At 61.2% G+C, this 56142-nt stretch carries 57 protein-coding genes, 1 tRNA gene and 1 pseudogene (2 of these 59 cut by a window edge); 10 read left to right on the plus strand and 49 right to left on the minus strand.

Annotated features, from left to right (window positions below):
- On the plus strand, positions 1 to 309 hold the 3' portion of the coding sequence (locus tag NDI72_RS07580; RefSeq protein ID WP_283800097.1) for an SOS response-associated peptidase. The gene continues 348 nt to the left of window position 1, outside the view; only the last 309 of its 657 coding nucleotides appear in the window; its start codon lies off the left edge, out of view; it ends in the stop codon at positions 307 to 309.
- A gap of 31 nt (positions 310 to 340) precedes the next feature.
- Here the strand turns inward: NDI72_RS07580 and NDI72_RS07585 are convergent, their stop codons facing one another.
- From NDI72_RS07585 to NDI72_RS07680, 21 genes and pseudogenes are all read right to left on the minus strand, one after another.
- Complete coding sequence (locus NDI72_RS07585) at positions 341 to 1183, minus strand: hypothetical protein (protein WP_283800098.1); 843 nt, start codon at positions 1181 to 1183, stop codon at positions 341 to 343.
- 122 nt (positions 1184 to 1305) lie between these two features.
- The gene (locus tag NDI72_RS21985; protein ID WP_349632267.1) at positions 1306 to 1740 is read right to left on the minus strand and encodes a hypothetical protein; all 435 of its coding nucleotides are present in this window, start codon (positions 1738 to 1740) and stop codon (positions 1306 to 1308) included.
- Between the two features lies 1 nt (position 1741).
- Positions 1742 to 2209 (minus strand): annotated as a pseudogene (locus tag NDI72_RS21990) (DNA cytosine methyltransferase); the annotation flags it as partial.
- A complete protein-coding gene (locus NDI72_RS07595; protein ID WP_283800100.1) occupies positions 2190 to 2393 on the minus strand; it encodes a Com family DNA-binding transcriptional regulator in 204 nt (67 codons plus the stop codon). The gene NDI72_RS07595 and the pseudogene NDI72_RS21990, both read right to left, overlap by 20 nt.
- A 147-nt stretch (positions 2394 to 2540) precedes the next feature.
- Positions 2541 to 3284, minus strand: a complete 744-nt coding sequence (locus NDI72_RS07600) for a DUF2793 domain-containing protein (protein WP_283800101.1) — start codon at positions 3282 to 3284, stop codon at positions 2541 to 2543.
- A 9-nt stretch (positions 3285 to 3293) separates the two neighbouring features.
- On the minus strand, positions 3294 to 7205 hold the full coding sequence (locus NDI72_RS07605) for a baseplate multidomain protein megatron (protein WP_283800102.1): 3912 nt from the start codon (positions 7203 to 7205) through the stop codon (positions 3294 to 3296).
- Positions 7205 to 7708 carry an NlpC/P60 family protein gene (locus NDI72_RS07610; protein WP_283800103.1) on the minus strand — a complete coding sequence of 168 codons (504 nt, stop codon included), beginning with the start codon at positions 7706 to 7708 and terminating at the stop codon, positions 7205 to 7207. The genes NDI72_RS07605 and NDI72_RS07610 overlap by 1 nt, the downstream gene beginning before the upstream one ends.
- Positions 7709 to 7733: 25 nt before the next feature.
- On the minus strand, positions 7734 to 8630 hold the full coding sequence (locus NDI72_RS07615; RefSeq protein ID WP_283800104.1) for a phage/gene transfer agent baseplate hub protein: 897 nt from the start codon (positions 8628 to 8630) through the stop codon (positions 7734 to 7736).
- Positions 8627 to 9259 (minus strand): DUF2460 domain-containing protein, encoded by a 633-nt coding sequence (locus tag NDI72_RS07620; RefSeq protein ID WP_283800105.1) that lies wholly within the window; start codon positions 9257 to 9259, stop codon positions 8627 to 8629. The genes NDI72_RS07615 and NDI72_RS07620 overlap by 4 nt, the downstream gene beginning before the upstream one ends.
- Positions 9259 to 9483, minus strand: coding sequence for a hypothetical protein (locus NDI72_RS07625; protein ID WP_283800106.1), 225 nt, complete (start codon positions 9481 to 9483; stop codon positions 9259 to 9261). Before NDI72_RS07625 ends, NDI72_RS07620 begins: the two co-directional genes overlap by 1 nt.
- Entirely contained in the window at positions 9462 to 11246 is a 1785-nt protein-coding gene (locus tag NDI72_RS07630) for a hypothetical protein (protein WP_283800107.1), read from the minus strand. Before NDI72_RS07630 ends, NDI72_RS07625 begins: the two co-directional genes overlap by 22 nt.
- On the minus strand, positions 11246 to 11548 hold the full coding sequence (locus NDI72_RS07635; protein WP_283800108.1) for a DUF1799 domain-containing protein: 303 nt from the start codon (positions 11546 to 11548) through the stop codon (positions 11246 to 11248). Before NDI72_RS07635 ends, NDI72_RS07630 begins: the two co-directional genes overlap by 1 nt.
- A gap of 95 nt (positions 11549 to 11643) precedes the next feature.
- Positions 11644 to 11973 (minus strand): hypothetical protein, encoded by a 330-nt coding sequence (locus NDI72_RS07640; RefSeq protein WP_283800109.1) that lies wholly within the window; start codon positions 11971 to 11973, stop codon positions 11644 to 11646.
- Between the two features lie 47 nt (positions 11974 to 12020).
- Positions 12021 to 12953: a phage tail tube protein gene (locus tag NDI72_RS07645; protein ID WP_283800110.1), complete on the minus strand. Its 933-nt coding sequence runs from the start codon at positions 12951 to 12953 to the stop codon at positions 12021 to 12023.
- Between the two features lie 140 nt (positions 12954 to 13093).
- The gene (locus tag NDI72_RS07650; RefSeq protein ID WP_283800111.1) at positions 13094 to 13534 is read right to left on the minus strand and encodes a phage tail terminator protein; all 441 of its coding nucleotides are present in this window, start codon (positions 13532 to 13534) and stop codon (positions 13094 to 13096) included.
- On the minus strand, positions 13521 to 14051 hold the full coding sequence (locus tag NDI72_RS07655) for a phage virion morphogenesis protein (RefSeq protein WP_283800112.1): 531 nt from the start codon (positions 14049 to 14051) through the stop codon (positions 13521 to 13523). Before NDI72_RS07655 ends, NDI72_RS07650 begins: the two co-directional genes overlap by 14 nt.
- Entirely contained in the window at positions 14051 to 14479 is a 429-nt protein-coding gene (locus NDI72_RS07660) for a gp436 family protein (protein WP_283800113.1), read from the minus strand. Before NDI72_RS07660 ends, NDI72_RS07655 begins: the two co-directional genes overlap by 1 nt.
- Before the next feature lie 5 nt (positions 14480 to 14484).
- Entirely contained in the window at positions 14485 to 15003 is a 519-nt protein-coding gene (locus tag NDI72_RS07665) for an HI1506-related protein (protein ID WP_283800114.1), read from the minus strand.
- A 42-nt stretch (positions 15004 to 15045) separates the two neighbouring features.
- Positions 15046 to 15939, minus strand: coding sequence for a Mu-like prophage major head subunit gpT family protein (locus NDI72_RS07670; protein ID WP_283800115.1), 894 nt, complete (start codon positions 15937 to 15939; stop codon positions 15046 to 15048).
- Between the two features lie 41 nt (positions 15940 to 15980).
- Positions 15981 to 16427, minus strand: a complete 447-nt coding sequence (locus NDI72_RS07675) for a hypothetical protein (protein ID WP_283800116.1) — start codon at positions 16425 to 16427, stop codon at positions 15981 to 15983.
- Positions 16428 to 16470: 43 nt separating this feature from the next.
- Positions 16471 to 17658 (minus strand): phage protease, encoded by a 1188-nt coding sequence (locus NDI72_RS07680; RefSeq protein ID WP_283800117.1) that lies wholly within the window; start codon positions 17656 to 17658, stop codon positions 16471 to 16473.
- Between the two features lie 93 nt (positions 17659 to 17751).
- On the opposite strand from NDI72_RS07680, the gene NDI72_RS07685 reads away from it, so the two are divergent.
- The 4 genes from NDI72_RS07685 to NDI72_RS07700 all read left to right on the plus strand — a co-directional run bounded on the left by NDI72_RS07685 (position 17752) and on the right by NDI72_RS07700 (position 23061).
- Positions 17752 to 19953 (plus strand): KAP family P-loop NTPase fold protein, encoded by a 2202-nt coding sequence (locus NDI72_RS07685; protein ID WP_283800118.1) that lies wholly within the window; start codon positions 17752 to 17754, stop codon positions 19951 to 19953.
- A gap of 209 nt (positions 19954 to 20162) precedes the next feature.
- Positions 20163 to 20771, plus strand: coding sequence for a hypothetical protein (locus tag NDI72_RS07690; RefSeq protein ID WP_283800119.1), 609 nt, complete (start codon positions 20163 to 20165; stop codon positions 20769 to 20771).
- Entirely contained in the window at positions 20755 to 21348 is a 594-nt protein-coding gene (locus NDI72_RS07695; RefSeq protein ID WP_283800120.1) for a hypothetical protein, read from the plus strand. The genes NDI72_RS07690 and NDI72_RS07695 overlap by 17 nt, the downstream gene beginning before the upstream one ends.
- Positions 21349 to 21681: 333 nt before the next feature.
- Positions 21682 to 23061 (plus strand): hypothetical protein, encoded by a 1380-nt coding sequence (locus NDI72_RS07700; RefSeq protein ID WP_283800121.1) that lies wholly within the window; start codon positions 21682 to 21684, stop codon positions 23059 to 23061.
- 717 nt (positions 23062 to 23778) lie between these two features.
- On the opposite strand, the gene NDI72_RS07705 is transcribed toward NDI72_RS07700, so the two are convergent.
- From NDI72_RS07705 to NDI72_RS22060, 21 genes are all read right to left on the minus strand, one after another.
- Complete coding sequence (locus NDI72_RS07705) at positions 23779 to 24477, minus strand: phage head morphogenesis protein (RefSeq protein WP_283800122.1); 699 nt, start codon at positions 24475 to 24477, stop codon at positions 23779 to 23781.
- Complete coding sequence (locus NDI72_RS07710; protein WP_283800123.1) at positions 24470 to 26068, minus strand: DUF935 domain-containing protein; 1599 nt, start codon at positions 26066 to 26068, stop codon at positions 24470 to 24472. Before NDI72_RS07710 ends, NDI72_RS07705 begins: the two co-directional genes overlap by 8 nt.
- Entirely contained in the window at positions 26068 to 27657 is a 1590-nt protein-coding gene (locus NDI72_RS07715) for a terminase large subunit domain-containing protein (protein ID WP_283800124.1), read from the minus strand. Before NDI72_RS07715 ends, NDI72_RS07710 begins: the two co-directional genes overlap by 1 nt.
- A gap of 92 nt (positions 27658 to 27749) precedes the next feature.
- Positions 27750 to 28352: a DUF3486 family protein gene (locus NDI72_RS07720; protein WP_283800125.1), complete on the minus strand. Its 603-nt coding sequence runs from the start codon at positions 28350 to 28352 to the stop codon at positions 27750 to 27752.
- A gap of 1 nt (position 28353) precedes the next feature.
- Positions 28354 to 28647: a VpaChn25_0724 family phage protein gene (locus NDI72_RS07725; protein ID WP_283800126.1), complete on the minus strand. Its 294-nt coding sequence runs from the start codon at positions 28645 to 28647 to the stop codon at positions 28354 to 28356.
- Positions 28648 to 28670: 23 nt separating this feature from the next.
- The gene (locus tag NDI72_RS07730) at positions 28671 to 28982 is read right to left on the minus strand and encodes a DUF2730 family protein (protein WP_283800127.1); all 312 of its coding nucleotides are present in this window, start codon (positions 28980 to 28982) and stop codon (positions 28671 to 28673) included.
- Positions 28983 to 29150: 168 nt separating this feature from the next.
- A complete protein-coding gene (locus NDI72_RS07735) occupies positions 29151 to 29426 on the minus strand; it encodes a hypothetical protein (protein ID WP_283800128.1) in 276 nt (91 codons plus the stop codon).
- Complete coding sequence (locus NDI72_RS07740) at positions 29423 to 30508, minus strand: N-acetylmuramidase domain-containing protein (protein WP_283800129.1); 1086 nt, start codon at positions 30506 to 30508, stop codon at positions 29423 to 29425. The genes NDI72_RS07735 and NDI72_RS07740 overlap by 4 nt, the downstream gene beginning before the upstream one ends.
- A 116-nt stretch (positions 30509 to 30624) precedes the next feature.
- Positions 30625 to 30993 carry a hypothetical protein gene (locus tag NDI72_RS07745; RefSeq protein ID WP_283800130.1) on the minus strand — a complete coding sequence of 123 codons (369 nt, stop codon included), beginning with the start codon at positions 30991 to 30993 and terminating at the stop codon, positions 30625 to 30627.
- 208 nt (positions 30994 to 31201) lie between these two features.
- Entirely contained in the window at positions 31202 to 31441 is a 240-nt protein-coding gene (locus tag NDI72_RS07750; RefSeq protein ID WP_283800131.1) for a hypothetical protein, read from the minus strand.
- Positions 31438 to 32061, minus strand: a complete 624-nt coding sequence (locus NDI72_RS07755; protein ID WP_283800132.1) for a gp16 family protein — start codon at positions 32059 to 32061, stop codon at positions 31438 to 31440. The genes NDI72_RS07750 and NDI72_RS07755 overlap by 4 nt, the downstream gene beginning before the upstream one ends.
- 3 nt (positions 32062 to 32064) lie before the next feature.
- Positions 32065 to 32346, minus strand: a complete 282-nt coding sequence (locus tag NDI72_RS22055) for a helix-turn-helix domain-containing protein (protein WP_502888379.1) — start codon at positions 32344 to 32346, stop codon at positions 32065 to 32067.
- Between the two features lie 31 nt (positions 32347 to 32377).
- A complete protein-coding gene (locus tag NDI72_RS07760) occupies positions 32378 to 33034 on the minus strand; it encodes a DUF3164 family protein (RefSeq protein WP_502888382.1) in 657 nt (218 codons plus the stop codon).
- An 85-nt stretch (positions 33035 to 33119) separates the two neighbouring features.
- On the minus strand, positions 33120 to 33488 hold the full coding sequence (locus tag NDI72_RS07765; RefSeq protein WP_283800134.1) for a transcriptional regulator: 369 nt from the start codon (positions 33486 to 33488) through the stop codon (positions 33120 to 33122).
- A 53-nt stretch (positions 33489 to 33541) separates the two neighbouring features.
- Positions 33542 to 34183 (minus strand): hypothetical protein, encoded by a 642-nt coding sequence (locus tag NDI72_RS07770; RefSeq protein ID WP_283800135.1) that lies wholly within the window; start codon positions 34181 to 34183, stop codon positions 33542 to 33544.
- Positions 34183 to 34941: an AAA family ATPase gene (locus NDI72_RS07775; protein WP_283800136.1), complete on the minus strand. Its 759-nt coding sequence runs from the start codon at positions 34939 to 34941 to the stop codon at positions 34183 to 34185. Before NDI72_RS07775 ends, NDI72_RS07770 begins: the two co-directional genes overlap by 1 nt.
- Positions 34942 to 35008: 67 nt before the next feature.
- Positions 35009 to 37204, minus strand: a complete 2196-nt coding sequence (locus tag NDI72_RS07780; RefSeq protein WP_283800137.1) for a DDE-type integrase/transposase/recombinase — start codon at positions 37202 to 37204, stop codon at positions 35009 to 35011.
- On the minus strand, positions 37201 to 37635 hold the full coding sequence (locus NDI72_RS07785) for a hypothetical protein (RefSeq protein WP_283800138.1): 435 nt from the start codon (positions 37633 to 37635) through the stop codon (positions 37201 to 37203). The genes NDI72_RS07780 and NDI72_RS07785 overlap by 4 nt, the downstream gene beginning before the upstream one ends.
- A 17-nt stretch (positions 37636 to 37652) precedes the next feature.
- Positions 37653 to 38621: a ParB/RepB/Spo0J family partition protein gene (locus NDI72_RS07790; RefSeq protein ID WP_283800139.1), complete on the minus strand. Its 969-nt coding sequence runs from the start codon at positions 38619 to 38621 to the stop codon at positions 37653 to 37655.
- A complete protein-coding gene (locus NDI72_RS07795; RefSeq protein ID WP_283800140.1) occupies positions 38618 to 38878 on the minus strand; it encodes a hypothetical protein in 261 nt (86 codons plus the stop codon). Before NDI72_RS07795 ends, NDI72_RS07790 begins: the two co-directional genes overlap by 4 nt.
- 29 nt (positions 38879 to 38907) lie before the next feature.
- Positions 38908 to 39213 carry a helix-turn-helix domain-containing protein gene (locus NDI72_RS22060; RefSeq protein WP_162742199.1) on the minus strand — a complete coding sequence of 102 codons (306 nt, stop codon included), beginning with the start codon at positions 39211 to 39213 and terminating at the stop codon, positions 38908 to 38910.
- A gap of 145 nt (positions 39214 to 39358) precedes the next feature.
- Here NDI72_RS22060 and NDI72_RS07800 point away from each other — a divergent pair, with 145 nt between their 5' ends.
- Positions 39359 to 39940, plus strand: a complete 582-nt coding sequence (locus NDI72_RS07800; RefSeq protein ID WP_283800141.1) for a hypothetical protein — start codon at positions 39359 to 39361, stop codon at positions 39938 to 39940.
- Positions 39941 to 40321: 381 nt separating this feature from the next.
- On the opposite strand, the gene NDI72_RS07805 is transcribed toward NDI72_RS07800, so the two are convergent.
- Both NDI72_RS07805 and NDI72_RS07810 read right to left on the minus strand, forming a co-directional pair.
- Positions 40322 to 40398: transfer RNA gene (locus tag NDI72_RS07805), tRNA-His, on the minus strand.
- 197 nt (positions 40399 to 40595) lie between these two features.
- Positions 40596 to 41051, minus strand: coding sequence for a phasin (locus NDI72_RS07810; RefSeq protein WP_113156180.1), 456 nt, complete (start codon positions 41049 to 41051; stop codon positions 40596 to 40598).
- A gap of 358 nt (positions 41052 to 41409) precedes the next feature.
- Between NDI72_RS07810 and NDI72_RS07815 the strand changes: the two genes are divergently transcribed.
- From NDI72_RS07815 to NDI72_RS07825, 3 genes are all read left to right on the plus strand, one after another.
- The gene (locus tag NDI72_RS07815; protein WP_283800142.1) at positions 41410 to 44937 is read left to right on the plus strand and encodes a histidine kinase dimerization/phospho-acceptor domain-containing protein; all 3528 of its coding nucleotides are present in this window, start codon (positions 41410 to 41412) and stop codon (positions 44935 to 44937) included.
- 180 nt (positions 44938 to 45117) lie between these two features.
- Positions 45118 to 46176 (plus strand): Fe(3+) ABC transporter substrate-binding protein, encoded by a 1059-nt coding sequence (locus NDI72_RS07820; protein WP_206544643.1) that lies wholly within the window; start codon positions 45118 to 45120, stop codon positions 46174 to 46176.
- A gap of 96 nt (positions 46177 to 46272) precedes the next feature.
- Positions 46273 to 47970, plus strand: a complete 1698-nt coding sequence (locus NDI72_RS07825) for an ABC transporter permease (RefSeq protein ID WP_283800143.1) — start codon at positions 46273 to 46275, stop codon at positions 47968 to 47970.
- Between the two features lie 260 nt (positions 47971 to 48230).
- On the opposite strand, the gene NDI72_RS07830 is transcribed toward NDI72_RS07825, so the two are convergent.
- Positions 48231 to 50189 (minus strand): acetoacetate--CoA ligase, encoded by a 1959-nt coding sequence (locus tag NDI72_RS07830; protein ID WP_283800144.1) that lies wholly within the window; start codon positions 50187 to 50189, stop codon positions 48231 to 48233.
- Between the two features lie 324 nt (positions 50190 to 50513).
- Between NDI72_RS07830 and NDI72_RS07835 the strand changes: the two genes are divergently transcribed.
- Positions 50514 to 52373 carry an AsmA family protein gene (locus NDI72_RS07835; protein ID WP_283800145.1) on the plus strand — a complete coding sequence of 620 codons (1860 nt, stop codon included), beginning with the start codon at positions 50514 to 50516 and terminating at the stop codon, positions 52371 to 52373.
- 133 nt (positions 52374 to 52506) lie between these two features.
- Here NDI72_RS07835 and NDI72_RS07840 read toward each other — a convergent pair whose 3' ends face one another.
- The 4 genes in view from NDI72_RS07840 to NDI72_RS07855 are tightly spaced (at most 25 nt apart) and all read right to left on the minus strand, a layout consistent with a single transcriptional unit that may run on beyond the window.
- A complete protein-coding gene (locus NDI72_RS07840) occupies positions 52507 to 53331 on the minus strand; it encodes an ABC transporter permease (RefSeq protein ID WP_113154234.1) in 825 nt (274 codons plus the stop codon).
- Between the two features lie 2 nt (positions 53332 to 53333).
- Complete coding sequence (locus NDI72_RS07845; protein WP_113154233.1) at positions 53334 to 54245, minus strand: ABC transporter permease subunit; 912 nt, start codon at positions 54243 to 54245, stop codon at positions 53334 to 53336.
- 6 nt (positions 54246 to 54251) lie between these two features.
- The gene (locus NDI72_RS07850; protein WP_113154232.1) at positions 54252 to 55391 is read right to left on the minus strand and encodes an ABC transporter ATP-binding protein; all 1140 of its coding nucleotides are present in this window, start codon (positions 55389 to 55391) and stop codon (positions 54252 to 54254) included.
- A gap of 25 nt (positions 55392 to 55416) precedes the next feature.
- On the minus strand, positions 55417 to 56142 hold the 3' portion of the coding sequence (locus tag NDI72_RS07855; protein WP_113154231.1) for a polyamine ABC transporter substrate-binding protein. It continues 372 nt past the right edge of the window; 726 of the gene's 1098 nt are visible here — the last part of the coding sequence; its start codon lies beyond the right edge, outside the window; its stop codon occupies positions 55417 to 55419.

The following is a 56142-nucleotide window of genomic DNA, read 5'->3' on the forward strand; positions in this document are numbered from 1 at the left end:
ACGCCGAATGCGTGGTTTGCCTTGAGGGAGGATCGGCCGCTCTTCGCCTTCGCCGGGCTCTGGACGGCATGGCACGGCAAGCGTATGGCGAGGGAGGAGCCGGACGACCACGAGGTCTACGGATTTCTCACCACCGAGCCGAACGCCGTCGTCGAACCGGTGCACAAGAAGGCCATGCCTGTCATTCTCACGACGAAAGACGAGATGGACACATGGTTAAGAGCGCCCTGGGATGAAGCCAAGGCATTGCAAAGGCCGCTGCGTGATGATGGGTTGATAGTGGTTGAGGCGCCGGAGGTGCCCAACTGAAAATTTACTAGAACGTTTCGTACGGGGAAGGCTAAGCGGGTTTCATTTTTTGGAGGACTTCTTCGACGGTTTGTTGCAACTCCAGCAACCTGACAGTATCCGCAAGTGTGCGAGAAACAGGGCTCGCTTCGTCCAGCATGTTGCAGAGGGCGGCAAGATGCTCCTTCAACAGTTCCAACAACCCAACGCTGTGTTGGTTTATGCTGCAAAGCTCTAACTTTTCATGCTCGCGAATTCTGTTCACTCTACGAATAATATCGCCGCTCCGTCTCGACAGGCGCACAAAGTGGTCACCGGTGATCGTGCCCTCATGAAAATTCCTGTCAGGCAACGTTGCTTTTGGCCGAATGTAGCGAGCTTCTTGGTGAAAACGCGAAGCCAAGAATATTTCTAGTTGCTCCAACAATCCCTTAAACGTCTCGTCCGCGACCACCTTCTGTTGCTGAGCATGCTGATCACTCAGAATTTTCGTTTGCATGCCGACGAGTTCAGCGCTTCGCCTAGCTGTTTCGGCCTGTGCGGCAATCTCCTTGCGAGTCTCATCTGCGACCTCTCTATTTAACTGGAACTCCTCACGTGTCAGCGCCAATTCCTTCCGCTGAGCTTTTAACTCCTGAGCTTGGACGAGTACGGTCACAACAAGCCAAATGAACGCCAACGGAGCAGAGGCTCCGGCAAGGAAATCTCCGATCTCATTGGCGCTTCGACAAGCGAAATAACGACTTACAACATCCCACCAGGGAGCGCCGGTTGGGCAGTATTTGGATCGGGAAACAACAATCGCTAAGACTCCCACCCAGATGGCCGACAGACCGACGGCCCACCACAACGCTCGTGGCGAGCGTTCAACTTTGTCGTTGCTATGCTGCCCCATCACCCAGTCTCTTCTTTCGCCCTCATATGGCAGGTGAACCAAGAATCACTTCACCATAGAAATATCCTTGCCCGAACAATCACCAACCGCAACCATGGCTTGCGGCATCCTGAGCACTGCGCTCAGTCAGCGCCCCCGCAAATGGGCAGCCTTGAGAGTGCGCCACGCATATGCTGCAGCCAGGCTGACCACTCCGTTACCGGCTGCCTGGGCGCGGTCCATCCGATCGGCCACCCCATCAGCCAGTCCGAGAAGTTCGGGTTGAAGGTCAGGTCGCCGGCCGAGTATCTCCCCCCAGCGGTCAAACTCAGATGGAGCGGGTGCGAAGAGCGGAAGTTGAAGGACTTCGGCATCTCCGCGCAACTCGTGACAATCAGCCAGATCATCGTCCAGAGCTTTGCCGCCTTGCCTATCGCGACCTGGCTTCCCGTCTGGTTCGGATCGTGGCGAAGCTTCAATCCCTGTTCCGATAGCTCCATCTCGATCCGGTTGCAGTAGAGGCTGCGGGTTGGCGTGGGCCACAATGAAGAGCCGCCGGCGAAAGTGTGAAGCGCCAACCTCAGCCGCCGAGAACAGGCCCGCTTTGACGTGGTAGCCCATTTTGCGAAGGTCGCTGATGACCCTGGCGGATCCCAGATCGAGATGTCCTTCGACATTCTCGAAGAAACACCATCGGGGCTCGATCTCCGCGACAATCCGCCGGATATGTGGCCACAAGTGCCTTGGGTCGCGGGCGCCGCGCTTGCGGCCCGCACAGGAGAAGGGCTGGCAGGGATAACCTCCAGTGACGATATGAACCTTGCCGCGCCATGGGCGGCCGTCGAAGGTGGCAAGGTCGTCCCATAAAGGCGCGTGATCCAGGGCCTGGTCTTCCATCCGGGCCACGAGGGTGGCCGCAGCGAAGGTTTCCCGCTCGACGAAACATACAGTCCGATATCCGGGTTCTGCGATATGGAGGCCGAGCTCCAGTCCGCCAACGCCAGCACAAAGCGCGACGCCTTTGAGTTCATCCTGCGGTCGAGGCATTCCGGGGGGAGATAGAGCCACACGAGCTTTCCCTTGGCGGACGCTCCTGGCGTTCCGGTTCGGGCTCGACCGGCCTCAGATGATTGATCGTGCCGCATCGGCGGCATTTGATCTCAATCTCGCTCCTATCGTTGTTCGCCCTGAAGAGCAATGCGCGGCATCGGCCACAGCGAACATCCTTCATCTCGATTTAACCCGATCACGGCCACACTCCGTTCGCCCGAAAGGGCAGCGGGTGCGGCGGTTATCTTTGGTTATCGTCGGGCGGGGTTTGTTTGGCGACAGGCCCGCCGCCGGCGCTTTCGGGCGCTGGCCATCCGTGATGCTGCCTCTAGGATTGCGGCACCGTCGGCAGAAAATAGTGGATGGCGACACGCACCGCGCCGCCGGTGAAATCGCTACCATTGGCGGTTAGGCGTATGGGCGTGTCGGCATAGAAGGCCTGAGGGCCGATCACGCCGGCATTGGTTGAGCCGGCTGCAACACCAAGCGATCCGCCGAATTTCGAGGTTTCGCCTGCGAGGCCACAATCATATGAGCTGGCACCGGTCACCTCCGTCACTGCCCTTGTCGAGACCCCGAAAACGATCGCACGGTTGGGAATGGTGATGGTCGTGTCGACACTCGCACCGGAGAGGCCGGCAAGCAGTTCTTCGGCCGAGACGATCGCATTGGCGCTGCCGGCCGCCCCTTCGCTCACCGTGGTTGCGGCAGAGCGTGTGATCAGGCCGAGCGCATCTGCAAGCGTCGTCCAGTCCGCACCGTCGAAGATCAGCGCCTGCGCCTCATCTTCTGTCCATGCAAGCCAGCCGGCGCGCGGCGCAAGCTTTTCCCAGGCGCCGCCGCTGTAGACTGCGATGTTCAGATCCCACCCGAGCCATGCCCCGGTTGCACCGGAAGCGGGAATGTACGCATCGCCATCGGCGGGGCTTCCCGGTGGCACCGTCAGATCCCGATCCATCACTGCCATCTGCACAAGCGTGTCGAGGCGCAGCAGGCTCTCATTCACCGGCACATGTTTCTGGGCCTGGTCGGCGGCGATCAGGGGCAGTTGGAGTTTTGTCGTATCGACCATGGGAGCCTCCTAGTCATAAACAAATCCGGTGCGCCAGATGCCGAGCCCATAGCGGGCGCTGCGCTGGGCAACGCGGGCGTGAAAACCCGTCTGCGGTGAACCGAAATCATCGGTCTGATGGGCGGCGGTGTAGAGGAAACCCGCCTCGGTCGGCTCGACAGCGCGCAGCACGCTCCCGCCCGGTCCGTCGAGGATTTCAAGCCGGTAGCGCTCCTCTTCCTCGCCAAGCGGCACCTCGGTTTCCGACCAGGCATCGCCGCCGATCCGCGTGCGCCGGATCCAGGTGAGCTGCCAGTCGCCTGTGGCGGCGATCCGGTGGCCTTTCAGCCTTGCAGGCGAGAGCGGGCGCCGGGCCTTTGCTCTGAACGTGAACGCCTCTTGATCGTAATCCTGCGAAGCGATGTCCCGGTCGGCCGGGCCAAAGCGCCAATTGCGCGAGAGGCCGATGGCAGCGGCATCCAGCGTCCATTGCTGCAGCGCCTCATTGACAAGCACAAAGCGCGCGCCGGCAGGAACCGGCGCGCGCATGGCGTGTTCCGTGCCCCGCTGCCCCCGCAACAGGCCTGTCAGTGCAAAGGCGCCGTCTCCCAGCGCGGCCACCTCGGCGAACTGGAGAAGTTCCCATTCGCCGTCTTCGTTTTCCACCAGTGCCGCATTTGCGCCGTCCAGAACCTGACGCTCCGTCGCTGAGTAGAGCGCGCCTGAGACAAGCCGTACGGTCAGCGTGTTTCCGCGATCCCAGCGCCAGATCGGCCCTGCATAGAGGTCCTCCAGAGTGACTCCGGCGGTGGCGGGCGTGACAAGGAGTGTATCGAGGGCAAAATCCGTATCGTCGGCCGAACGGTAGACTGCCATGCCTGCCCGCCAGGGCTTCATCACCCCGGCCATATGAGCGGCGTCATCGGCATCGCCATCGCGCAGCAGCGGTCCGTCGATCAGCGTCAGCTGTGCGCCAAGATAGAGTGTGACCGGCGGGCTGGGCGGCGCCGAAGAGGCGCGCGGCACCGGGGCAGCCGCCTGCGGATCCACCCGGTGCGCTTCGGCGCGGCGCAGGCCGGCATCATGAATCTCCGCGAGGCGCAGCGTCGTGCGGGTCGGCAGGAAGTCGACCACGTCTCCCGGATCGAGCCGCAACATGGAAGGCGGCAGGCCGAACTCCGCCCGTTCGCGCGCGATCCAGACCCGCGAGAGCTCGATCTCCGCCAGCCGGGTTGCCTGTCCCTCTGCCATGATCGCCGGCAGGCCGATCTCCAGAACACGACGCGAACCGCCAGCCGAGCGCCGCGCCTCAGCCGATGCCGGCTGGTCGTCGCGGCCGGGATCGCCATAGGAGAGCTTGATGGCTGCCGGCAGTTCGGTTTCCTGTGCCCGTGTCTGCCGAAAGCGATCGGGCCGCTCCCCGCTCTCGGCTGATACGGCAAGATCACCATCGTCGAGGGTCGCCACCGACAGGGCTCCCAACCGGGCTGAGACCTTCAGTCGTCCGCCGGTCTCCACCGCCTCGAACTGATAGACGGTCTGGAGCGCCTCGAGCATCGCACGCGCCGACAATACGCGGCCCGTGGTGATACCCTCGACCACGGTCGGCAACGGTGCCACCTCGTGGTATGTAAACCCTGCATCCTCGAGCACGGTGCGCACGGTCTCCGTGCCGGGTGCCGTGCCCAGACGACCCGAGATCCAGTGACCCAGCTCCCAGTTCGCCGCATCGCCCCAGCGCAGATCCTGTGGAAAGGACGGATGCGGCCGCGCATCCCACGCCCAGATGCAGGTCCGTTCCGTCTCGATCATCGGTCCGGCATAGACGGAAGAGATCTGGTTGTTTTCGGACCAGTAGCTGATGACCGTTTCAAGAAAGGCACGCTGCATCGCATCGTCGCGCGCCCGGCTCGAAAAGTGCGGATAAAAGCTTTCCGAAGATTTCGGGTCGACAAACACATTCGGCTGGTTTGCCCCCTTGTCGACCGCGGGACAGCCGAGCTCCGTAAAGCGGATTGGCTTTGCTTCAGGCACCCATCCGGTCGGTGCGCCGCTCTCGCTGCCGCCCGGCCGGTTGACATGAGCGTTCGCCCACCATGCGCGGATATCTTTCTGGCGGAATACCCAGGGCTTGCCATGAGCGCCATCGGTGATCGGCGTTCTTGTCTGCGCTCTGCGATCCGGATCGGAGGCATAGAACCAGTCGTAATATTCGCCGCCCTCGACATTCGAGGCCAGATAGGTGCGGTCATAGATGGTGGTCGGCCCGTTCGGGCTGTAGTCGAGATGGCCAGTGCCGTCGCGCCAGTCCGCGATCGGCAGGTAATTGTCGATCCCAATAAAGTCGATGTTCGCATCCGACCATAGCGGATCGAGATTGAACCAGACATCTCCGGTCCCGTCCGCCAGGCGGTGGGAGTGATATTCCGACCAGTCGGCTGCATAGCCAATCTTCACGCTCCCGCCCAGAAGAGAGCGCACTTCTGCAGCAATCGATCTCAGCGCGTTGACGAAGGGATAGGCGCCAGCCGAAGATCGCACCTGTGTCAGCCCACGCATTTCTGTGCCAATCAGAAAACTCTCGACACCGCCGGCGATGGCTGCCAGCTTCGCGTAATGGAGAATGAAGCGGCGATAGGACCATTCCTCCGGTCCGGAATATTCGACAGCCTCGCCACTGGATGAGAAATCCGAAGCGCTTGCACTTCCCACGAATGCCGACACCTGGCCGGCCGCTCCGGCAGTTTTGTCAGGCGATCCCGCAAAGCCAGGCGCCGGCGAGCAGGTGATGCGGCCGCGCCACGGGTAGGCAGGCTGACCACTCGAGGAAGCATGGTCCGAATAGGGATCGGCCAGTGCGTTGCCCTCCGCCACATCCATCATGAGAAAGGGCACGACAGTAACCGATATACCACGTGCGTTGAGATCGCGGATTGCCGTGACCACGGCCTGATCGGATGGCGAGCCGCCATAGGCGGGAATACCCTGTGCTAGGGAGATGAGATCGGCAAAGGAACGGAAGAGCCCGGCCACCGACCACACAACATTGGTTGCCTTGTCCTGACTGTCGACCTTTGGTCGGCAGCTACAGGAGCCACACCTCAGGTCGTCACCGAACCAGGGCAGAACAAGCAGCACCTGCCGGACATTGGGTGCCAGATCCTGCAGCCGGTTCATCGACGCAAGCCAATCGGAGGCGTCAACCCTCGTATGCCGGTTCAGGGCAATGCCGCCGGCGAAGAAGTCGATAACGCGAACTTCTTCTGTCTCGAATCCCATTTCATTGGCGCCGATGACCGCGACCCCCGGAACCATCTGCTCCAGAGCACCGGTCGGTCGAAAGACCTCAACTGCAATCTGGGGAAGGCGATTGCCATAGCTTTCCAGGTGCAGGCGTTCGAAGACGAGATAGGCAAGCCCGCGATAGGCCGGTGCATTTCCCGAACCTTCCTTCGCTTCGATCAGAGGATCGACGGCCTGTGTCTCTGTGCCCTTGTGCACTCGAAACTCGATTTCCGTCTGATCGATCTCCTTGCCATCGGCCCAGATGCGACCAATCCCGGCAATCGGTCCTTCGCAAAGCCCCACGGCAAAATTGGCATAGTAGTGATAGGTGGTCACTTCGACCTTCGGCTTCATTCCCTTGCCGCCTGAGCGCTCCGTTCTCGAAACCTCTTCGAACCGTGTTGCCCAGAAAACCTCTCCTGTCACACGGGCGCGTCCATAGACCCGGTCGATGTCCGAGCCTTCGGTCGCTGTCTGGATGTCGGTAGAGGTCAGGCGCGGCCCTTCGCGTTTCACGGGCGGGGTCAGGGCAGAGACAATGGCGCGGTCGGCAAAGGACCCCGCAAGGGCGCCGACGGCCTGTCCGACCAAACCGCCAATCACGCCGAAGGTCCCGCCGATCGAAGCGCCCACCACGCCGAGAAAGATGGTGGCCATCAGCTGTTCTCCGCGGTGCCGGCACTGCCATTCAGCGAGCTGTTCGTAAAACTACAGCCCTCCGGCGGGCGAAGAAATGCGAACACTCCGGCGATCCGCTTCCGCCAAGCCTCGGCGAGATGCCCTTCGGCGACACGGCCGGCGGACTCATAGGCATGGATCATGCGATCATCTGCAACCAGAATGCCGCAATGTCGCGCCGCCAGGTGCGGGCGCCAGCGAAAGACGAGCAGATCGCCCGGTGCCATGGCGGCAACCGGACGCGCTTCAAGATGCCTTCCAGCGGCGTTCAAAAGTGTTTCAACGCCGCTGGCATCGGCCCATCCGGGACCATAGGCTGGCGGGATCTCCGCCTCGTCTTCGTAAAGCTCGCGCCAGACCGCACGCACCAGCCCCAGGCAGTCGCATCCGCGGCGGTCCGCTCCCTGGTGACGATAGGGAACGCCATCGTAGCTGCGCGCCACGGCCGCGATCTTCCGGCGGAACGCGCGATCCCGGTCCATTACCCGCGCATCTCTTGCGCGCAGCCTAACCATTGAAGAAACTCCCTCCGTCATTGTCCCCGGACCTCTTTGCCGTCGAGAGCGCAAAGTCATTGCCCGGCACATGCGGAAATCCGCGAAAGTTGAGCTGATTGGAGAATTTCTGTCGGCAGGTGGCAAAGCGTTTGTCACAACCGGCTGTGACTGTGAACGTATCACCGACGTTGATCGTGCGTCCCGCCCGGGTCCAGAGCGTCAATGCCGACAGGCCATCCACCTGCTTCAGATGTCCCGACACCTCGGTTACAGTTCCGGTGTTTGCTCCTGACGTCCATTTGAGCAATCCCTGTGCGAACCATTCGTCGGAAAATCCCGTTAGACCGGTGGCCGCGATCAGGCGGTCGTCAAGTGCCACCGAGACGGTTCCGTTTCCACGGAAAGCGGATTGGTCGAGATTGACCCGGCAGCGGTCGTCGCCAACCACTGCGTCGCAGGCGCGCTGATACTTCCTGCCACTCTCCTGATTGAGCTCATGAGTCAGTCCGCGCAGCTCAGCCATGAAGGCCAGATCGCCACGCGTTACCTCGCCAATCGACCCGCGCCGCAGGATGACCCGATTGGCGACGTTCGACCAGTCGACGCGCCAGAGCTCGATCGCCGCGTTGTCCCAGGCTCCAAGCGCGATGTCGTCTTCCGTGATCTCGTCTGAAGACAGCGCTCCCTCAACCTCCATCGTATCGACGGCTAGCCCCAGCGAAGAAGAGACTTCCGAGGCTGTGAGACCGGTTTCCGGTTTGTGGGTGACACCGGCAAAGGTAAGTGGTCGGTCGTGATCGGTGAAGCCGAAGACAGCCCCATCGAGCCGTTCGACGCACCAGCAATTGCACAGGGTTGTAACGCCGGTATCGAGCATGTCCTGAAGGCCCGCGGGCATCGTCTTCATTCGCGCAGCTCCTTCAGGAATATCGACGGGATGTCGCCGATTGCCGCCGTGCGCAGAGAGATCTGGTCGAGCCTGCAGTCAAAGCGCACCGGCACGTGAAACTGTCCACCCCAGGTGAGAACGGCATCGCTTGCGGGAGCCTCGTCAAAGGTGATGACGCCGGTGGTGTGGTCGATGGTGAAACCTCCTGCCTGCGGCGCACCATCGACGGCCACAAGGATCGTGCCAAAGGGCCGGGTGATCCTCCGATCGTGATGCGCTCCGGCAAAGGAGTATCGCTTGGACAGCTGAAACGAGGTTTCCGCCCCGTCGCCGAGCCCCAGTTGCTGGTCGGTGGCAGTCGGCGTGAGGTGTGGAGCTGCTGAACGGTAGTCGGTCCAGTCGAGAAAGCGAAACCCGGACAGTCGCCCCATGGCGGCATGGTAAAGGGACAGCACCTCATACAGTTCGGCTGGGGTTCGCACCCCATACTTGGCATCGTAACTCCTGAGGGGTGAGGCCCAGGCGCTGTTGCGTTCCTCTCGTCCAGACGCGAGCTGGACGATCTCGGCAGGCCAGTCCGGACCGCCGGGCGAGCCGGCCGAGACATGGACCGGGAAGATCGCGGCATCGAGGAACGGCGGCGGCATCAGCTGTACCTCGCGAAGCGGCCGGCGAAGCGAGCACCTGCGCGGGCGACCGTCGCCCGGCTCTCGGCGAAGGCCTTCGGGTTCGGCGTCTCGATATGGAACTGATTGACGATCGTCTGGCCGGAGCCGTATTTGCGAGCAAGCTGATCGGGCCAGCCGATTTCTTCGCCGTCCATGGCGATGATCGGCCGTTCGCCAGGTTTCAGAAATCCGCCTGAATGCATGCGCGGCGCACCGATGAACAGCGCGGCCGGTGCGGGTCGGGTGTTGAGCGGCTGCGCGCCAACCTGTCCGCCGCCATGATAGAGACCAACGGGCGCCATCGGCGCGGGGGGAAAGCTTCCTGCCCAAACCCGCCGAACCCCAGAGCCTGACCTGCCACACCCACCAGGGCACCGATCAGTCCGCCACCACCACCGCCGCCGAACATCGCCTGATCGAGCGCCCTGAAGGCGAAGTCCAGAAACCGTTGGCTGACCCGATCAACGACGCCAGCAAGCGATGTCATGACATCCTGCCCCTCTACAATGGCAGACAGAAACTGATGGAGAGATCCGGACAGAAGCTCGAAGTCCTCCGCTATGGCGGTGAAGGGTGAGGACCTCATCGAGGTGGGTGAAGCGCTTCCGTAGGTCCGTGCCTGCGTCGTCACAAAGCCACCACCGGCATAGCCCGACACGCCAGCACGAATGGCATCCAGATTGGCCACACCGATCCGTGCCGTCGCAGCGGCGTCAAAAACATACTCGCGCCCATGCACCACGCCGGCGATGCGGTCCGTCGGCATGTGACCGGTGAAGCCGCCCCTGGCGAATGAGCGGCCTTCCGTCAAAGGCGTCAACGCTGCACGTGCCGGCGAGCCAACCAATTCTGCCGGATTTGCTTGACCGCCGGCAATCGACTTCAACAGCCGATCATACTCGGCAAGGGCAGGAACCGCTCCTGCCGCCGCTTCACCCGAGGCGCGAATGTCTTGCGAGCTTGTTTCAATCGCTTCGCCGGCGGCGGTGGCGTCGCTCTGCAGCGTCCTGTACTTGTCCGCCTTGCCGCCAAGCGCTGTTGCTGAGGCTTCGGCATCACCCTTCAAGCCTCTCAGGAGATCGCGGGATCTTTCCAGCTCGGCCTGCAGCTCGGCTGCGGCTCTGGTATCCTCCAGTATTTCTTCGGCGAGTTGCCGGAACGGAGAGGTCTTCGGCAACGCCTCGGCAATCTCGCCAACCTGGCGACGGAAGGCGATGACATCGGCCTGGCCTTCTCGCAGTTCCTTGCGGAACTCTGCAACGGTCTCGCGCATGGGGCCGAAGTGGCCGAATGGATTGCCGAGTACGTCCGACGGCCGGAGCGCATCGCTTTTCTGAAACAGATCTCGCTGCGATCCCTGGGCTGCGTTCTCAAGCCGGCCGATGGTCTGCTGGCTTTCGAACCGGAGAACCGGCTCGGCGTTGAGGCCATAGGATGAGGCAGCACCGGCAGCTTCGGCCCACGCGCCCTTGATGCGGCCAACGAGCGCTGCATGACCTTTCAGTGCCCGCTCGATCATCGGTTGGTTCGAGGTGATCTCTCGGAAGAGATCGGCGGCAGCGCCGGCAGCAAGTTTGAGACCTTCACCGACAGCCGTGATCGCGACGCCAGCAGCCAAACCGCCGGCGGCACCGATCAGCGCCGTTTTCAGGTTGGAAACCTTTTCTCCGGCCGCGCCGGCCGCATCTCCGACCCCTGCGAATGCAGGAGCTGCCCTTGCACCTGCATCGCCCGCAGCCGATACGTTCTCAGCTGCACGAGCCCCTTCATCGGCCGTTGCCTTTAGCCCATTTCTTGCCCGATCAAACTCCGCATCATTCCATTCGATCCGGCCGACGCGTTCGATCTTGCGCGACGCCTCGTCTGCCTTCTTGCCAAGATCCTCAACCCCGCCGGCGGTCTCCTGCAGAGCCTTTCTGGCTCCGGCGGCATCGCCCTCGATCACCAGCGCAAGCCGCAGCGACATCAGTCCTCTCCACCGTTGAGGCTCGTCCTTGCCGCCATCTCCAGCACCTGCACGCCAGCGAACGTCTCGGCCGGGACGTCGAGGCCCAGCCGTTCCCAAGCAGCGGTCGCGCCAGCATAATCAAGGCCGATCCACATGGTTCTCAATTGTCCTCCTTCCGGAAAGACGGTGGTCCGCCACTGTGAGGCAGCCGCCAGAAATGCATTCATGGCCGCGCGGTTTGCAGGCCAGACGCCGTTGAACTCCGGTTTCTGCCAGCCCGATAGCCTTGCCTTCAGGCGGCTGATACCGAGCTCATCCATTCCCCAGCGCCGTGCATCTTCAATCGCCTCCCGCCAGGCATCCGCATCGCCGCCATCCTCGAGCGCGCCTTTCGCCCATGCGCGCGCAGCGGCAATCAGTTTCCCGTTATTGCCTCTCGGAATGCGGCCATATAAGCGGACACAAGAGCGGCTCTGAGATGCGGAGCGCCAATCATTTGCGCGCGCACCGCATCCGTGAAGGAGAGCGGTGAACCGTCCATCGTCTCGACCTCATCCACATCACGCAGAGCCTCGTCGAGGAAGGCACGTGTTCCTTCTTCCGTCGAAAGATCGTGCTCGTTGAATGCATCGATCGCCAACGCCTGAAATTTTGCACGAAAGGTTTCAGGCTCCGCCTGTTCGCCGGGGCGTCGGACCGTAACGCGAGCCCAGAATTGCGGACTTGGATCAAGCCTGTAGGTCATGTGTCCTCCGTCTGATGGTACGGGCTGCACCGGCACCCTGAGTGATATTAGGTCAGCGTCAAAACCCATTGATCGTTGCCCGCGCTCGGCAGCGGAACCAGGCGCAGCGGCCATTCGAGAACGTCCTGGGCATTCTCAAGCCCCGCTGGTCGCTGCAGTTGCGCAGACGCGAGATCGAGCGTGGCAATGCGCCCGGCATCGGTACCATGCACGAGTTGGACCGCGAGCAATGACTGATCGTTTGCGGCTGCGTAGGGATCGAAGGTCGAGAGTGATACCGCCTCGACCTGTGCCGACGCACTCTCGGTCCGGTCGGTGATCAACACGGTTTCCGAGCCGACAAGAAAGCGCGTTTCAAGCGCATTGCCGAGATCGAGTGCAAAGGAGCGCATGACGAAGGGCTGGGCCCCGATCTCGAATGTGGGTGTCCTTGTACTCGTGACGAGGTCTGGCTTCAGGAAGGCGGTCAGCGTCGGGGCAGGACGGGTCTCCTCGGTCGGAAGCGTAAAGAGACCGCGAAAGTCAAACTCGAGATAGGGAATGCCCTGTGCGGTATAGCGCATGACGGCCGTTCCGCGCGATCCGCGCGCCACATACCGAGTTCCGCCAATCCAGAAATGTATGGTCACGCTTTCATGACTGTCGGATACGGGATTGTAGACCACGCTGGTCGCCGGCGTGATCGTCTCGGCCACGGCGCAGGCCCGCAGGAGAGGCCCCCAGGCGGGCGCCGTTCCAGCAGTTCCCGAGGGCACGAGCTCGACCCGGAACTGGATGCGCACATGCAGACCTGCAGGTATGGTCGCCTGGGCGGCAAGCCAGGGCAGCTCGAGATCCCTTGAAACGTCCTGACCTTCCATCGGTATGAGCACGATATTGGTGGCAAGGATCGCATCCGCAGCTCCGGTGGGCGCCGCATCGACACCATAGGATGCCTCGATCTTTGCAAGCAGGATCTTCGACCGCCATTTGATCGGCATTTAATCCTCCTTCTTTGCGCTCTTTGGCGTGGCTGCCGGTGGTGCTTTTTCCGCTGGCACGATCGAACCATCTTTCCGGCGCACAAAACTGCCCCCGACGGCGGGAAGCGGAGAACGATTCGCAGTTTTCGACGTATCGTTCATGCGACGATCCTCACCTGTTCACGAAGCCCGAAATCGAGTTGGTAGATGACCGCTCCGGCTTCCGCAGACAGGAGCTGCCCCCGGCGCAAATGGAACACGCCGATTGCGTTTTCCGGCCCCCAGCCGCAAACGGCACCGATGATCGACCAGACAAGCGCATCGATGCCCGGCAGAGCCTTCCCGCCAGTCAGATCGCCCGAGGAGCGAGCGAAGAGAACGACGGCGAATGTCTCGTCGACCGCCTGCGTGAAATGATGCGCACCGGCCTCGCCGTGGCCCTGTGCCGCCAGCCCAAGCGGCAGAACGAAAGCAAATGGCGATGCCTGCGGCAGGGCTTTTCGGCGAATGAGTTCCGACAGCTCGGCAGCGGTTTGCGTACGACCGGCAAGCGCGGCGACGCTGCTCTCGATGCGATCAACCAGATCAGCCACCAGCATGACCGTCGTCCTGTTCCGCTTCGAGCCAGTCTGCGCATAGCGCCCGGATCTCTGCTTCATCGTCTTCATCGAGACCGAGAAAGGCGCGTCGCGGCATGGTGACCTTCTGTCTTGTCACCCATCCGCCATTGCCGGGCGAGCGGAAACGCAGACCTCTCGGAGTCTTTGCTCGGATGGTGCCACCGGTCTGGTGAATGGCGGCGTAAATGACATTGGTGCCAACCGCGACCGAACCTTCGGTGGCCAGATGCGTGATGGATGTCTGAAGGCGCGCCGTCATGGTGAGCGTCCGGCCCCCTTCCAGAAGCTTGCGCAGCGATGCCGGCCAGGGATTGCCTTCCGGGTCCTGCTCCTGCTCGAAACGCTGTTGCGTCGACAGCACCAGCGAAGCGCCGATGGCGTCGAACAACCCACGCTTGTCGTCGGTCTGATCAACCGCATTGGCGAGAAAGGAAAGCGTTTCCTCCCGGCCAGTAAGGTCAATGCGCGCGCCTTCAGAGCCTGTCGAACGGACCATCAGATATAGCCCTTCATGGTGGTTGCAGTGATCGGCCGTTCAGGATTGTTCGTGCGCACTTCGGAGGCACCCGATGCTTCCGGCTCGGCGCCGTCGAGGTCGAGCCGGATCAGGCCCTGGGAAATGTGCTTCAGGGTGCTGAGTGCCTCTTCGTAGTCGCGCCGGATCTTGTCGGAGGCAATATGAGCATGGGCGTAGTAGATCGAGATCCGCAGCGACAGGTCTTTCACCAGGCGCGGGATGCTCGCCAGTGGCAGCCGATAGCGCACCTTCAGATAGCCGTTGATCAGCGCATCGGCATCGGCAACCGCCCGGTCGATCAGATCGGTGTCGACCGCGCCGGTAGGTGCGTCGGCCCGGTCGGAAATCTCGACCAGCATCCGCTGCGAGTAGCGATCCGTCAGCTCCTGAAGCGTGCAATAGGCCATGGCGTTCAGACCAGCTCCACCGCCAGCCCTGGCTCGGACAGCAATTGTTCCAGTTCGTCGGGGGTAAATTGCTCGCTAGAGTAGTCGGTTTCAGCCTTCGGGTGGGCCATGCCGCAGCGGCGAAATCCTTCGCGCCTGGCAGCGATGCGGACAGTGGGGCCGGCCTTGACCAGATCGCGGCTCCCTGCGTCTTTCGCCCACTCCTGCAGTGCCCCTATGACGCGAGGATAGCGAATGCGCGCCTCCTCTTCGCCAAGCTCCTGCAGCGCCAGCCATGCTGTTGTGCCTGAGTGCTCGGTCGTCCGGTTCTGTTCGTCCTCGGTGGGAGAACCGTTTGCAGCAGTGGGCTGACCTCTTTTGCCTGAGGCCTCTACCCCGCGCTCCTCGTTCTCGCCGGAAGCGACAGGGCGGGTTGTGACCGACGGCTCGCTTCTTAATGGAGCGGTTCCAGACCGTGTTGTCTTGCGGACTTCCTGTTCGGCGACAGTCTCGACCTGTGCCTTCTTCTTCGCCTGTCTGGCCATTTCGGTTCCTCATGAAAGGGGCGTCGCAGTGATCAGCCTGGATCAGGCCAGCCAGGGCACAACCAGCAATTCGGCGGTCGCGCGGTACACATTGGTTGCGCCGGCGGCGTCGCGCTCTGCCTTCAGCACTTCCAGCGCCGCTCCTTCGAGAGACGGCGGCACGACCAGAAGGTCGGGCATCAGGCCAAGCGGCCGGCCATGGTCGCCCTTCATGCCCATGATGCTTTGGCGCGCGGTGGCGTAGTGCGCCTTGTCGAGCGTCTGTTTCGAGCCCCAGGCCATCTGCCAGAAGCCATAGCCGACATTCCAGCGTCCATCGGTGCCATAGCGGAATTCCTTGATGTCGAAGACATTGTCGTCAGACACCCGATCCTTGGCGACGAACTGGGGTTTCCGGCGCTCCTGGAAGATGATCGGCTTCAGCGCCTTCCTGACTGAAAGCAGGTACCAGGGTGTGCCGCTGCCGCCGTCGGTGTTGGCAACGGAGCTGACATCGCCATTGGCGTCGAGCACCGGATGGTCTGTGTCAAAGAAATACTGGCCATCATAGCATTCGGTTGCGAAGCCATTCTTCAACGCGTCCCAGACAAGAAGATCGGGATGGGCCGCAACCGATTCCCCCATCTCCACGAAAAGCGGCTCATAGACGCCCAGATTGTCGTCCTCGATGTCGTCGCGGTCGACGCCGATGGTCAACTCGAAAGGCCTGTTCTTGATCGCGTAATCGTGCTCGGCAATGCCGTGGATTGCGCGCGGACCGATCCACTCCCGCATGTTCGGCAGCTTGCCAAGCCAGCCATACTTGTTTTCACGGGTCGAGCTCGGCACGGTCGTGGCAACCCGCGAGAACTGTGTCTCGGCCTGACCGAGGCCGCGGCGATAGGCAGTCGAGAAACCGACCCTGATCGCATCGAGATTGGTGGAGTTGATGATCATGGAAATATCCTCGGATGAAGGGGGGTGCGGGCGCTGATCGATCAGGGCGCGATACCGGCCAGATGCGTCCGGACCAGCGTTTCGTCGAAGCGCACCCAGACGCCGCGCTCGTCGATGTGGTCAACGAAGCCGGCGATGGATCGCGTGCCGGTGCCGTCTGTCTTTGCAACCGTCTGATCGTCGACGGCAAAGCACGGTTTGCCGATTTCGGAGATCGTGATCTCGTCAGCGGCGGCCGCGTTGGCAAACCGGAAGATGCCTGGCCGGTATCTTGCAGACGCGTCGCCGGCTGCCCCCTGATTGACCGCTCTGCGTTCAGACCGGCCAACCCCGACCAGTCCCGTGGCGGTCTCCCCTTTTGTCAGGTGGCCTGCAGCATCGCGCATGACAATGGCGCCGGCATGGATGGTGACGCTGGCTGCCATCAGACCCTCGCGCATCACGCCAAGCGCCTCGGGTGTGTTGCGGTCTTCGGTCAGGGCTGCCATGGGGAGGATCCTTCTTGTCTGTTGCGGTTCAGCCTGAAGCGGCTCAAAGCGCCGTTTGTGCGCTGCGTTCGGCTTTCAGGGTTTCGGCATAGTCCTTCGGGTTGATGCCGAGCATGCGGGCGACGGTCGCCTGTTCTGCCTGAAGCGCGATCTCCCCGTCTTTTGCGGGTGGCGTTGCCGGTACGATCGATCCGCCGGCGCCAAGCACCGGCATCGCGTTGATCAGTGTTTGTGCACCGTCGGGATCGCTCATATGCATGGTGACATAGCGATCACGCACCGGCTTGAGCCCGACGCGGCCGCGCCGGATTTCGGCATCGACGAAGGCTTCGGCTTTCTCTCGCCTGGTGCTTTCGGAAAGCGTGTTGAGGCGCGTCGTCACGTCGGCGAGTTCGGCCTGAAGAGCGGTCACGGCGCTGGTATCGTCTCCTGCACCCTTGTCTGCCGCCTTCAGGGCTTCCACACCCGCCAGAACCGCCGCGGCGTCTGCATCCTCTTCCAGGCCGATTGCCCTGGCGATCGGCGTGATCGCCGCCTGGAGGGCCGTCGAACCTGTGCCTGCTTCGGCATGCATCGCCGTCACGCGGGCAATGAGCTGGTCCTCGGTCGTTCCGGCATCGAGCCCAAGTGTTTCGAGGAGCTTTTCGATCAGGGTCATGTTCGGGGTCTCCCGGCTGGTTTGCGAGTGAAGCGCGGTCAGCCCGCGCAGATTGGGGCGATTGACCAGCGAGGCGCGGAGGATTGCGGTGACCTCACCGTTTTTCAGATGCTGAATGACAGGCGAGATGCCGCGATAGGCGCGCCCTTCCACCAGACGGCGGCCTTCATCGGTCCATTCGACGCGGCCCCACACCCCATCGCTGCGCGCCTGCAATTCGACGATCCAGCCGCGCGCCGGCGCTGGCTGCCCCTTCGGGGCTGCCAGATCGGTGGCGTGGTTCTCGTCGATGGGCAGCCGGTCGCTCTCGGCGAGGCTGGCGGCCAACAGGGTGGCGGCATCGGCGACACGATAGGGCCCGCGGCCGTCGCCGGTCTGAATCTCGCCGGCCGGCAGCAGGTGCACCCATTCTGGCGCCGCCTCGGCGTCCTCAGGCAAGGCGACGGCGGCGCACAGCGCCAGACCGGCATCGGGTCGGGCGGCGTGCAGGGAGACGGCGTGATGGTGCTCGCGGATCATGACCGCAGATTGGCCGGCCAGCCGCCTGCGGACCATGCCCGTGGTGGCGGGCATGAATGCGGTGGACGGGCCGCCACGGGAAAGCTTGCACGCTAGCCACGAACGGTCAACGTGCTACCGTATGGGTACCATGGGAAGGGGGATTTCATGGAAGCTGAACGCAATTGGAACGCCGACGCACCTCTGCGATCGTCGGATGACGACCTATTGGGGTTCCAACCGTCCGCAGAAAAGCTCGCCGCCTCGATAGCCGGCCTGTCATCGCCTGATGGTTATGTTTTGGGTTTGCAGGGCGAATGGGGAAGCGGGAAGTCTAGTTACATCAACTTCCTAGTCGAGGAGCTCGAACACTTTAACAAAGGCGCGGGCAAAGACGAACAGATCGACGTGATTCGCTTCTCGCCTTGGCTGATATCCGGCCATCACGATCTGATCGCCGCATATTTCAAAGTCCTGAACGAAAACCTGCCTGATAAATCGCGCTGGCCCCGCTGGTTGCAGAGATTGTTACCACGATGGGTGAAACGCATTCTGGCCAAATATGGCTTCCAAGTGGTGGACCCGGTGTTGGATACCACCGCAAAGCTGGCCGCGCTGGCTCTTGACCCGACGTTGGGCGTCGGCGCCGCTGGCGCGATTGCGGTAGGGCGAATGTCCTTGAAAAGTCTAAAAGCGAGGTTGGAGAGAGAGCCGTCCCTTCAGGAAGCCTATCAGAAACTCGTCAATGCTTTGAAGAAGGGGAACAGACGCTTCCTGGTCATTATTGATGATGTCGACCGCATTACCGCAGACGAGATTCGCGACGTTATGCGCCTCGTCAAGTCGGTCGGTCGGCTTCCTCACGTCACCTATCTCTTGGCCTACGATCGCCAGACTGTTTGGAGCACGCTCGACGGCTTTCAGGAGAAATCCGATGGAACCGCAACGAGTGGTCGGCCTGCTTTCGCCGAAAAGATCATCCAGCAGGAACTTGAGATGCCAAGGCCATACAAAGGCGACCTGTTCCGACTGTTGGACAAGACAGGCTCAGAGGTACTGGCAGCTTTCGACAATAATGAGCGATTTAACAGGATCGCCATCTACGGCCTGAGGAACTGGATCTCCAAACCGCGCGATGCGGTGCGACTCGGAACGGCGATTAACTGGGCCTGGAAACAGCTGGAGGGCGAGCTCGACCCGGTCGACATCGTAGCCATGGAGGCACTGCGCTTGTTCGACTACGATACCTTCATCTGGGTGCGAGGGAACCGCGAGTTCCTGGCCGACAGGATGGGGATGATCGACGACGACACAAAGAAGTCGATTGTCCAAGAATTGCGCAAGCGGCTGGTTGGCAACAACCAGCTATTTGCGACCGATGTCCTGGCAATCCTGTTTCCAGGCCGTGCGAAGGAGATACTTGAATCGGACTTTGCCGATTCAGAACCTCGTTACAGGGTCGAAGCTCGATCCGGTATCGGCAATGAATTGGGCTACGATACCTATTTCGGCCTTAACCCGCCTCCCGGCGAGATGCGCAAATCGGAAATCGATACGCTGATGCGAAATCTCGGCGATCGCGGATACATCGAGCAGAAACTAAGGGGGATGTTGGGTAAGAGCGGACGAGACGGCGAACCATTGGTCGGCAAGGCGTTGGCCGCCATGAACTATCGGTTCCAGGACGATCCAACATTACAACCGACCGATCAGCTGTTGCAGGCCCTTTTAGCGATTGGCGACGACATCGTGGCACTGGAATGGACCGGTCGGTGGTTTACCTTGTCAGCAGATTTCTATCTGGCCGCACTCTTCCGCCGGACGGTCGAGCGCAGGGGCCAGGAAACGGCTACCAAGCTATTCCTGAACGAGTTCGCGTGGTGCTCGCCACTAATATCCTCCTTCCTGACCCTGCGCATGCAACCGGATCTTAAGGAACACGGAGCTGACCCAAGAGAGTTGCTAACGGCCGAGCAGGTGGAGCGGCTCCAGAAAGTGGTGTTCAAGCGGATCACAGCGGCCCGCAAATCCGATGAGCTCGCAGATTTGCCGTCTCTCTGGCCGGTCATCGCTGTTTGGCAGAAATTCGCGAAGCCCGGCGAGATCAAGCGCTGGGTAAACGATCGGCTCCGTGAAGACCCGACCTTGATCGGCAGGCTTCCGCTTTATTCGATGTCGAGCGCTGGCAACGGGGTCGAGTACAGATTCAAACCAAGCAACGACGATACCGAGCTTTATGACAACACCGTGCTGGTTGAGGCAGCGAGCAAGGTGCTGGCGATCGACGACATCTCTCCGACGTTGCGCCAGAAGGCGACAGCGATCGTCAGAGGCGTCACCAAACCTAAGGAAGAGGATGACCTCGATTAGCGGTCAGTTTGGCCCGCAAGCGGGTTTTTCCACTGCGATGTCGAGAAGGAAGACCAGCGGCGAATTCCGGTGATGGAAATGAGCTCAAGCTTGCGCGAATGCGCCCTCGAGCGCTCGTTCTGTTGCGAAAGAGCGTCCATCTTTGCTAGGTTTTTCATTGGGGAAAAATCTGCTCGCTGCCGAGTTTCGCGGACCACTTGGGGGGTAAGGTGCCGACCATCCGAAATGCCGTGCTGGACGCCGTGCTGGCGGCTTTGCCGATAGCCATTGTCTATTTCAGTGGCTGGGCGTTTCTTTCAAGTTATCTTGCTGAATTCGGTATCGATGCGACGCAGGCCGTCGTGCCGACGGCGACGGTGCTCACCTATGCCGTGAAACCAATTTCGTCTTGGCAGTTCGGCGTCTGGCTCGCCATTGCCGTCTTTCTCCTTGCACTGCGTTGGAGAAAGTGGCCACGCCCCTGGCCCGGTACCATCACGGTCCCGGCGGCGACGCTCGCCATGCTCACCCTCGTTCTCCTCCTGGTATGGGCAGCTAAGGATGGCGCGCGGGCCAATGCGGAGAGGGTCTGGCAAGGCCACAAATCCATCACCATTGCTCACCTGAAGCAGGACGTCCTGCCGGACGAGCGGCGAAAATACTACAACCGATGTGTCGAGGAACGACGCCTCAGGCAGATCATCGGGCTCGCCGACACACTGTTCCTGCTGTGCCGGAGCTCCACGCAGCCGGGCCACCATGGGGTGATGTTCGTCATCAACAAGGATCGCGAGATCGTCTATTCGGCCGAAAGGAAACGCCATGTCGAGATGGAGTAGGGCAGGATCCAGCCTGATCGCCGGGCTTGCATTCGCGGCGCTCTGTTCAAATATCGCGCATGCCGCAATGTCCTCCGAGAAGGCCAATATGCTATCCGGAACACCCGACCTGCTCGTCGTGACACAGGGCTTCTATGAGCATGTCGATGAGATTGGCCTGATCGGCATGGTGACGGCAGTCGAGGGCAATGTGGCGACTTTTATGACGTGTAACGGCCCGATGGTGAAATACCATGTCGATCGCCTGAAGGCGACGAAACTCGACTGCGAGGACAGCGCCTCCCCGGATACGAATCCAATGGCTGGCAACTGTTCGGACTATAATGGGGCTTGGACGAATATGGCCCTGGTGCAAAGCGCGACCTCCGCCACGCCGCCGAGCGCGGCAGGGATCTATTCCGCAAGAGGCGGCAATGCCGGATTTGAGTCGGCAAAGCTTGAGCGGTCCGAAGTCGATAATCTTCTCGCCGAGATCGCCGTCGTCATGAATTGCGGCGGGTTGTTCACGGGTTTCGACAAGGCGGGCGTACCGGTCTTGAATCTTTACCCAGCAGACGCGGCCGGCGCTGATCGATAAAATCATCCCGAGGTCCGCAACCTCACCTGGACCGCTACGGCTGGACGCTGGCCACCGTGCGCGCCAGGAACGGCGACGTTGGCATGGTCCTCGTGCGCGAGGGGCTCGCCCTTGTTTGGCACGGGCGAAAAGTGAATTGGTGCACATAGGACAGACAGCCCGTTAAACGGGTTTTGAACGGATCAGGATCGCCGAGGCTGCCCCCGGCGACCAACGGAGCCATGAAACCAGTTTTGGCAGGCCTGTGGGTGAATGATGCCCGTGTCACCGAAATCGGTTAGGGTAATGCGATGGGATGGCGAGCTGACACTGCTTACGACCAGGGGGATAGCTATGGCTAGGTTCGAAAAAGGAAAACTCCTGCACTGTGTTGAAACTGTTACGGGAAAACACCTCACGGGGACGCTTCTTGTCTCCGAGGATGAAATTCGAGCCCATATCTACAGCTATTCCGATTTTTTCCACATCAAATCAGAGCAGCCGGTCTTTTTGATTGCGGAGAGCGGTCACGTCGTTTCATTCCACGCCAATGTCGACAACGGGTTCGGCACAACGAGTTTCCATGAACAGGAGACACATTATCAGGGGATCGTCGCCAATGTAGCAGTCATAGGTCACGACCCGTGGACCGAAATCGACAGAGTGAAGAGGGTCAGCTTTGCTGTGAAGCATACGATGGATCTGCTTCACCATCAGAAGAAGGTGAAGGCGCTTGGCAGATCCAAATTTCCTGCAGAAGAGCACTTCCGGATTTTTGAGGTCGCAGCCAAGGGTATCACCCTCAGGGCATGGTATCGGGCCACATACGGAATAGAGTTCGGCGCGCCCAAGGCGCTGTGGCCCAGCTTCGAGATTGAGTTCGATGAACCCCAGAACATTCATGATTTCATCGAGCATGTCTCAAATTACCTCGCCTTCCTCTCCTTCTGCCTGGGTGTGAAACTTAGACCTCACGACATCCGAATTGACCGGCTTTCGCACGCTGAAGTCATGGCCGGGATCAAAGCTCGAACCTACGTTGGTGAGCACGAAGTACATTACATTTGGCCGGAGACAGAGATCGACGTGCGCGACCTTTGGGTTGGTGGCTCACCTGTGAGGGCATGGGATGAGGAAGAACTCGTGGCGCTATGCGCCTGTCTCACGGCATGGATGGATCGCGCCGGAGATTGGAAGAAATCCTATGTGATGATGATGACAAGCTTCGGATTCAAGGGCGTCATCTCTGCCGAACGTCTCATTAATGCATGTAAATGGTTTGAGGAACTGCCCAATGCCAAATCCAACAACGCTCTATCGCCTAAGGACATAGAGGCGATCACAGCGGCAGCGGCCGCCAAGGCCGAGCAGCTTGGACATGCATCCACAATTCGCGAGCGGATCGCAACCAGCATCGCGCGGGTCAAAGAGGAAACCGCAGCGGAGCGGTTTACCCGTCTTATGGCACTAGTGGAGGAAAGGTTTGGCAAGGGTATATTTCCTGGGAATGCGATCAGCCATCTCAGGAGAGCCATCCAGTTCAGGGGCAGAACTGCGCACGGGCATTTTCACCCCGCGAGCGCTGATGAATATAGGGCCTTCTCAAAATCGACCAGAGCGATGGAGGCTCTTTGCTACCTACTGAACGCGCTGGACTTGCCGATTTCCCCAGACGGTGCAGAGCGTGTACGAAACAACCCGCTAGTTCGGGACTATCACGAAGCCTACGAATAATCCTGCAAGCTAATGCAACAGCTAAAGCCTACGGCGCTTCGCTCAATAGGCGCAACAGAACAAGGACCGCGGCCAGCATTCCAGCAATGGCTCGCCACATTTTGCCCTCGCGCCATTCAAGGATGGCCAAGAGGAGGACCAGTGGAATTGTCGCCACTAGCGCCCACCATGAAAGGCTGGAAAGAATACCCATGGGCTCGGGCTATCCGCTCCCATACTGGATCAGAACGGATGCCAGGCCAGTCAGGACGCCTGCCAACCCCGTGAATGCCGTCAAAAGCGTAACCAAATAGCCAGCAGCTTCTGAACGTTCGGCCCGGATCGTGCGCCGAATTTCGGATATACCCTTCGGTGTCAAATACCAGGTCCCAAGTTGCCTCGAGTAAGCCCAGAAGCCATTTTCCTCTTCACGAGCGGGAAGTGGAAGAAATTTGTTGTTGGCACGCATGCGCCAAAACCGAGTGACGAGGACCGATATCTCATCCTCTATCAACTCAAGTTCCCATATCTTTTGCTCGTTGAGCTCGTGGAGGCTTCCCGATGGATTGTTGGCACTGCGTGACTGCGCAATGTCAATGTCGTACGCCCGCTCAACGCGGCGGAGCGACCTTCGCAGTGTACGAAGGCCCCAGCGATACCGAATCCCTTCAATCATAGTGCCCCCAAAAGCAGGCAATATGCTTACCGATGTCGGATGGGGCAAGGTTTATCGGCCGCTCATATTGACGCCTGGAGCCCTAACCCGACCAAGCCGACATTGTAGGCAAAACCCGGATCGATCCCGACCGGCGTCTCGATCGGCTTACCGCGCACGAACTTGATAACCGTGCGTGCCGGCGGCGCTTCGGCGCTGACCTGCCAGCCATAACGGGCAAGATCCCGCTCGGAGAGCGATTGGACATAACAACGGCAGTTCCAGCCGTTCGGCGGATAATGCGTCACCCACCATTCATGGTCGACGGGCAGGATCACGCCATGCCACTCAGCATGCTCGTGGCGCGACCAGCGTTGCGTCAGTTCCGGGTCGACATGCACATAGCGAAGATAGGGCCGCACCCGCTTCAAGCGCTGGATCTGCTGCCAGCGGCCGGCAGCATAGGCCTGGGCCGTCATGACGCGGAAGGCGAGCCGGGCGCGATGGGCTATCTCCAAATCGTCACCGGCGCCCCAGCCGTGCCGGCGGGTGGCTTCGTTCCAGCCGTCGAGGAAGGCGTCAATGCCGGCCCCGTTCTCGATAGCCTCGAGGAGCTCGCGCAGGATGTCGGTCACCAGCGCGTCGGACATGCCGGCCGATCGGTCGCGCGCCGCCCGGTCGATCTGCCGCACCAACTCGCCCCAGCGGCCGGCCGGCAACTCCAGTCGACGGCGCAGGAACGCGATCGCCTCCTTGAAACGGATTTCAGTCGCGTCAGCCATCGGCCTTGTCGGCCTCCGCGGCTTCGCCCGACAGCCACGCCAGGAGGAGCGCCTGGCGTATCGCCGCAGTCAGGTCGGCGGGCGCGGATCGGCTTGCGCTGGCGTTCTCCAGCGCCTGGATCGCCTCCTCGAGCCTGCCGGCTTTGGCGACCAGGTCGCGGACACGCTCGACCATGCCGCCGATGGCGGGACCGGCAAGCGGCAGGGCCGCATCGGCGATCAGCTCGTCGGCCATGCGCCCGCTGGCCGCATGCTCCTGGTGAAGCGATCGGCGAGCATCGTCTGCTGTGGCATCGTCTGGAAGTTCCCCCGATCGTGACGAATCAGGCGGAATGTCCTTAGGCGCTCCCAGAACCTCGGCCCCGTCCTCCGGTTCGGCCAGGCCGAACTTGTCCCTGACTTCACTCGCCTGGACCCTGAGGCCGAGCGGAACGAGGCGGGCCAGAGAATTGGAGAGCTGGTCGAGGTCCTCCTCGTCGGGCCTGGCGATCTTGATCCGCGGATAGCGCTTCTGCGGCCCATGCTCCAGATCGATCCAGACGCGCACCAGGTCGCGGTTAATGACGCCCGACAGCGCCTTGGCGTCGGCGCGTTCGATGTCCTCCTGCACCTTGCGATGCTCTTGCGAGACTGCATGACCGCCGGAGATCGCATCCGTGGTCGTGGTCTGGCCGAGCACGCCCTTCGAGACCTGCCGGTCGAGCCAGTCGGACCGTTCCATGTAGTTCGCATGACCGGTGCCGAGATTGGCCGCCTCCTGGAATTCGATCGACATGCCGTCGGGGACGATGGCCGCGCAGTCGCCGGCGATGTTGGCCACCGCGCGGAAGAGCGTCGCTCGGTCATCCTCGGTGGCACCCGGTCCGTAACGACCGATCCTGAGCGGCTGGCCGTAGGTCTGGGTGAAGATCGCCCAGTCGCGTTGGGTGAAGGCCTTGAACATCCAAGCCCAGGTCGCCATGCGGGCAATGCCGGAGCGCACCGGCAGGCCGGATTTCGCCTTGATCACGGCTGAGATGAATTTGCCGCCCGGCAGCGCCACTTCCGAGCCTCGCTCGTCGATGAGCATGGGCGTGGTCAGGTCCCGCTTGGCGGGACGGAACCAGCGCGGGTCGCGCCACTCCAGGCGCTGGGGCTGCCACTGTCCCTCTGACGTGTCCCAGATGATCTCGGTGAAGGAATAGCCCTTGCCGACCGCATCGAGGATGTCGAACAGCTCGTCCGAGAGCTCGTCGCGCGTCAGCCAGTCACGCACCATGTCGGCCATGTCCACATCGGCTGCGGCATCGCTGGCGGACTCGACACTGATCTCGATCTGCGCGACCGACCGCCGGCGTGTTCCGAGCACTCCGACATAGTGCAAATCGCGCTCTTCGATTGTCTCCGCCAGTTCGAGATAACGCAGCGGATCGCCCTGGTCCGCGTCACGCAAGATCATCGCCAACCGCTGCGGGTCGAGCCCATCACCAGGATAGCCGGTTAGCGGAGAACGCACGCCGCCGATCGTCGGTGCTGCGATTTCCTCCGTCAGTACCTTCTTCTCGATCGGTCGGCCATATGGGTCTGTCAGGCCTTTGTAAAATCGCGCCATCAAAGCCCTCCGCGGATGCGCGCACCAAGTGGAGCGCGATACGGGTTGCGTGTAGCAATCTCGAACCTATCATCGGGTGCCGTCTCGAAAGCCGGGTTGGACGGGCGTTGAACGCCCGTTGAAACGGGGGTGTATCCATATTCATGCCATTGCTGGCGCGATGCGAAATGCGCAAGTGCCAGTGCGACCGCAAAGTCACCATGGCGTTTCTTGCCCGCTACACCTTCGCGTTCAGCTGGCACCTGCGGAATGCCGCGAATGATCTTGACGAGCCTGAGGTCGGAAAGATGCTCCCCATCGCGCACCAACAGAATGGTGCCGTCCTCAAACGCGACCTTCAGAGGCGGCATGTTCTCATTGTACCAACCGGGATTGAGCGTGATCATCCACACCAGCCCCGGACCGTCTGCGGCTTCACGCAGCCCGAACTGCCGCCCAAGGTCTTCGGCCAGGTTCATACCCATGCCTGTCGCATCGATGGCAGCTCCCACAAGCCGGGGAGCGGCATTGAGAATATCGCTTGCGATCGCCTTCTGTTCAGCAAATGGCACGTTTCGCAGTTCGACCGTCAGGACCGAACGCCTGCTAAGAACCCGGTCGATTGCCAAAAGGTGCATTACCGCCGGGTCTCCCTTGCGCGCGGGATCATAGCCGAAGGCGTGTTCGCGCTTTGGATCCAGCCGGTTCAGCGCAGCGGAAAGCGTTTCAATGTATGGTGCAAGAATGTGTCGTCGCTCGAGCTCCGGCCGTTGCAGGAAATCGCCCGGAAATTCGATCCGAATAACAGGTGCCTCGTCCATCGGAAGTGTCATCCGGGCTTCGATCAGCGGCGCGGTCAACCATGCGCCCGAGCCCTGCGCCGGGATGCAGAATAGCTCTTCGTCCGCGCCATCCGCGTAGAAATCGATGATGTCCTGTCGCCACTCGGCTTCCGCCTCTGGCGACCAGTCTTCGCCTGTTACAAGGCAGATGCGCTGATACAATCCATCCAGCAAAGCCTGGTCGAAATCGATGCGTAGGTGCGCACCCTTCCGCCTCTCGCCCAAAATGTCCTGCACCAGCCCGTTGAACTCATTGTCGACACCGTTATGGGTCGAGCACACCACAACCTGGCCGCCCCACATGAGAAAGGCCAGTGCCGCCTTCAGAAGTTCTTTGAGAGAATCGACAAAGGCTGCCTCGTCGATAATGACAAGGCCCTGCTTGCCGCGCAGCGAGCGAGGAGCGGATGATAGCGCGAGGATCTCAAAGCCGGAGGCGAAGCGGATGCGGAACGCCTGGATCTTCTTGGTGTCGTCGGGGTTGTCGAGAGCGACATCGTCGAAGAGAAACTCCTCTGCCTCAGCCGCCGCGACAGCATAGGCACGTGCCCACATTGCACAGGCATCGACAAACTCGCGGGTCATCTCCTGACTGTAGGAGATATACATGGCGTCCATGCCACCGGCAGACTTGTCACGCGCCGCCCGCAGAACCGCATAGGCAGCAAGCCCCCAGGTGAGCCCCACACGACGTGATTTTTCGATGACAAGCAGCGCAGTGCCGTTTTCCAAAGTCTCGACGGTTCTGCTTTGGTAGGCCAGCAACACGTCTGGCAATCCGACAGAAGCGATAATGTGGTCGAGATTGGCGACCGATGCCTGCCGAACTCTGATCCAGTCTTCCTTGGAGATCGGAGCTGTCATTGGATCCGGACCCCCAGGATCTGAGCCTTGATGGCCTCCGCCGTTTCTGTGGTGAGCCCGCGAACGCGTGCAACCTGGCTGACTGCTTCGTCCACCTTGCCGGCAAATTCCTTTTCCACCTTTTGGCGGCGCACCGTCGAGACGCCCTGCGCCTGAGCGGCGGCGCGCAGCGCGTTGGCAAGGTTCATTGCGCCTTTCGGGTCGATGCCGCTCTCGCCAGCGGCCGTCAGCACTTCGAAGACAAGCGTCTTGATCGCTTCGGCTGCGATGACCGTGAGATCGTCAGACGCGCCGGCGTCGAATTTCTCCGCCAGCGCGCCCGTGATGTCACGGGTCTCGTCCAGCCGCCGTGCGAGAGCTGCAAGCTTGATGGAGTGGCGATTGAAGGCCGAAAAGGAGGGTATCGTGAATTCCAGCTCACCGCGATGCTCGCGTTTCAGAGCCTCAAGCCGGTCATGGAACTCCTGATAGATGTCGAGTTGTGTCCGTTCTCGATCTCTCAGGGCATCGCTTGCCCAGGCAATGATCGTCGTGGCCTCCGGCGGAAGGAGTTCGATGGCTGATAGCCGCCCCCGGCCTCGCTTTGCACTCGGCCTCATCTCACTCGCCCGGCCGCGAGGGGCGTTTCACCCCCTCAATGGCGATCTCTCGATTGAGATGTCGGTGGCCTTTCTCGGTCAGAACGGCCACCATCAGGCTGCCAGCTCGCGTCAATGCCACGGCCCCGTGTTCGCAAAGCCACGCGAACTCATCATGCACCCAGGCACGATCCCGACGGATCCCGAAAGGCGCCAGTTCGTGGATCATCAAATCCGAGTTCAGCTGTTCGTCCACCTGCGCGGCAAGCGCCTTCAGCATGATGAGGCGCGCCTGCTCACGCACGAGGGTGTCCATGGTCATTCCAACATCTGGCTTGGTCATCGTTTGGCCTGCTCCAGAAGCAGTTCCTGCATTCGTTCGGATATGGCCGCGACCGGTTTCAGCCGTTCGTCAAGAGTCTCGATGCGGCCGTTCAATCTCTCAATGGCAAGCTCAAGCCGATGTGCCGAACCACTGTCGGGCAGGTGCTCCAGCTGGTTCTCCAGCTTCTGGATCCGTTTGTCGTGCTGCGCCAGCGTCTGCGCATTGTGCTTGGCGCCTGACGTGAGGAACGTGGTCACAGAGGTGCCGATCGAGATCACGAGCGCGGCAAGGGAAAGCCACGGCACGATGTCGGTCAGGGCCGTCACCGTAAAACCCCGCGTCGTGCACGACTGGCCTGTCGATGACGACGGCATTCCTCTGCACTGAAAACACCGACTGCGCAGGGACCCTGCACTGTCAGGTCGATCCTGTTCTGGTCCGCAATCGTGGCGCCCCTTGCACCGACGATCTCTGTTCCGATGATGCTCCGCACGCTACCGATCGCACTTCCCGGTTCGGAGGTCCTGCACCCCGCCGCGTTCAAGACAGTGACGAAGATGATCGCGAGCCTCCCTGGCAGCCTCGCTCGCTGCATGATCCTTCCTTTCAATGTTGGAGACAGCTTCATTCGCTCCGATCCGCTTGAGCGCCGATACCCCTGCCGTGACCGCAACGCCGATGGCGAGCATTGCAACCGCTCCCAGGAGCAGCCGTGCCGCGCCATCGCCAATCCCAAGCGCGTTCATGACAAGTTTGATGATGAAGTTCATGTCGGCCGCTCCACCGTCCGACCGCTTCGCCACCAGCCCCAGACGGCAAAGGCGAGGCCACCTATCACCATCATTGCGGCCAGCACCGAAAGTCCTGACGAGGCCCATTCGAGACCAGGAATGAAGGACAACCGGTCGGCCGCGGTCATCACCTGCTGGCGCATGATTTCAATGGCAACCCCGCCACCAAGACCGCCGGCAAGCCCATCGCGCACCTCCGGAATGTCCTTTGCAGATCGCTTGCCGGGTTGGTCGTTCTTTCCCTGGCGAAACTGGTCAAGTGCGCGCATGGTCTGCGGCCCGGCAACACCATCGATTTCCAGATCCGCGTGTTTCTGGAGATTGCGTACAGCCGCGTCGGTCGCGGGACCGAAATCCCCATCGATGGTCAGTGCGTATCCCGCGCGAACCAGCAATGTCTGCAGCTCCCGAATACGCGATCCGTGGCTACCAAGGCGCAGCATTCCATCGGCGGAAGTTGAGAGATTGGTAGTGCTCCCCGCACTGTAGCGGCGGTAGGCCGCCGCGAGCTTGCGGTGATAGCCATTTCTTTCAAAGGCTGGACCGTTATAGCCGCGCGCGAATGCTGCCCAGTCGCGCCGCTTCAGGGGCCCCACCAGGGCAAAAGCCTCGATATAGCGGCCCATGAGATCGAGCTGACCCGAGGCACCGGCACGCGCCTTGTTTACCAGTTCCTCGACACTCGCATAACCTAACCGGCGCCAGTGGGCACCCATCACTTGCCCAAAACCCCAGGAGGTCGATTCCAGAGCCGCCTTCGCATCAATCCGGATTGCACGATTCAGGAGACGCCAGCGCGCTTCCTGGCTTGCCGCGTTTCTTACACCTCCCGCGACTGGATTGGACAACCCTGTTGCCCGCGCGCGGCTTCTCGCGTTGCCAGACAGGCGACGATCGAAATAGTGCCCCTCGAACCGGATGAGTGGCTCTTTCCTCTTGCCGATGATGGCATAGACCTTGCCGGCACTTTCCACTTCGATCACAGCGAGGATGACGGCGGTTTCAACACCGAGGCGTGTAGCCCAACGTTTGGCAGCCGAACGTGTCTCGCTATCGAACATGGGCAGCCTCCATAAGAAGCGAATGACAAGGGATATGTGCTTGAGGAAGCATGGTGGTGCGGCGAGCCGCCGACCATGCCCGCGGCCACGGGCGTCATCCAGATCGGTGGCAGACTTTAGAGGAAAAGATCGCCTTGACGCGGATCACGGCTGCCCTTCTGGGGCTTGTTGGGCATGGAATGAAAAAGCCGGTCGACACCGCTTTCACTCATGCCCAGCCGGCGGGCGATTTCTGCGTTGGAAGCGCCGGCGGCGCGATAGTGCCGGGCGCGCAGCTCACGCGCAAGAGGCACCCTGATATAGTCACCTCCATAGCGGTTGGAGAGCGTGATCGCGGCTTCGAGACCGATGGTATCCGCAAGCATCCCGCCATCCGGCGATTTGGGAACGAAGAGCCGCCGACCACCCTTGTGCTCCGCGAGCTTCACCAGCCCATCGGCACCGAGCAGGTCGAGAAGCACGGCAGAGAGGCGCGGCTCGCTCATACCTTGCCCTTCATTTCGAGCTCAACCTCGATCTGCCGTGCAGTGAGATCCCGAAGGCGCGTTTCGAGCGCCACGCGGTTGTGGGCGTATCGGGGGAGCATCGCGATCCGCTTTGAAAGGGCAGCACGCTCCAGCTCCATCCGCTCGACAAGGCGAGCCTGGGGCCAGGTCAACAACGGGAGACTATGAGTGCGTCCGCCCACGAACATCAGCCTCCCGGATCGCGGGTTAACCAGCGAGCTTCAAGCGCGGTAACAACGCGAACCTGGTTGTCCGTGCGGTGCAGGACAAGTTTCACATTTTCAATTTTTACGGAGACCGCACCGAGCCGTGCGCCCCTAAGGACACGGCCTGCCAGATGACGGCGCACAGCCTCGACATCGAGGCCGTGCGCCCGTTCGAGATAGCGCAGCACTGCATGATCTGTGACGTGAACGGATTTGCTCATCGCCTTGACCGCACGCGTTCACCGAGCCGGTTCATTACATCAACCCAGCTCCTGGCTGTCATTGCCTGCAAGGGTCGCGACGTTTGCCGTTCGCAGTAAGACTTGAAGCTGGTTGGTTCCGCGTTGGTCCCCTGAAGTATTGCCCATTGCGCAAGCGCGATTCTGGCGCCGGGCGCACGCCGCCAGGGCTCCAGATGTTCGCTTTCAGCCCAGTCCACACCGGTTTCACGCGCAAGCCAGGCCTTCAGGGCCTCTATCACTGCGCGCGCATCTGAAGGGTTTCGAAGAAACCGCGTGTGGTCGATGCCGGTTTGACGTCTGACAAACACCAGCATTGCCGAGTCACGTCGATCACGCACAAGACCGAGGTTCCAGGCGGCGATCCACAGGGCCTGAAGTTTGCGGGAATACGGTCCTTCAAGAGGTTGCGAAGCGGACGACATGCGACTGACATTCCGAAACCCCTGTCGACGCAGCTCTGCCAGCACTTTCTCGCGCTCGAGCTCATTCATCGTGCCGGCCGAGTTTTTTCCTGTGACGCGAACGAGCACTGCACGATATGTATCGTCGTCAAGGCCCAGCTGCTTCTTTGCGACATGGATCGCGGCCAGCGCTTTCATCGATCAGTCCCCTTGCCGTCTGCGAACTGTCAGTTGCAGACCCAGTACATTAAGGACCGCATCCAGATCGGAGACGCGTGGCTCCTGGCGGTAGCGCCAGTCCGAGATCGTTCCGCGACGGAACCCGGCTCGCTCGGCTACTTCAGTGATCGTTGTGTTCTGCGAGTTGAGTTCTTGAAAGAGCCGACGCACGAGTGGATGCGTATGCAGCGGAACGGGAAGCTTTCCCCGCCAGCGTGTGCCGAACCGGTTGCCTCCACGCACCTTCTTGCCTTGACGTGTCATCGGTAAGCCTCGCTATGCAGCATGATGGGGTTCAATCCCCTTGCGCGCCGGCCTTTGCGAGATCGATTGTGATCGCCTGCCAGCGCCCGTCCGGGCGGTCGCGCTGATAAAAGCGCACATATTCGCGACTGCCGACGACGCGCATGGCATCGCGGATCGCGTCCTGGGCGCGACGCCACCGATCATCTTCAATGTCCAGCCGGAGCAGCGTGAAAATCTCCGAACGGTTGATTTGCCCTTGCTTGTCCGTGTTGAACGCCCTGGTGACTACCGCACGGATTTCGGCCCGGGCATCGTCCGACCATTCGGTAAGACATTCGTCGATCAGACCCTTTGCAATCTGTAGTTCCGGTCCAAAATCGATCATGTCCGACACCTGCACCTGAATTTTGAGGAGCCCATCGAAGCTCTGATAGGTGCGGTTTCCCTTGGCGCCGCCACGCCGCCCGCCATACTCCTGTTCCAGAAGGGCATCGAACTCACCAAGATCGGTCATCGTATGTCCGCGGAACCGGCTGATCTGCGCAGACAGTTCACGTGCATGACGCGCAATCTTGCGCACCGTCTCGTCTTCCAGCTTGTGCTGGGCCTTTACCAGTTCGAGGGGCACCAGCGATCCTTTGGCGTCAGGCATGTAGGCCTGCCCGCGTATGAGGATCGTGCCGTCATTGGCTGTCTTGGTCTCCATCTCAGTGTTCGTATCCGACATGATCCGGTTCCTTCATCTGGGAGCACGGCCGGCCATTGATCCCAGGCCGGTCCGTGCACCTGTTTCACCTCTGATTGTCTTCGGGTTTTGTGTGGGCCGAGTGGGGGCAACCACCTCGACATGCGCGATAGACTGCAGCACGCATGGATGACGTCGCTGCAAACGGCTTCTTCTGCCATAAGAGGCACTGGTCACGGCCGATTTCGCCGAGCACGGGACATTCAACCGCGCGCCCCATCAGAACGCCTCGAACCGTTTCTTCGACACGCTGCATGTCGCCTCGATACCGGCCGTTGATCACAGTCGAAATCGCGCTTGCAGAATAGCCAACGCGCTTCTCCGCACTGCGCAATCCGATGCGGTCGACAAGGGTAGCAAGCTCTGCCACCCAGTCTGGCAGCGGGTGCCATGCGGCAGCTGCCTTCTCTGACATCGATCGGTCCTGAACTGGATTGGCCTGAAACGCCTTCGGTCGAGGTCCACGGTTCATGACGCGTCCTCCTCGGCAATCAGGTCGCCCATCAAAACGTGTCGGTTCTGATCGAAAACCATCTTGGCCCGCAGGATCATGGGGGGCTTTGGGCCGGTATTGCGAGACGGCTTGAGGCGCCAGACGGCCGGCACTCCGGGTCCGCCGGGGTCCACGGGCAGGAGATAACCGGCACGTTTCAACCGGGCAATGTAGCTCTTGGCGGCCACGGAATGGATCGGGAGGTCATCAGTGGAGCCGAACGAAACGAGATCGCAATAGGAGAAACCGGACCGCCCGATCGGGCCACGCATCACGTTCCACATCTGTTGCTGTGCTGTCCTACGGGGGCGTGCGTTGCCGGCCTTGTCGACACAGGGTGCGTCTGTTGGTGCGTTCAGGAGACGGTAAATGTGCTCGAGTTTTCCTCCCTCGGCTCTTCGTCTTTTCCCATCCCTCACGACAATTCCGGCAAGGTGCAGACGCCGCAGATATGAGGCGATAGTGCCAGAATGCGGCTCCTGCGACACGGCCGCGATGTCCGAAACCGTAAAGAGATTGTTGTTGGCTCCCAAGGTTCGGATAACCCGCCAAAAATGGTCCTCACCGCGAAGGACAGGCTCGGTCCTGCCGACCGTCAGCTTCAACACGATCCCCATCAGGCAGCCCTCCGGGAGACATTCCGCTTCGGAGCATCTCCGGTGAAGATGCGTCCCTCATAATTGTCGATATCGAGAGCGGTGATCCCCGAATTGGCGGCGAAGTTCGCTGCTGCGTTCAGCGTTGTTGCAATACGTCGGGCCTTCCCGCGGGTCTGCGCACGGATATCGTCGAGTAGAGCATCGCTAATTGAAAGACTGGGATAGAGAAATTTGGCCAGTGCCCGCGCATCGTCGAGATCACAGGGCTGAGCCAGCACCCAGTCGAGAACTCGATTGTGGACACGTTCGTGCGCCTCCAGTTTCTGCGGCAACATCTCCTCACCGACCAGCAGAACTGGCACCTGTGCCGCCTTGTTGATGTCACGGACGAGTTCGATCATGCTTTTATCGACGAGTTTGTCTGCTTCATCGATGATCACGGGTCGTGCCGGGTCATCGCCAAGCCGGGCGATGATTTCATCCATCATGTCGCCTATGGTTCCACGCGGACGGGAAACGCCGAGCTCGGCCAGGATGGCCTGACAGAACTTCTTTCGGGTCCAGAAATCGAAAACCTCGATAAAGAGCGCTCCGGTACGATTCCAACAATACTGCGCCGCCATCGTTTTTCCGTAGCCACTAAAGCCACTGAAAACGCCGATATTGGGCAGATGTGTGGGGCGATTGACCAGCGCATCCACAAGGGCGAGGCAGGAGGCTACATTCTTGAGAGGAGCAACCGATCCCGGCCTGACATCATGTTTGTTGCCTGACATTTCCCGTTTCCTTCTAACCACGCCGCACCCGGCGACACCTTCGGGTCTTCTCGCTTAGGTTGCACGTTTAAAGCCGCATCGCCTCCGATCCGAATTCCTCCAGCATGGCGCGCATGGCCCTGTACTCCGATCCATTCCGGTATCCGCCAAGCCAAAGGAGATCGGCGTCAGAAAGCTGATTTCCGCTCTCAATCCGCTTCTCAAGGTCGAGTGCTCTGCGGAAGCGTGCCTCTCGGGTCTCTGGAAGTTTCGTCACCCTGCTGGAGCGGGTGCGATTTGGGGCTGCAGGGACTTCAGACGAAGGTGCAGTTTCCTCGACCAGCCTTTTGTGAAGGTCCGCGGCACGCCCGGTAAGAACGCCCGCCGTCGAGGGCTGGGTAGCGGCCGCTGCAGCTTCAAGTGCCGCCGTCGAGTGCACGTCCGCTTTTCGCGGAAACTCGAGGAGCTTGCCGGCTCGCTCTTCACCAGCTCTACGCATGGCGTCCGCAACCTGTCGCGGACCAATGCGCCGCATTTCGCGTCGGATGTCCTTGATGCGGCCGGCAACATGCGCTTTCTGCGCAGCCTTCACCTTGGCAACAGTCTCCGCAGGATCCAGCCCGGCGAGTTCCGGGCAAACTGCCTCGCCAAGGAAGGTTTCACCATCCGGTTCGAAAAGTAGAACGCGCCCCAGATCGGCAGGGTCCATCCGGCACAGGACCGTGGCTCCGGGCATAACCGCATCTGGCAGATAATGAGCACCGTCGATCCTGATACCGGTCTTGGTAACGGTACGTAGCCCGTTCTTTCCAGCGACTGGCGCAAGCAGTATGTCGAGCGCATGAACGTCATCAATACGTCGGATGGAACCTGACCAGGAAGCTGCCACTGCCATGGGAGTGCGTTTTCCAAGTCCGTCATGTTCGGTCGAAGCATAGATTTTGTCCGACCAGTCATCACACCACTGCTGGAATTCAGCGAGCTTCATATCGACGCCGAAGAGCTCCTTCTCATCGCAGCCGAGACGCTGGGCGAACGCCTTGCGTCCTTCCAGCCGTTTGCGGTCTGCCACCGAATGGCCGATGAACCCCGGCAGACAGGCCAGATCGCGCTGAAACGTCCCGATGGGCCGCTCGACCAGGCCTTTGCCCTTGGACTTCGGGTCGTAGCGTTGCGAGCGTTCGGACTCGATACCGAGCGCGGTCAACAGACGCTGTGTGGCCGTCGCAACGAAATCGCTGCCATTGTCGGTCAGGAGTTTTTCAGGCACTCCCCACGACAGGATACACTTGCGCAGCATGAGGCCCACTGCTTCGGCGCGTGGCGTCGGCGTAGCGAGAATTTTTGCGCGCCGCGAGAAGACGTCGATCATCAAGTATATCGAGTGCCGCCCCTCCCGAAGCATGACGTCGGCCGGAGAGGCATCGATCATCCATACTTCGTTTAATCGGTCGGCCCGAACTACACCCGTAGCCGAAAATTCGACCTTGGAGCGATAGCCATCCGGATCGGTGAGAAGCATCAGCTCATTGCGGTATTCGTCACGCCAGACCTTTAGGGTCTGTTGCACCGTGCGAAGCGGGGGCAATTGGAATGAGCCGGCAGAAATGGCATCTGAAAACTTGTCTGCCAAGGCATCGCGAATTGCCTTCGCCGAGAGGAAGGGCAGCTTCGCAATGGCTGCGAGGACGAAGGTTTTCACCTCACCATCGAGTGCGCGATCGAGCTGACCTGAGCCGCGACGTGCTGCAGCCGGATCGAACCCAAGCAATTCCGGCTGTTCCCGCCGGCTGCGCCAACGCGCGAGTGATCGGGCGCTTACCCTCTTGATTGCCGTGTTGATCCAGCCTGGAACGTCGATTGAAGAGGTGTTGTAAAGGTCTGAAAAGAGGTTGTCGGCTGCAGCAATTGAAAGCGCCTGGTCACTTCGGAAGCGATCTGCAAGCCTGACCAGAGTGAGACGCGCATCACGGGTCTGGCGAGCACGTGGCGAAAGACGATCATGATCTCGGGTCGCCGGTCGAAGGTCGTTCGGGTCGATGTTGAAGTGACGGGCGGCGAGTGCAATGCGTGCCGACAACGGCAGGTTCTCGATGTGATATTCGGTCCCGCCACCCCGTCCAGTGCGTGGCCGCACCATACCCGGCCGTTCGTCCCAACATTCCCGCTCGATCCTCCGAGCGGATCCGGACTCCGTCACCGGCCAGTCGATCAGGTGCCCTCTGCCTGCGAGGTCTGCAAACTCCTGCGCCGTCATCCAGGTCTTGAGAGTACCTTCCGTCACCGGCCCGCCTTCCATTTGGCTTCGATGGCCTGCTTGCGGCGCTGGACCTCGCGCTCGTGCTCTTCGATCAGGTGAAGCTCGATCAGGGAGCCATACCGTTCAGGCACGACGACGTGATCAAAAAAACCAGCCACAAACCCGAGAAGATCATGGCACTCGGTTGCCATGATCAACGCGATGAAACGCTCGAGGCTTATCTTGTGGCTCTCCTTGGCCTCGGATGCATAAGCGTCGAGCGTGGCCTCGGATACGGGATAGCCAAGCTCTTCGCTCATTTCTCGTGCAATATCCGACCGGGATTTTCCGCAATCCTTCAACGCGAGCGCCACCGCCCGCGAGATACGTGAGGCGATCCGGTTTCCGGGCAATTGCTCGCTTTCAAAGCCGACGGCGACGCGTGGCGGTTCCCAATCGAACAATTCCAGCGTCATGCGGTCGCGCTTGCGTGTCATGCGAACCAGCCCCGCTTTTCAGCATGTTCGCGGATGGCCACTTCTTGTGTATCGAGGAAATCAGCGCGCTGTCGGGCGGACAGTCGAGCCCAGTTGCCAACGGTCGACGCAAACAGTTTCTCTGCGGGCGTCAGCAGACGGCGCCCTTCAACAAGTGCAAGTGCGTCCGCTACGGTCGTTGCTTTGGGCGGCGTTGCGAAGAGCAGATCGCAGATCTGGCTCTGGTATTCTGATGTTTGCGACGAAAGGAGTTTGAGACCTGCCTGGTGATCTTCCAGCCAGGTTCCCCTAAGACGGGATTTGCTCTCGCCGGAAAGGCCTCGAATGATGGCAACGGCAATCTCTATCGCCCGCCGCGATAACCCGGTCATATCGGCTGCGTGAGAACTGAACGCAAAAATTTCGTTTTGATCCGCACTCTTTCGTCGCGCTTCGATCACGGCCTTGGCTTTTGCACTACGACGATCACCTCCACGCCGGGTGTCAGGATAAAGCCGCTCATGTACATGTTTCAGCTCAACCAGACTTTCAGCGCGCTCAAGCTTCGTGAGCTCCTCGCGGTTGAGATTCTCTGTGATCTCGAGCAACAGACGCCGATCTGGCGTCAGTGTTGATGCTTCAATGACACTCGCGTCGATATGTGTGGCTCCACCGAGGTCGAGAGCGGCCAGCCGCAATGCGCCGGCGATCAGCGTGAAGCGTCCCGATTTTTCTGCGGCAACAACAATCGGGTGTTGAGGCTGGCAGCCTTCTCCGATTTCCTTGCGCAGCGTTTCAACCCGCCACGGCTTCACCGGTCGCAATCTGTTCGTTGGAACATCGATCGCCTTGATCAGGATAGATCGCACACCCGTGTTGGATGAGTGCGCGTCCGCCGCCGGGCGGGGGGCTTTGGGTGAGGCGGCGGACGCGCTTTCCGTGGCGCCGGGGGAGCGGCGTTCCACGGAACTGGATAAACGTTTCATGGCTGCCCTCTCCACCAGTTGAAGAAGAGCAAGAGGAGAATGAGGGGAATTGCAAAGAGTGCTGGCCAACGAATGATCGCCAGAAACAACCAGCCGACCCAAACCATGAGACCGCCGGGAAGAAGCATTTCAAGTACGATGAGGCCCGCAGCGATGATGGAGACCAGCAGCACCGCAGAAACAATGACTGCGATCGGAGGCAGGGGTTGATTGGGACTGACAAAGAGGAACCCGCAGCTGGCGTCCTCATTGTCCACGTCCTTCCGCTTGTCAGACCGGCGAGGCGTCATAGCAGCTCTCTCTTGTCCACATGAGGCTGGTGCTTTTGACTCGCACCCGTCAGCTGCGGTCTGGTACAACCGGAACGACGTCGACCATTCGGCCAGTACCGGTCAGGCCACAAAGTCTGCACCGGCACTTTAAGTGCGCTCGCGATCGCCCGTTCGGCTTTTGGGTAGGGGGAACCGAGTGCCGCCGAGATTTCGCTGGCGGTGAGGTCCACGTGACGGGCAAAGGCTCGTGACGAACCAAAGCGTCGCTTGATCTCGGCGAGAATGGCGTGACGGTCCCATGTGGTCGTGTGCTCGTGCACCCGGCTGCTCCCGAATTGTTCGACCCGGTGTGCTGACCGGTTCGATCGCAAATCAGTTCTGATTAGTCAGGAGGATCACTTTTGATCCTTTCAGTCAACCAGTAGTTGCCAATACGGATCAATTTCGATCCTTTCGAGCAGGCTTATGAACAGAAATAGCGCCACTGATGAAGAAACCACGCGTGAGCTTCTGCGCCGGCTCGTGGCAGATTTCGGTGGGCCGACAGCAGTGGCTACGCTGTCTGGCGTCCCACTGCCGTCATTGAAACGCTACATCAGCGGCGCAACACGAAAGATTCCGCTGGAGGTGCTCGACAAGGTGGCGACTGCCTGCGCCGTTCCGGTGGACACGCTGATACCAGCTCGAAAGTCCGGATTGATCGGGGAGGCAGAACCGTTCGCTCAAAAGGTTGCGTCGTTACAGGCGCAGCGTCCCTGGACGATGCGTGCGCGTTCGCTGGATCTGGCCGGTGTCCTGCCAGGCGATCTGATGTGGTTCGCAGAGAATACGACTGCCGGGACAGGCGACGTCGTTCTTGCACAATTGTCTGATGACGACAGTGGATCGGTGGCTACAATTGTTCGGCAGGTCCGTGGCGAATATCTGCTCACGCGCTCGAGTGATCCCGAATCCGAGCAAACGCCGATTTCCCTCAACGATAAAAGACTGCAGATCGTCGGAGTATTGGTTGATCTGCGTCGCCTCGTGCCACCAAAGCGCTCCTAGGCGGTCGGTCAGAGTTCAGAAGACACGCTGGCCGCGTGGAAAGCAGGCAAAGCCTTGAAGTTATTCATGAACATGAAACTCTGACCGCTTCCGGCGCAATACGACGCCAGGTCAGGGTTCAAACGCGATCATCTTTGAAACTACTGGATTATTCGCGTTGGTCAGAATTCTCTGTTCAACCGCAGCTGCCAAGTGAACTTGCGTGCGTCTGGAAGCTCACTCCCATGTGTTCCACCGCAACCCGTTGAACTGTCGCGCTTTTTCACCAGTTCCCGGCAATTCCCACCTATTCCCGACAAAAGCCTAGATCTGCCAAGTGAACCTGCGCGTTACAAAAAGCGGAATGCGTGGTTTCGGGCAATGCTGTGAAATGAAGAGAAATGGTACGGTTGGGTGGATTCGAACCACCGACCTCAGGAGCCACAATCCTGCGCTCTAACCAACTGAGCTACAACCGCACACGTGACCGGTGACCGGCGTTCGCGTCAATACGGGCAATTGATCGCTTTTTCAAGCCAAAAGAACAAAAGAAAAAAAGACCGGGGGGAGGATCCCGGTCTTTTTTCACAAGAGACCGAAGGGAGGAGGTTTCGGTCCCACTCGGCAGCAAGCGGGAGGAGGTGCTTTCTGCCGGACTACTCAGAGCGCTAACGCCTCAGGCGACGCGCAGTTCCTTGACGGCCTTTTCAAAGACGTCCTTCATGGGCTTCGCCATGGTTTCAGCAGATTTCTGCGACGTGGTCTGGAAGTCCTTCATCTGGTCGACGGCCACTTCCATGCGCTTGCGCATGAAGTTGCTCTGCATTTCGATCAGCTCGGCGAAGGAGCGCACGCCAGCCAGCGCCTCGAGATGGGCGAGATTGGCTTCCGTGCCCTCGCGCAGCGCGGCAATCGACTTGGAGGTCAGCTCGTTGCCGGCGGTCTTTGCGCTCTCGAAAGTGGCTTCGAAAGCCTTCTGGGTCTCTTCCGCGCTCGACTTCATGCGGGAATAGGCCTCTTTCGTCTGCTCGGCGCTCTTTTCGGCGAAAGCGCGGAACTGCTCGCTCGCCTGCGTCGCATCAAACGTCGGGAATTCAACGGTCCCAGTGTCCTTCTGCGTGGTCTTGGTCATATCCGCGATCCTTTGGTTTTCGTTCATGGTGGCCTCTCCTTGGATGGCGCTCACCGATAATTCATGACCGGTATATAGCATCGATATTTGTGCATTGCAACATCTTTGCTGCACTGCAACATGCTCATCGCTATAACCGTCGCTGCAATTAACCAATCGCGGAGAATTCGCAGCATCGGGGCCTTAGAGTTTGTGGACCTCGCGGCCACATGCTTTTATTAATAAGGCGTTAACATCGTTATCGGGATGCCGCGTTCTGCGGTTGAGGATGGCAGCCCGATGCTGTTTGAAACGATGCGGTTCTCCCGGCCAGCGATTCCCGGCCGGGCGCATACAGGATAATTGTTGGCTCGTTTGAATGGCGTCTGTCTCATACTCCTTCGTTGACATTGCGGTGCTGGACCGGGTGCGTGAGCGCTTCGCAGCGGGCGATGCGCTGCTCGTCCTGTCGCGCGCTCTCGACACCGTGATCTGGGCGAACGGCCCCGGCGCGGCCCTGATCGGCTATCGCAACATCGAAGAGGCCATCGGGGCCGAGAGCAATCTTTCGGCAACGACCCGCCGGCAGATCTCCGCCACGCCCGGCTTCCCCCGCATTTCGGGAGAACGCACGGTTGGCACGCGGCTTGGCCGCGGCATGCGCGCGCCGGTCGTCAATCTGGAAGCATCCACGATTTCCCTGCCCGGCGGCGAGCAGGCCATTCTTCTGGCCCTCAAGGCCACATCCATGCGCATGCGCGACGATGCCTTCCGCGCCACGGCGGCGGTTGAGGGTTTCGATGCCGCAGACCAGTTTGCGGCGCTCGTCGATGAGAACGGCCTCGTCGCAGCCTCCTCCAGCGGCTTCCAGAAACTCGGCATCGAGCGCGAGACCCTGCGCGCGCTCGTTGACGAAGTGCGCGACGAGACGGATCGCCTGGTCAAGCGCATGGTCGAAGGCGGCGCGCGCCAGCGCCCCGCCGCCATTGCCAAGCTGACCGACGAGCCGGCATGGCACCTTCTGGTCGTGGTGGACGAACAGAACGCGCCGCTTCAGGAAGCGCCTGCTGCTCCGACCGTGACGACCACGCCCGACGACGCCCCCTCCCCGCTCTTGGAAGAGCCGGTTGCGGATGCTCCGGCGGCGCAGACCACAGCGCATGACGATGCGCCGACAGAGACACTGGCGACCGAAGCGGACGCCGCGTCTGCACCGATTGCGCCCTCTGCCGCGCAGGAAAACAACGTCGCCTCCACCATGGAGATGGTAGAGCCCGAAGCGCAGGAGCCCACAAAGACGCCGCAGCGCGAGCGCCCGAAGGGAACCGTGCGCTTTGCATGGCGCACCGATTCGGAAGGCCGCTTCACCGCCCTGTCCGATGCCTTTGCCGAGGCCATCGGGCCAGCGGCAGCCGACGTGATGGGGCGACGCTTCCGCGATGTTTCGAATGCCTTTGGCCTCGATCCCGATGGCCGCATCGCGACCCTTCTGGAGCGCCGCGACACTTGGTCCGGCCGCACCGTCATGTGGCCGCTGGAAGGCACGGACCTGAAAATTCCCGTCGACCTTGCAGCCCTGCCGATCTATGGCCGCGGCCGCGTGTTCGAAGGCTTTCACGGCTTTGGCCTTGCCCGCATGGGCGATGCCGTAACCGATCCCGAGGGCATCGGGCTGGTGCTCATTCCCGGCGCGCCGCTTCCGACCCGTCCTGTGGAGAGTGCCGAAACGCCGCCTGCACCGGAAGCCGAGGAAGAGCCAGTCGTTGAAGCACCCTTTGACGCTGACTTGCTCGACGCCCCTGCGGACGAGGCGGAAGAGCCCGCCGCTGCGGAAACCGAAGGCGAGCCGGAAGCACCCGTCAAGATCATTAATCTCTCGGAGCACCGCACCGCGCCTGCGAAGGAAAACGGACTTTCGCCGAGCGAAGCAACGGCCTTCCGCGAGATCGGCGCACGTCTGCGCGAAAACAGCGGGCAGACTTCCGATGCCGGCAAGGTCGCGGCATCTGAGACGACAGACGAAGCACCTGTTGAAGACCAGCCCGCCGCCCCCGCCGTAAAAGGCACGGTAACGGAAGACAGCGCGCCGGAAGCAGAAGCGCCGTCACACGAAGCCGAAGAGGCAGCACCCGACGATATCTCTGCAGAAACAAACGAGCCGGTAGCGGAAAGCGCCGCTGAGGACGAAATGCCGGTTGAGGACGTTCACGCGCCTGAGCCTGAGCTGACGGCAGACGACGGGGCATCGTCTTCGGGCGAAGCCGCGCATCCCGAGACGACCGAAGCAGTGGAAGCAGTCGAAGGAGCCGAAGCCCGGGCGGCGGCAGAAGAAGCGGCGCCAGCCGTTTCCACCGCCCCGGTTGTGCCCTCGGCCTTCTTCGAGAAATCCGCCGATGACCGGGAAGAGACCAGCCTTCTGGCCGGTCTCCCGCTGCCGATCCTTATCCATGCCGGCGACACGCTGCACTTTGCCAACCGCGCCTTCTTCGACCTGACCGGCTATGCCGATCTGACCACGCTTGAAGAAAACGGCGGCATTGGAGCCCTTTTCCCCGAGAGCTACGAGGTTTCACACACGCCGGCAGACGCGCAGGCACTCACGCTCAAGACGGCGCAGGGCGTCGAGCATGATGTGCATGCGCATCTCCAATCCGTGCCATGGCGCACGGGCAAGGCCCTTCTGCTCGCCCTGCAACCGGTGGAAGCCGAAACGACAGAGCCTGCGCTGGAAGCCGTCGCCGCACCGCTTTTGAGTGAAGCTCCGGAGGAGACCGGACAGACTGCTGAATTGCAGATGCATCTGGCCGAAATGCGCGCCATCGTCGACACGGCGACCGACGGCGTTGTCATCATCGACAATGACGGCCATGTGCGCTCCACGAACCAGCCGGCCGAAGCGCTGTTCGGCTTCGATGGTGAGGATGTGGCGGGCAAGCCCTTCACGGCCCTCTTTGCCATCGAGAGCCAGAACGCCGTGCGCGCGCATCTGGAAAGCCTTTCCGACAATGGCGTTGCGAGCGTTCTGAACGACGGGCTGGAAGTCATCGGCCGTGAAGCGCAGGGACGCTTCATCCCGCTGTTCATGACCATTGGCCGTCTGCCGCACGAAAGCGGTTTCTGCGCGGTTCTGCGCGACATCACCCAGTGGAAGCGCGCCGCCGAGGAACTGACCCAGGCGCGCGCCGAGGCCGAACGCGCCTCCTCGCAGAAGACCGAGTTTCTTGCCCGCGTCAGCCATGAGATCCGCACGCCGCTCAACGCCATCATCGGCTTTTCCGAGCTGATGATGGACGAGAAATTCGGCCCCATCGGCAATGACCGCTATCGCGACTATCTTCGGGACATCAACCGGTCCGGCAATCACGTGCTTGATCTGGTCAACGATCTGCTGGACATCTCCAAGATCGAGGCCGGCGAACAGGAAATGCACTATGAGGCCGTCTCGCTGAACGACATTCTGGGCGAGACCGTCGCCATGATGCAGCCGCAGGCCAACCGCGAGCGCGTCATCATCCGTTCGAGCTTCGCCTCCAACCTGCCCGATGTGGTGGCCGATCCGCGCAGCGTGCGTCAGATCGCCCTGAACCTGCTCTCCAACGCGGTTCGCTACACCGCTGCCGGCGGCCAGGTGATCGTTTCCACCGCCTACAGCGCGGATGGAGCCGTCGTCATGCGGGTGCGCGACACCGGCATCGGCATGAACCCGGCGGAAGTCGAGGAAGCGCTGAAACCCTTCAAGCAAATCAACAGCTTGAAGCGCAAGCGCGGTGACGGAACCGGGCTCGGCCTGCCGCTGACCCGCGCCATGGTGGAAGCCAACCGCGCCGCCTTTGCGATCCATTCGGTTCCCGGCGAAGGCACGCTTGTCGAGGTTTCGTTTCCGCCGACGCGCGTTCTCGCCGATTAGGCCTGCCCGCCCGGAAAATTCAAAAAACATGATAACCGCAGTTTAGAATACTTCTAAACTTATGATATTGCTTGCATTTTCCTTGACGGTTGCGAAAATTTTTACGACAAGCCTCCTCGCTGGATGGTCAAACCCGGCACTTTCCATGGGACCTTGAACCCCACAGGCTAGGAGACAGAAATGCTGACCAAGAAATTACTCGCAGCCCGCGCAGGTCTCGCCGCGCTTGTTGCTACCGGATCGCTCGCCGCCACGCTTCCTGCCGCACAGGCCGAAGGCACGGTGAACATCTATTCCTACCGCCAGCCCTTCCTCATTCAGCCGCTGCTCGACGCCTTCACCGAGAAGACCGGCATCGACACCGAAGTCCTGTTCCTCAACAAGGGGCTTGAAGACCGCATCGCAGCCGAGGGTTCCAACTCCCCCGCCGACGTGATCCTCACCGTGGATATCGGCCGCCTGATGAACGCCAAGGAAAAGGGCATCACCCAGTCCGTCGAGGACGAGACGGTGAATTCCGAAATTCCCTCCGAGTTCCGCGATCCGGAAGGCAACTGGTTCGGCGTCACCACGCGCGGCCGCGTGATTTATGCTTCCAAGGACCGCGTCGAGCAGGACACGATCACCTATGAAGAGCTCGCCGATCCCAAGTGGAAGGGCAAGATCTGCATGCGCAGTGGCCAGCACAACTACAACATCGCGCTGTTCGCCTCGATGATCGCCCACCACGGCGAGGAGAAGGCCGAGGAGTGGATGAAGGGCCTGAAGGCCAATCTGGCCCGCAAGCCGAACGGCAATGATCGCGGACAGGCGCAGGCCATCTTTGCCGGCGAGTGCGATCTCGGCATCGGCAACACCTACTATGTCGGCATCATGATGAACAACGACAAGGAGCCGGAGCAGAAGGAATGGGCCGATTCGCTCAAGGTCCTGTTCCCCAATTCCGGTGACCGCGGCACGCATGTGAACATTTCCGGCATGGCCATGGCCAAGCACGCACCGAACCGCGAACAGGCTCTTGAGCTGATGCGCTTCCTGGGCAGCGCCGAGGCACAGGCGATCTACGCCGAGACCAACTATGAATATCCGGTCCTGCCGGGCGCGGAAGTCTCTGAAACGGTCCAGTCTTTCGGCGAAATCAAGCCGGATAGCCTGCCGCTCGCAGAGATCGCCAAGCACCGCAAGGCAGCCTCCGAGATGGTCGACCGCGTCGGCCTCGACGATGGCCCGGCCAGCTGATCTTTCCATGAACCGCAAAGCCGGGCCTTGTTCGAGGCCCGGCTTTTTGCTTTCTGCCGGAACGAGTAGCATATTCGAGTTCCGGTACACGGCGTCATGACATCCTATCACACACCGACAGCCCCGCTTCGCGAACGCCGCTTTCCCCGCATCCGGGGCGAGCGACACGGCTTTGCGCTTGCCGGCAGCGTTGTCATCGCGCTTGCCGTTCTCCTGCCGATCGCCACGATCCTCTATGTGGCTCTGACCGGCTCCGGCGAGGCGTGGCCGCATCTTCTGCGCTATGTGCTTCCCCAGTCGCTCGGCACCACGCTTGCGCTTCTTGGCCTCGTGGCGCTTGGCACATCCGTCATCGGCGTCGGGTCCGCATGGCTGGTGGTCGGCTATGATTTTCCACTGCGCCGGCTGCTTGCCTGGGCGCTCGTCCTGCCGCTCGCCGTTCCCACCTATCTCGCGGCCTACGCCTTCGGCGAGTTCTTCCATTATGTCGGGCCGTTGCAGACGGCCGTGCGCAGCATTTTCGGCTTCACCAGCGCACGTGATTACTGGTTTCCGGACATCCGCTCCACCTGGGGCGCGGCGCTGGTGGTGACCTCCGTCACCTTTCCCTACGTCTATCTGACAGCCCGCGTCGTGTTCCTCATGCAGGGGCGCAACATCGCCGATGTGGCGCGCACGCTCGGCGCGCGGCCCTCGCGCGTGTTCTTCCGCGTTCTCCTGCCGGTGGCGCGCCCCGCCATCATCGCCGGCCTGGCTCTGGTCATGATGGAAACGCTGAACGATATCGGCGCGGTGGAATATCTGGGTGTGCGCACGCTCACCCTCTCCGTCTATTCCACCTGGCTCAACCGGGGCAGCCTGGAGGGCGCAGCCCAGATTGCGGCTGTCATGCTGATCATCGTCTTCCTGCTGCTGACGGCAGAGCAGTGGGCGCGGCGCAAACAGCGCTTCCACAGTGCCCGCGCCACACAGATGCATGTGCGCCCGCCGCGTGTTCCGCTCGCCGGCGCACGGGGCTGGCTGGCAACCTTCGCGCTGTCGCTTCCCATCCTGTCCGGCTTCGGCGTACCGCTCTTCATTTTCGGCGGTTATGTCTCCCGCCGCCTCTACCAGTTCGCCGAACCGCAGATCCTTCAGGCTTTCCTCACCAGCGTTGCGGTTGCAGGCGTGACGGCCCTCCTCACGGTCTTCATTGCGCTTCTTCTGCTCAATGCGATGCGCCTCTCCCGCTCGGGCTACACGATGGTTCTGGTGCGTCTTGCCTCCGTCGGCTACGCCTTGCCGGGCACGATCCTCGGTCTCGGCCTGCTCCTCTCTCTCGCCGCCATCGACAACACGGTCGACGGCGTTGTGCGCAGCTATACCGGTCTTTCGACCGGGCTCCTGCTCACCGGCACCGCCGCCTCCATCGTGATTGCCTGCACCATCCGCTTTCTGGCGCTTGCCGAAAGCGCGGTCCGCTCCGGCCTTGAAAAGCTGCCGCCCAATCTGGATCAGGCTGCCCGCAGCCTTGGCAAGACGGCAAACCAGAGCGCCTTCACCGTGCTCCTGCCGCTCCTGAAGCCGGCCATCCTGACCGCCGCCATTCTTGTCTTTGTCGACACGGTGAAGGAGCTTTCGGCCACCATCCTGCTGCGGCCCTTCGGCTTTCACACGCTGGCCACCCATGTTTATGAAAACGCCTCGCGCGGCGCGGTGGAAGATGGCGCGGTGGCCGCGCTTCTGATCATCGCAACGGCAATCGTTCCGGTCATTCTTCTGTCCGGCCCGCTCATGCGCGACCGCAACGCCTGACCGCAAAAAATCACGAAACACAGGCCAAAAAAAAGCGCCCGAAAGGGCGCTTGAAGGATCTTGTATGCTGTCAAAAACGGGGCTTGGCGAACATCTGTCTAACAGTCGGACCCTGTGTCCGGCTCGTCAAGTTAGCCGACACTATCGCGGCTATCTCTTAACAGAACCTTACCTGGTTACCGACAAGTTTACGCTTCTGTACCACCTGTGAATTCTCGGTAAATATCGGCTTTACCGATCCTTAACCATGCGCCCGCCCTTCAGCTGCGAAGAGCGGGAATATCCCGGTAGAGATCGAGCGCCTCGGGATTGGCGAGCGCCTCCTTGTTCTTCACCTCGCGGCCATGCACGATGTCCCGCACCGCGAGCTCCGTGATCTTGCCCGACTTGGTGCGCGGAATGTCGCTCACGGCCACGATGCGCGCCGGCACGTGGCGCGGGCTTGCGCCGGTCCGGATCTTGGTGCGGATCGTCTTTTCCAGCGCCGCGTCCAGCTCCACGCCCTCTGCCAGCCGGACGAACAGCACGACGCGCACATCGTCTTCCCAGTCCTGACCGATACAGATCGCCTCGAGGATTTCTGGCAGCTGCTCCACCTGATTGTAGATCTCCGCCGTGCCGATGCGCACGCCGCCCGGATTGAGCGTTGCGTCGGAACGGCCATGGATCACGATGCCGCCATGCTCCGTCCATTCGGCGAAGTCGCCATGGCACCACACATTGTCGAACCGGTCGAAATAGGCTGCGTGGTATTTCTCATCCTTCGGATCGTTCCAGAAACCGAGGGGCATGGCCGGAAAGGCGCGCGTGCAGACAAGCTCGCCCTTGCCTTCGACGAGCGGCTTGCCCTCGTCGTCCCAGACCTCGACGGCCATGCCAAGGCCGGCAGCCTGGATCTCGCCAACCCAGACCGGAAGCGTCGGCACGCCGAGCACAAAACAGGACACGATGTCCGTGCCGCCGGAGATCGACGCCAGGTGCACGTCCTTCTTGATTCCCTCATAGACGAAGGAGAAGTTCTCCGGCGCCAGCGGCGAGCCGGTCGAGGAGACCGTGCGAACGGTCGACAGGTCGTGGCTTTCCATCGGCTTCAGATCCGCCTTGCGGACCGCATCGATGAACTTGGCCGACGTGCCGAAATAGGTCATGCCCTCGGCATCGGCATAGTCGAACAGGACATTGCCATCGGGATGGAAGGGCGAGCCGTCATAGAGCAGAAGCGTGACTTCCGACGCCAGGCCGCTCATCAGCCAGTTCCACATCATCCAGCCGCAGGTGGTGAAGTAGAAAAGCCGGCCGCCCGGCGCCAGCCCGGCATGAAGACGATGCTCTTTCATGTGCTGAAGCAGCGTGCCGCCAGCCGAATGCACGATGCATTTGGGAATGCCCGTCGTGCCCGACGAAAACAGGATGTAGAGCGGATGCGAGAAGGGCAGACGCTCGAATGAAACCGGCGCAGCCTCATAGGCTGCAATCGCATCGCTGAACGCGTCCGCCCGGTCGATTTTTGCGGCGGCTTCCGTAGCGTTGCCCAGATAGTCCACGATCAGCGCCTGCTTCACGCTCGGCAGTTTTTCGAGCACGGCAGCCGTCTTTTCCGACACGTCGAACGATTTGCCGCCATACCAGTAGCCATCCGGCGCGATGAAGATCGTCGGTTCGATCTGGCCGAACCGGTCGAGAACGCCCTGCGCACCGAAATCGGGAGAGCAGGAAGACCACACCGCCCCCAGAGAGCTTGCCGCCAGCATGGCTGCCAGCGTCTCGGGCATATTCGGCATCATCGCCGCAACACGGTCTCCGGCCTTAAGGCCGCGATCCCGGAAGAGCTGCTGGAGCTTTGAGACCAGATTGCGCAGCTCGTCCCAGGAGAGACGGCGCTCATCCTTGTCTTCGCCGCGAAACACCACCGCATCACCGTCACCGCTCTTGCGCAGGAGATTTTCGGCAAAGTTCAGCGTCGCGTCGGGAAAGAAGGAAGCCCCCGGCATCCGGTCGCCATCGACCAGTACGCGCTCGCCCCTGTCGCCGATCACGCCGCAGAAATCCCACAGCAGCGACCAGAACCCCTCACGATCCTCGACCGACCAGGCATGCAGGGCCGCATAGTCGGGCAGGCGCTTTCCGGTCAGCGCTTCGGCGCGCTCCGCGAAAGCCGTAATCGGAGCTTCCTTCGTGCGGGTTTCGGATGGCGTCCAAAGCGGCTCGGCTGCACTCATGCTTTCCTCCTAAAGGCCTTTTCGGCAATCGCACCCCTTATGCATTTCCGCTCGTCCTGCGGCAATGGTCTCGTTTGAAACAGCGAGGCGACCCGACCGTTTCCTTCCGTTTGCGGCATAAACCGGCAGAAAGCGGTGCAATATCCGGCAGACGCGCGACAAATCCTTGAATTGCCATACGCCATGTTTAAACCCGTAAGGAGTTGTGAGGTCGCGGTTTGTCGGCCTGATTGCGTCGTGCTTGACGCCAACCTGTGATAACAGCGTTTTGCACTGGCATCGGGCGTATCAAACCGGTGCGCAAAGCGCCAGGGATGAGGTTCCATGCCCTCGCCGGCAGTAAAGAAAAGCATTTGGGCACTGGCCATTGCCGCTTTGATCGCGGTGGTGGTGATCCTGTGCCTGCCAATCCTGGCCTCAACCCAGATCGTCCGCGACAGCGTCGCCCAGCAGGTGAGCGCGTGGAGTGGATACCGCGTGCGGCTCGACGATGCGCCTGAAATCCGCGTCTGGCCCTCCTTCAAGGCCGTTTTGAACGATGTCGTCCTGTCCAACTGGAATGGCGACGGGCAACCCGCCGTCATGGAAGCAGAGCGGGTCGAGATCGACCTATCGGCGCTGGCCGCCCTGCGCGGCGAAGTGGTGTTCACCAAGATCCGCCTCGTGCGCCCCGTGGTGCGGCTCGATGAGAGCGGCGGCGTCATGCGCATTCCGGCCATTCCGAAGTGGGGCAAGCTTGCTCAATCGGTCGAGGCAACGCGCGGCCTGATCCAGGCAAATCCCGCAGAGCCCGACACAAGCGCCCTGCCGAACGACAGTTTCGCAACGGTGGAAATCGTGGACGGGCGCGTCATCGTGCTCAACGGCGTCAATCGCCCGCCGGTCTTGAGCAGCGTCACGGGAACGCTCAACTGGCCAGCCCTCGACCGCTCCGCAACGCTCTCCGCCAAGGGCATCTGGCATGGCGAGAGCATCGCCGTGGAAGCCTCCAGCGAAGAACCGCTGATCATGCTCGCCGGCGGCAAGACCAATGTTTCCCTCTCGGTCAACAGCGCCCCGCTGACGCTCTCCTTCAAGGGACAGGCGGACATTGTCGGCAACGCCTTCCTGCATGGCACGCTGGAAAGCGCGGCCCCTTCCCTGCAGCGCGTTCTCGAATGGACGCTGCTTGAGGACTGGCCCGGCAGCACCATCAAGGCAGCCAAACTGAAAAGCACCATTACCGGCGACGCCACGCGGGTAAAGTTCGAGAATGCCGAATTCAATCTCGGCGACAGCAGCGCCCGGGGTGTGTTCGACATCGCCTTCACCGACCCGCACCCCACCGTTTCCGGCACGCTGGCTTTCAATGCGCTGGATCTGGGCGTGCTTCTGAACACGCTGGCGCCGGAGCCAGACACAGCCGCCCCACCGGCCGCCCCCCCGGCCGCTCCGTGGGCGCGTGACCTGAACTTTGACCTGCGCCTTTCGGCAAATGAAGCCACGGCAGGTTCCGTCTCGATGACCGATATTGCCGCCACCGCGCAGGTTCGCGACGGGCTGGTGAGCCTCGACATTTCCGACGCCACCGCCTTTGGCGGCATGCTGCAGCTCGGCATTCGCCTCGACAGGGTGGAAGGCCACGATCAGGCAGAGCTTCGCATCACGGCGGAAAACCTCAATGGCGGGGCAATGGCCGAGAAGCTGCACCTCACCAGCTTCATGCCCCGGGCCCCCGGCTCCTTCTCCGTTTTCCTGAAAGGGAAGGGCGAGACGCTGGATGAAATCCTTGAGACCTCCGACGGCTCCATTTCAGCCAGTTTCGGCGAAGGCACCGTGCCCGGTCTCAACCTGGAATCCTTCCGCGAGCACAATGACAAGGGCTCCTTCTTCCCGCTGACCGAGATCGCCGATGGCGAACTGGCCATCGACGGGGCGGAACTCAAGGCAACCCTTGCCGGCGGCATCGCATGGATCGACACCGCCGAGGCGAAGCTGGAGACGGGCGAGACCATAACGCTGGGCGGGCTCATTCCCTTCGCCGGTCGCGGCATCGCCCTTTCCGGCAGCATCTTGCCGCCCGAAAGCGACAAGCCGGTTGATGAGAACGGCGAAGAGGCTTCCGAGGAAAGTGATCCCCGCGAGACCTTCTTCATCGGCGGCTCGTGGAACGCCCCGTTCATCGCACCGTTTCTGATCGAGTAGATCGCAGAAGACAAAGGCTCCCGACGCATCTGCTGCGGTGGCCCTGCGTAGCGAGCGGGGATATCTTCCCGCTCGACTGATCATCTCACATGAAAGAGACAGGCCCGCCCCATCCGGCCAACTCTACGCATGCCTAGGCTGTGATGCGCGCGGCGGCCTGTTCGTCGCGGCGGCGCTGCACTTCCTGCCGCTTGGTGATGACGGAGGCGATGATAACGCCGGTCGCCACAATGCCGATCAGGATGGTGCAGACAGCATTGATTTCAGGCGTCACGCCCAGCCTGACCTGGCTATAGATCTTCATTGGCAGCGTGGTGGCACCCGGACCGGAGGTGAAGCTTGCGATCACCAGATCGTCGAGCGACAGGGTGAACGCCAGCATCCAGCCGGAAACCACAGCCGGCATGATGACCGGCAGCGTGACCTGAAAGAACGCCTTGAGCGGCGTTGCGCCGAGATCGAGCGCGGCCTCTTCCAGAGACTGGTCGAAGCTCATCAGCCGCGACTGCACCACCACCGCCACGAAACACATGGAAAAGGTGATATGCGCGATGGTGACGGTGAAGAATCCACGGTCGAAATTGATCGCTACGAAGAGCAGCAGCAGCGACAGGCCGGTGATGACTTCCGGCATCACCAGCGGCGCGAACACCATGCCCGAGAAGAGCAGCCGGCCGCGAAAGCGCGTGTAGCGGGTGAGCGCGATGGCCCCCATCGTGCCGAGCACGGTCGCGACCGTGGCCGAAAGGAAGGCGACACGCGCCGTCACCCATGCCGCGTCCATCAGGCCGCGATTGGAAAACAGCTCCACATACCATTTGGTCGAGAAGCCGGACCAGACGGTGACAAGCCGCGACTCGTTGAACGAGTAGACCACCAGAAGCACGATCGGCAGGTACAGAAAGGCAAAGCCCAGCACCAGCGACACGATGTTGAAACGTCCCCAGCTTCCAGCCATCTCTACCTCCCCGCCTCACGCGAGCGCGCCTGCGACCGCTGGAACAGCATGATCGGCACGATCAGGATCAGAAGCAGGATCACCGCCACCGCCGACGATACGGGCCAGTCGCGATTGTTGAAGAACTCGGTCCACAGCGTCTTGCCGATCATCAGCGTCTGCGAACCGCCCAGAAGATCGGGAATGACGAACTCGCCCACCGCCGGAATGAACACCAGCATGCAGCCGGCAACGACGCCCGGCAGCGAGAGCGGGAACGTCACCTTCCAGAACGCCGATGTGCGCGAGCAGCCAAGGTCACGCGCAGCCTCGATCAGCGATTCGTCCATTTTCTCCAGCGTCGAATAGAGCGGCAGCACCATGAACGGCAGGTAGGAATAGACGATGCCGATATAGATGGCGGTCGTGGTGTTGAGGATGATCAGGGGCTCGTCGATCAGGCCGGTGAACATCAGGAACTGGTTGAGCAGCCCCTCGGGCTTCAGAATGCCGATCCACGCATAGACGCGGATCAGGAAGCTGGTCCAGAACGGCAGGATCACCAGCATCAGGAGCGTCGGGCGGATCGCGGCCGGCGCGCGCGCCATGCCGTAGGCAATGGGATAGCCCACGGCCAGCGTGATCAGCGTCGAGACGCCGGCGATCCAGATGCTCGACAGATAGGCGTTCGTGTAGAGCGGATCGTCCAGCAGCCAGAAATAGTTGCCGAAGGACAGTGTGCGGATCTTCTCGATCAACCCCGAAATGCCGTCCGCCAGATCGAAGGCCGGCATATAGGGCGGCATGGAGAGCGCCGGTTCCGACAGCGAGATCTTGAAGACGATCAGGAACGGCGCAAGGAAGAAGACGAGCAGCCACAGATAGGGAACGGCAATGACCAGACGGGCCGCGATGGCGGAGAGGAAACGAGCCATCGCCGCCTACCGCGTCAGCACCACACCGGCATCCGCCGGGAAGGACACCCATGCCCGGTCATGCCAGGTCAGAACGTCTTCCACCGCACGCCGCCGGTTGATGCTGCTGGCCTTGACGATGCGCCCGTCATCGAGCTTCACATGGTGGATGGTCATGTCGCCAAGATAGGCGATGTCCCAGACCTCGCCTTCCACCGCGTTCACCGCGCCATCCGGGCGATTGCGCGAAATGTCGATCTTTTCGGGCCGGACGGCGAACCAGACGGTCGCCCCCTGTTCGGCGCCCGCCCCGTTCATGACGGAAAGTTCGAAACCGGATGCGTCGGCGATCCGCACCTTCTCCCGGTCGGCCGCCGTCACCGTTCCCTCGAACATGTTGATCGAGCCGACGAAGTCGGCGACGAACCGCGAATTCGGCGCTTCATAGATTTCAGCCGGCGTCGCCACCTGGATAACCTTGCCCTTGTCCATCACCGCGATGCGGTCGGCCATGGTCATCGCCTCTTCCTGATCGTGCGTGACGACCATGAAGGTGAGGCCGAGATCATATTGCAGATCGATCAGCTCGAACTGGGTTTCCTCGCGCAGCTTCTTGTCGAGCGCGCCCAGCGGCTCATCCAGAAGCAGAAGCTTTGGCCGTTTTGCAAGCGAGCGGGCAAGCGCCACGCGCTGCCGCTGACCACCGGAAAGCTGATGCGGCTTGCGCTTGGCGAAGGGCTCCAGCTTGACCAGTTTGAGCATCGCGGCCACGCGGTCGGCGATCTCGTCCGCCGGCATCCGGTCCTGCTTCAGACCGAAGGCGATGTTCTTCTCCACCGTCATGTGGGGGAACAGCGCATAGGACTGGAACATCATGTTGACCGGCCGCTTGTGCGGCGGAATGCCGGAAAGGTCCTGCCCGTCGAGGAGGATGCGGCCCGACGTGGGCTGCTCGAACCCCGCAAGCATGCGCAGGAGCGTGGTCTTGCCACACCCCGACGCGCCCAGGAGCGCGAAGAACTCGCGCTCATAGGTGTTTAGCGAAAGGTCATCGACCGCCGTGAAGTCACCGAACGTCTTGGTCACGTTCTCGAAAGAGATATAGGGCTTCGCCTGGGGGTCGGCCCAGGGCGCGAAGCTGCGACGTGTGCTGCCGAGCGACTTCATCGGCGGTCCCCTGCCCTGTAGCGCCTTACTGGCCGGTCACAACCTTGGTCCACATGCGCGTGACCTGACGCTGCGTGCGCATGTCGTAGGGCAGCGGAGCCTTGAGCTTGGCCATGGTCGCCTCATCCGGATAGACAGCCGGATCGCCGACCACCTCTTCGTCCATTTCCGCCTGGGCAGCCTTGTTGCCATTGGCGTAGACGACGTAATTGGAAGCCTTGGCGATCACGTCGGGACGCATGATGTAGTTGAGGAATTCATGTGCCTCGTCGACATGCTTGGCATCGGCGGGAATGGCCATCTGGTCGAACCACAGCATCGCGCCCTCTTTCGGGATCGCATAGCCGACCTCGACGCCCTGATCGGCCTCCGCCGCACGGTCACGGGCCTGGAACACATCACCCGAATAGCCAAGCGCCAGGCAGATGTCGCCATTGGCCAGACCGTTGATGTATTCCGACGAATGGAACTTGCGCACAAAGGGGCGAACCGCCATCAGCAGTTCCTCGGCCTTTGCGAGTTCTTCAGCCGAAGGCGTGTTCGGCTCAAGACCCAGATAGATCAGTGCGGAGCGCACGACCTCACTGGCGGAATCGAGCATGTAGATGCCGCAGTCCTTGAACTTCGCCGCCAGTTCCGGCGTGAACATCACATCCCAGGTGTCGATCTTGGAAGTGCCGAGGATTTCTTCGGCCTTGCCGACATTGTAGCCGACGCCGGTGGTGCCCCACATGTAGTTGATGGAGTACTC

It is taken from the genome of Nitratireductor sp. GZWM139, from assembly GCF_030068685.1.
Lineage (GTDB): Bacteria > Pseudomonadota > Alphaproteobacteria > Rhizobiales > Rhizobiaceae > Nitratireductor > Nitratireductor aquimarinus.

Bases quoted from the DNA above. Each gene is read 5' to 3' on its own strand.
- NDI72_RS07585 (WP_283800098.1), bottom strand. From the start codon at position 1,183: ATGGGGCAGCATAGCAACGACAAAGTTGAACGCTCGCCACGAGCGTTG.
- NDI72_RS07595 (WP_283800100.1), bottom strand. From the start codon at position 2,393: ATGAAGGATGTTCGCTGTGGCCGATGCCGCGCATTGCTCTTCAGGGCG.
- NDI72_RS07600 (WP_283800101.1), bottom strand. From the start codon at position 3,284: ATGGTCGATACGACAAAACTCCAACTGCCCCTGATCGCCGCCGACCAG.
- NDI72_RS07605 (WP_283800102.1), bottom strand. From the start codon at position 7,205: ATGGCCACCATCTTTCTCGGCGTGGTGGGCGCTTCGATCGGCGGGACC.
- NDI72_RS07610 (WP_283800103.1), bottom strand. From the start codon at position 7,708: ATGGACCGGGATCGCGCGTTCCGCCGGAAGATCGCGGCCGTGGCGCGC.
- NDI72_RS07615 (WP_283800104.1), bottom strand. From the start codon at position 8,630: ATGAAGACGATGCCCGCGGGCCTTCAGGACATGCTCGATACCGGCGTT.
- NDI72_RS07620 (WP_283800105.1), bottom strand. From the start codon at position 9,259: ATGCCGCCGCCGTTCCTCGATGCCGCGATCTTCCCGGTCCATGTCTCG.
- NDI72_RS07625 (WP_283800106.1), bottom strand. From the start codon at position 9,483: ATGCATTCAGGCGGATTTCTGAAACCTGGCGAACGGCCGATCATCGCC.
- NDI72_RS07630 (WP_283800107.1), bottom strand. From the start codon at position 11,246: ATGTCGCTGCGGCTTGCGCTGGTGATCGAGGGCGATGCCGCCGGAGCC.
- NDI72_RS07635 (WP_283800108.1), bottom strand. From the start codon at position 11,548: ATGGATGAGCTCGGTATCAGCCGCCTGAAGGCAAGGCTATCGGGCTGG.
- NDI72_RS07640 (WP_283800109.1), bottom strand. From the start codon at position 11,973: ATGACCTACAGGCTTGATCCAAGTCCGCAATTCTGGGCTCGCGTTACG.
- NDI72_RS07645 (WP_283800110.1), bottom strand. From the start codon at position 12,953: ATGCCGATCAAATGGCGGTCGAAGATCCTGCTTGCAAAGATCGAGGCA.
- NDI72_RS07650 (WP_283800111.1), bottom strand. From the start codon at position 13,534: ATGCTGGTGGCTGATCTGGTTGATCGCATCGAGAGCAGCGTCGCCGCG.
- NDI72_RS07655 (WP_283800112.1), bottom strand. From the start codon at position 14,051: ATGGTCCGTTCGACAGGCTCTGAAGGCGCGCGCATTGACCTTACTGGC.
- NDI72_RS07660 (WP_283800113.1), bottom strand. From the start codon at position 14,479: ATGGCCTATTGCACGCTTCAGGAGCTGACGGATCGCTACTCGCAGCGG.
- NDI72_RS07665 (WP_283800114.1), bottom strand. From the start codon at position 15,003: ATGGCCAGACAGGCGAAGAAGAAGGCACAGGTCGAGACTGTCGCCGAA.
- NDI72_RS07670 (WP_283800115.1), bottom strand. From the start codon at position 15,939: ATGATCATCAACTCCACCAATCTCGATGCGATCAGGGTCGGTTTCTCG.
- NDI72_RS07675 (WP_283800116.1), bottom strand. From the start codon at position 16,427: ATGGCAGCCCTGACCGAAGACCGCAACACACCCGAGGCGCTTGGCGTG.
- NDI72_RS07680 (WP_283800117.1), bottom strand. From the start codon at position 17,658: ATGCCCGCCACCACGGGCATGGTCCGCAGGCGGCTGGCCGGCCAATCT.
- NDI72_RS07685 (WP_283800118.1), top strand. From the start codon at position 17,752: ATGGAAGCTGAACGCAATTGGAACGCCGACGCACCTCTGCGATCGTCG.
- NDI72_RS07695 (WP_283800120.1), top strand. From the start codon at position 20,755: ATGTCGAGATGGAGTAGGGCAGGATCCAGCCTGATCGCCGGGCTTGCA.
- NDI72_RS07700 (WP_283800121.1), top strand. From the start codon at position 21,682: ATGGCTAGGTTCGAAAAAGGAAAACTCCTGCACTGTGTTGAAACTGTT.
- NDI72_RS07705 (WP_283800122.1), bottom strand. From the start codon at position 24,477: ATGGCTGACGCGACTGAAATCCGTTTCAAGGAGGCGATCGCGTTCCTG.
- NDI72_RS07710 (WP_283800123.1), bottom strand. From the start codon at position 26,068: ATGGCGCGATTTTACAAAGGCCTGACAGACCCATATGGCCGACCGATC.
- NDI72_RS07720 (WP_283800125.1), bottom strand. From the start codon at position 28,352: ATGAGGCCGAGTGCAAAGCGAGGCCGGGGGCGGCTATCAGCCATCGAA.
- NDI72_RS07725 (WP_283800126.1), bottom strand. From the start codon at position 28,647: ATGGACACCCTCGTGCGTGAGCAGGCGCGCCTCATCATGCTGAAGGCG.
- NDI72_RS07735 (WP_283800128.1), bottom strand. From the start codon at position 29,426: ATGAACTTCATCATCAAACTTGTCATGAACGCGCTTGGGATTGGCGAT.
- NDI72_RS07740 (WP_283800129.1), bottom strand. From the start codon at position 30,508: ATGTTCGATAGCGAGACACGTTCGGCTGCCAAACGTTGGGCTACACGC.
- NDI72_RS07745 (WP_283800130.1), bottom strand. From the start codon at position 30,993: ATGAGCGAGCCGCGCCTCTCTGCCGTGCTTCTCGACCTGCTCGGTGCC.
- NDI72_RS07750 (WP_283800131.1), bottom strand. From the start codon at position 31,441: ATGAGCAAATCCGTTCACGTCACAGATCATGCAGTGCTGCGCTATCTC.
- NDI72_RS07755 (WP_283800132.1), bottom strand. From the start codon at position 32,061: ATGAAAGCGCTGGCCGCGATCCATGTCGCAAAGAAGCAGCTGGGCCTT.
- NDI72_RS22055 (WP_502888379.1), bottom strand. From the start codon at position 32,346: ATGACACGTCAAGGCAAGAAGGTGCGTGGAGGCAACCGGTTCGGCACA.
- NDI72_RS07760 (WP_502888382.1), bottom strand. From the start codon at position 33,034: ATGGAGACCAAGACAGCCAATGACGGCACGATCCTCATACGCGGGCAG.
- NDI72_RS07765 (WP_283800134.1), bottom strand. From the start codon at position 33,488: ATGTCAGAGAAGGCAGCTGCCGCATGGCACCCGCTGCCAGACTGGGTG.
- NDI72_RS07770 (WP_283800135.1), bottom strand. From the start codon at position 34,183: ATGGGGATCGTGTTGAAGCTGACGGTCGGCAGGACCGAGCCTGTCCTT.
- NDI72_RS07775 (WP_283800136.1), bottom strand. From the start codon at position 34,941: ATGTCAGGCAACAAACATGATGTCAGGCCGGGATCGGTTGCTCCTCTC.
- NDI72_RS07785 (WP_283800138.1), bottom strand. From the start codon at position 37,635: ATGACGCTGGAATTGTTCGATTGGGAACCGCCACGCGTCGCCGTCGGC.
- NDI72_RS07790 (WP_283800139.1), bottom strand. From the start codon at position 38,621: ATGAAACGTTTATCCAGTTCCGTGGAACGCCGCTCCCCCGGCGCCACG.
- NDI72_RS07800 (WP_283800141.1), top strand. From the start codon at position 39,359: ATGAACAGAAATAGCGCCACTGATGAAGAAACCACGCGTGAGCTTCTG.
- NDI72_RS07810 (WP_113156180.1), bottom strand. From the start codon at position 41,051: ATGACCAAGACCACGCAGAAGGACACTGGGACCGTTGAATTCCCGACG.
- NDI72_RS07815 (WP_283800142.1), top strand. From the start codon at position 41,410: ATGGCGTCTGTCTCATACTCCTTCGTTGACATTGCGGTGCTGGACCGG.
- NDI72_RS07820 (WP_206544643.1), top strand. From the start codon at position 45,118: ATGCTGACCAAGAAATTACTCGCAGCCCGCGCAGGTCTCGCCGCGCTT.
- NDI72_RS07825 (WP_283800143.1), top strand. From the start codon at position 46,273: ATGACATCCTATCACACACCGACAGCCCCGCTTCGCGAACGCCGCTTT.
- NDI72_RS07830 (WP_283800144.1), bottom strand. From the start codon at position 50,189: ATGAGTGCAGCCGAGCCGCTTTGGACGCCATCCGAAACCCGCACGAAG.
- NDI72_RS07835 (WP_283800145.1), top strand. From the start codon at position 50,514: ATGCCCTCGCCGGCAGTAAAGAAAAGCATTTGGGCACTGGCCATTGCC.
- NDI72_RS07840 (WP_113154234.1), bottom strand. From the start codon at position 53,331: ATGGCTGGAAGCTGGGGACGTTTCAACATCGTGTCGCTGGTGCTGGGC.
- NDI72_RS07845 (WP_113154233.1), bottom strand. From the start codon at position 54,245: ATGGCTCGTTTCCTCTCCGCCATCGCGGCCCGTCTGGTCATTGCCGTT.
- NDI72_RS07850 (WP_113154232.1), bottom strand. From the start codon at position 55,391: ATGAAGTCGCTCGGCAGCACACGTCGCAGCTTCGCGCCCTGGGCCGAC.